The sequence below is a fragment of the Eubacterium pyruvativorans genome, assembly GCF_900102225.1.
Taxonomy (GTDB): Bacteria; Bacillota; Clostridia; order Peptostreptococcales; family Anaerovoracaceae; genus Aminicella; species Aminicella pyruvativorans.
Window position 1 is genome coordinate 1 of the sequence record NZ_FNBF01000016.1, and the last position, 44,067, is coordinate 44,067.

A 44,067-nucleotide genomic window follows, 5' to 3' on the forward strand; every position below is an offset into this window, starting at 1 on the left:
CCGAATTCGTCACTTAGACTTTTGAACGTTCGTCCTTCCTGGACGTGAAGCTGAACGATCTTTTCCCTTAATTCAGGATCGATATCATACATTAGGTGCTCCTTTCGATGTTACTGATATTACGGTGATTATATCAAAATGAACGACCTAATTACAATTTTACTGTATCACGCCAGAATTAGTAGTCGAGTGAATGCACAACATGTTTGTCCTGAGTTGATAAAAACTGATGTTGCCGCTTCTTTGACAGCCTTCTTTGCATCGCCACTTCGCAGAAGAAGTATGGCCGATTTACCGCCCATTTCCAAAAGGGTGTGCTTCGCATTGCTACTCGTCGATAGCCCACCTATCCGCAGGCCTACCTGTGTGGATCCCGTAAAAGAAAAACACCGAATATCCGGATGCGTCGCAAGATAATCCCCAAGTTCATTGCCCAAACCCGTGACTACGTTGAAAACCCCATCGGGAAGCCCGGCTTTTTTCATGAGTTTAGCAAGAATTAATGCCGAAAGGGGTGCTTTTCGACTCGGTTTAACAATGACGGTGTTCCCTGCAGCAATTGCTGGAAACGCTTTTAGTGTGATTTGATCTAATGGATAATTCCAGGGGGTCATCAGTGCGGTCACTCCATAAGGCTCTCGGCGGATAACTCCATTAGGCGTGTGCTTTTCGAAAGGGTATTGCTTTACAATTTTTGCGTAATAATGTGCTTCACTGATAGAATTGTCTACTTGCCATTCTCGACAGTACTTTATTGGCATTCCGATTTCCTCTGTTATTGTATCAATGAATAATTCGGCATGTTCTTCTATCAAGTTTCCGGTGCGTTCAAGAATCAATGCTCGTTGGCATGGGTTAGAAGTGTGCCAAGAGTTGAATGCATTTCGAGCAGTTACAACGGCCTTATCAACATCGGCAGGCCGGGCTTTTTCGACTTCACAAAATACATCTCCAGTAGATGGATTAGTGATCGGAAATGTGTCCGGACAGATGGTGTTATTATTTTTCCCGCCAATGATCATCTTATATTTTTTCAAGGATTGTCACCTCCTATGAAGTCAAAGAAAAGGTCTTTCATGAAATCACTGTTATCTCACGAAAGACCATCGAGTTGTGTATTACTTACACTCCTACAATATGATTTTCATTTTCCTGATCATAACATGTATTATCGGTATCATTGTTTGCCTGATTATTTTGAGAAATAAAAAAATCAATTCAAATGAATGATGTTTATTAGCGGAGAATAGGGTGATAGTGCATCCTATTCTCCGCAATAGGGGGGAATGTTTTGGATAAGAGAATCAATGGTAACCGTCTTGTTAGAATGTTGGGATTGAAAGATCCCGCAAAGGAATTGATCAAGTCCTATCGTGATGGGTCATTGGCTGAGTTGTTACCAGGTTGCTTACCCATAAAATCGAGATCGGAAAGGAGTGATTTTGAAAAAATAATTACAAACTTGGGGAAAATTGAAATTAATTTCAATTTAAGAATGGCAGTTCTATTATATCCGTTCGATGATAACGCAGCAAAATATATCTTAGAAAAATATTTCGTATCAAACTCATCAATCGAAACAATACTTAAAACGAGAAACGAAGCGGATGAGTTCAGTTTGATCAATAATAAAATCAAGTTGAAAAGGTTTATTCATGACAATGGTTGGGAGTGCTATCATTTTCTCAATGAATATGTAAAAGCATTGAATGATGTGATGGATTTGCCGAGTTATAAATTATTGTCGAAGGACTACATGGTAAAGGAAATATTACAGCGGCGGGAAGTTATTTTTCAGGACGATTTGAATATTGATAAAAACGAATTGGTTGATAGTGGGGTCATTGACAAGAAAAAAGTTGATCGCATCATGGATGCGTTGACATTACATTGTCAGATAGCCCCCAGTGATAACAAGTATGACATACTAATGAATAAGGCCAGGTATTACAACAAGCATCCAGTTGCAATGATGTTTAGTGGAATCCGCTGGATAAAGTGATTCGTCCCTGTTTATTCTTCATCGTCGAAATATTAGCAAAAATGGGGGGCTGGCTGCAGCCAGAATTAATTATGGGCAGGAGAATTCCAATTTGGCAAATAATATTAGTAATTGCATTCATGATCGGCTCGTTAATGTACACATTGGTTGTTATGAAGGGCTATATGCATTGTGCCCTTGTGGCAGCAGGTGCGTTTGCGGCGATTATTGCTATCATTAACGGATACAAGTGGTCTTATCTGTTGAAGGGGATCATCAATAATATCACAAGTTGTATGCAAGCACTTCTCATCCTATTTACGGTTGGCATGTTGATTGGAACTTGGATTGCCGGGGGTGTCATCCAATCGATGATATATTATGGACTGATGATATTGAAACCAAGTATTTTTCTTCCAGCCGTATGCCTGATATGTGCCATTGTATCGATTGCAACAGGATCATCTTGGACTACTGCGGGTACTGTCGGACTGGCGTTCATCGGAATTGGACAGACCTTAGGTATCCCGGTCGCAATGACCGGTGGCGCTATTATTTCGGGGGCCTATTTTGGTGATAAAATGTCACCACTTTCTGATACAACAAATTTGGCACCGGCAATGGCGGGAGCCACATTGTTTGATCACATTAAACATATGATGTGGACTGTTACACCTTCCATGATCATAGCATTGATACTCTTCTCGTTTCTCGGAATGAGATTCAAGAGTAAGAGTGTAAACCTGCAATCTATTAAGGTATTACAAACGGTTCTAAAAAACAATTTTTACATATCTCCATTGTTGATTATTCCAGCCGTTTTGGTAATTGTAATGGTGGTTATGAAGGTTCCGGCTTTACCAGGACTATATGGCGGCGTTTGGCTGGGAGCAGCCTGTGCCATCATATTCCAGCATGACTCAATTGGACATTTGGTCGGATTTGAAATGTATGAGGGGTATGTTAGCAAAACGGGAAATGATTTTGTTGATGCACTTCTCACACGTGGCGGATTATCATCAATGTACTACTCTGGAATCTTGATGATTTGTGCGATGGTGATTGCTGGTGTACTTGACTCGTCTAATATGATGAATATTCTTTGCGAGAAAGTATTGAAGAGAACGAAAGGGACAGGATCGCTGGTTGCAACCGTATTGGTTTCGTGTATTGCATGCAACATCCTTTGTGCCGATCAATACGTTTCCATCGTTCTTCCGGGACGTATGTTCAAGGAAGAATTTGAAAATCGGCACTTGAAGCCAAAAAATCTGTCGAGATGCCTGGAGGATGCAGGTACGGTTACTTCAGCACTTGTACCATGGTCAACATGTGGCGCATATATGTCAACAACCTTGGGCGTGGCAACTACTGCTTATGCTCCGTATGCATTCTTGAATATAATTAATCCATTGGTGTCCCTTTTCTATGGGATTACAGGCATTAGTATGGAACGAATGTCAGACGAAGAATATAATGCCATAATGGAGAAGCGCGCAAAAGAAAGAACAAGTTCGGCGGAATATCGGACTATAACAGAGGGATGGCGATGAAACAGGAGGCGGTGCAGCCTCCTGTTTTTCGTTTCCCCCTCTCCATGAAGATCATCTTCACATTCCGATTATATTCCGCATCCGATTGCGGTGATATAATCAACGAAAGAAATGGCTCGCAGGAAGCAGGAAAGAGAGATCGAGATGAGCGGAATGCAGGAGAGTATATACGGATCCCATCTTCCGGAGATGGAAGCTCTGATGGAAGAAATGATGGAGGAAATCCGGCGTTTCAGGGAGGCGGAGAAAGCGAAAACCGGGCTCGATCCGGTGGAACACTGTCTCTGCCGGATCAAGGACGAGGAGAGCATGCGGGAGAAATGCCGCAGGAAAGGGATTGCGGAGACGACGGAAAGCGCTCTGAGGGATATTCGGGACGGAATCGGGATCCGGGTGGTCTGCCCGTTTCTCAGTGACGTATACAGTGTCCGGGATCATATCCTGGGGATCCCAGGGGTTTCGGCTGTGGAGGAGAAGGACTATATCCGTAATGTGAAGAGCAACGGGTACCGGAGCCTTCACCTGATTCTGGAGCGGAATGGTTACTATATGGAGGTGCAGCTCAGGACAATTTCCATGGACACCTGGGCGGCGCTGGAACACAATATGAAGTATAAGCGGGATGTGAAAGGCCGGGAGGAACTTCTGGTGGGAGAACTGAAGCGCTGCGCGGACGAACTGGCTTCCACGGACCTCTCCATGCAGACCATCCGGGATATGATATGCCGGGAGGCGATCAAGCCGCAGGCGAGGGGTGCGGAGCAGTGGACGAGGAGCAGTGGATGCGGAGTAATGGAAGAAAGGGCTGAGAAATGAAGCTTCTCTTAGCGGAGGATACCGCCGGTCTGAACCGGGCGGTGACGAAGATGCTGGAACTGAATGGTTATGAGGTGGATGCCGTCGGGGACGGGCAGGCGGCGCTGGAGAAGCTGCATGAGGACAGTTACGACGGCATTATTCTGGACATTATGATGCCGAAGGTGGACGGCCTGGCGGTGCTGAAGGACCTGCGGGAGCGGGGAAACACTGTGCCGGTGCTGCTGTTGACGGCAAAATCCGAAGTGGATGACCGGGTCGCAGGACTGGATGCGGGGGCGGACGATTACCTGCCGAAACCTTTTGCCATGAAGGAACTCCTGGCCCGGGTCAGTAGTATCACCCGGCGGGCCCGGACGTACAACCGGAAAACGGTTCGGTTCGGGGATGTGGAGCTGGACGGGGAAACCTTCGCCATGACGGCGGCCAACGGGGTGCGGCTTTCTGTCAAGGAATTTGAATTGATGTACACCCTGATGACGAATCCGGATCTGGATCTTTCCACCGGCTATCTCCTGGAACACATCTGGGGAGATGAGCCGGAGGCCCGGGAGGACACGCTTTGGCTGTATATTTCCTATCTGCGGAGTAAGCTGCAGGCTGTGGGCTCTTCTGTCACTATCAGCGGGGAGCAGGGGGGCAGCTTCCGGATCCGGGGCGGCGGAGATGCAGAATGAATGAACGGGAAATCGAAAAACTGAGAAAGCGATTTATCATGATCGCCATGCTTTCCTTCCTGATTGTGACGATGGTGATCGGCGGCGCAGCCTATTTTGTGACGTACTTCACCTCCAGGAATCTCATCCGGGATACGCTGGACAAGATCACGGCGGCAGAGGGGAACGAAGTCAGCCTGCGCTCTGGGGACGACAGCGCCCGGGAGCCCCGCCTGACCGATGTGTTCCGGCGGACGTCCGGGTTCCGGTTTTATTTTGTCGCTGTCCTCAACAGCGAGGGGAAGATCACTTCGTTCCGCACTTCCATGCCGGTAGAGGACAAGGCACTCTACACCGGATACGCAAAGAAGCTCCGGAAGGCCAACGGGAAGATCCGCCTCGGCCGGTACGGGAAGTATTACTTCCAGGTGAAGAAACGTTCCGGCGGCCTTGTTGTTGCCGTGCTGGACTGCGGTCAGGAAGTGGATATGCTTTCGCGGCTGCTGTATATCATTCTGATGGTCAGTGCTGCGGGTCTTCTGGGCACTTTCTTCATTGTGCGTGCCCTGTCGAAACGTGCGGTGCAGCCGGAGATTGAGATCAACCGGCGACAGAAACAATTCATCACCGACGCCAGTCATGAGCTGAAGACCCCGCTGGCGGTGATCCGGGCCAATACGGAGCTGGAGCAGATGATGAACGGGGAGAATGAGTGGAATCAGTCGACGATCGAGCAAGTGGACCGGATGAACGGTCTGATTCAGAATCTGGTGATGATCACCCGGGCTCAGGAACAGGAGAACAGCGGGGAAGCGGAGCCGGTGGATGCGGCGCAGGCGGTGCGGGAGTCGGTGGAGCCGTACCGGAGCCTGGCGCTTCAGCAGCAGAAGGCGCTCCGGGAGGAGATTCCAGACTCTCTCGCTGTGACGGCGGACGGCAGCCGGATCCGGCAGCTGACGACGATTCTGGTGGACAATGCCCTGAAGTACTGCGACGACGGGGGAACGATTTTCGTCCGGCTGGCAGGGACAAAAAAAGACCGGGGCATCGTTCTCACCGTCTCCAACAGCTTCGCAGCGGGGGAAACCGTGGACTATGCCCGGTTCTTTGATCGTTTTTATCGTGCGGATTCATCCCACAGCATCGATCACGGCGGGTACGGCATCGGACTTTCCATTGCGGAGAGCATCTGCAGCCGATACCATGGAAGTATCCGTGCGGACTGGAAGGACAGCATGATCTCCTTCCGCTGCGTGCTGTACCTGTAGTCCGGTCCGCAGGACAAAAAAAGAATCAAGCCGGCGGGCGGCAAAGGATAATCTTGAAAGCGGGGGAACCGGCAGCGCCGGTTCCCTCTTTTTGATGATGGAGAGAAGAGGTGGGGGTGCGGTGGATGGGTGGGGTGCGGAATTCAATTATTTTCGTATTTCGCATCTGACTTGCTTCGGTTTCAATCCGGCTGAGAGGTGGCCGGAAAGTCGCAGGTGCGGAAAGGTAGAAAATTTCAGTTTCGCACCCGGTCCGGTGCAGTCAGGAATTGATTAATCGACGATGATTATTTACGGGAGAATAAGGATACAAAAGCATTTGATAATATGCGTCCGCTTGAAAGGCTGATCACTTTCGATGAAGATACTGAGGTGGTATGTTCGATGCGTTTGGATGTGTATCCAAGTCGCTGAATATTCTTCCGTCATCGAGAGGTGCGAAAAGGAGCATTTCGGTCCATTCCGCACCTTCATGCGGCCGGTGAATATATAATTCAAGATTTAATTTGATTTTCGCACCCGATCTGGCGTGTTTCAGGTGCGAAAACGAGAAAAAGGGCGATTCCGCACCTTGCATCAATATACAATCTTGATTCGTATACAAAAGGCTGTCCTTTTGCCCTAATTCGTTATGCATGAGCAGCAGAATCGCGATTTGTATACAATATACCCGCAGTCACAGCGCCCGTTCTGCCGCCCGCAAGTCCGCCCGCAGTCACAGCGCCCGTTCTGCCCGACCACCGCCGCCCGCCTGGCCGGAAATGAAAACGCACTCCGCATTTCTGCGGGGTGCGCTGCTTATAGGGGTCTGGCTTAAGCAGCCTTGGAACGAATCGTCTTCAGGTGGCAGCGGACGGCGGCTTCCTTGATGATGTCCACGGCCAGATCGCACTGTTCTTTCGTGACAATCAGCGGCGGAACCATTCGGATGATGCTGTCTCCGATGGCGGTGATCAGCAGCCGCTTTTCGAAGCACAGGTGCTTGATTTCCGTTGCATCCACGGTATCGTCGAATTCGACACCGACGAACAGGCCCTGGCCTCTCGCTTCCTTGATGTATGGAACTTCCCGGTTCAGTTTCTCAATGAAGTAGGAGCCTACTTCCTTTGCATTGCCCGGGAGATCCAGACGCTGAAGCTCGTCGATCTCTGCCAGAGCTGCGGCGCAGCAGACCGGGTGTCCGCCGAAGGTGGAGCCGTGGGAGCCGGCGGTGAATGCTTTCGAAACTTCTTTTGTGGCACAGATGGCGCCGATCGGCATGCCGCCTCCCAGTGCCTTTGCCATGGAGACGATGTCCGGCTTGATGCCGTAATTCATGTAGGACATCAGTGCACCGGTTCTGCCCCAGCCGGACTGAACCTCATCCAGGAGAAGCAGGAGATGGTGCTCATCGCAGTATTTCCGGAGCCCGGTCATGAATTCTTTTGTGGCCGGATACACGCCGCCTTCGCCCTGTACCGGCTCGATCATGATGGCGATGGTGTCTTCTGTACATGCATCGATGAAGGACTGAAGGTCATTGAATCTGGCATAGGAGAAGCCGGCCTCCATCGGACCGAAGCCCTGCTGACAGGCGTTGTCCGGCTGCCCGGTTGCGGACATGGAGCCGAAGGTTCTGCCGTGGAAGCTGTGGGCGGCGGTGACGATGTGATACTTGGACGGACCGTATTTCTCGATGCCGTATTTCCGGGCCATCTTGATCATGGCCTCATTGGCTTCTGTTCCGGTGTTCTGATAAAAAATCTTGTCCATTCCGATCGACGTGCAGATCTTCTTTGCCAGCAGCGCCTGCGGAATCGTATACGGATAGTTAAAGGTCTGCATCAGCTCTTTGGCCTGATCCTGCACCGCTTTGACAACGGCCGGATTGCAGTTGCCCGCTGCGTTTACTGCGACGCCGGCGTAGAAATCCAGGTACGGCGTGCCCTTTTCATCGTAGAGGTACATGCCTTCTCCCCGCTCTGCGACGAAGTCGAACCGGTCGTATGTCTCGATCATGTACTCGTTGACCATGTCCTTGATTTCTTCTGCTGTGTAACCTGTGCTTTCCAGTTTCATTTCAATGACCCCCTTATTATTACCAACATATTCAAACGTGTCATTGTGCCACCCGGTTTCATACTGTAATCGGATGAATTGTTCTGATGGGGATATTGTAGCAATGAAACGGGAATTCGTGTCTGTGTTGCAGTACAATTAGAATTGTGTTTTGTCACAAATTATCCGGAATGACGCCGGGGAAATTGTGGTTGATCCCCAGGATTTGGGAGATGGCTGTGCAGAAATCGTCCAGGCATCCTGTGCTCCTGCATTTTCCGTGCGGAACGCAGGACGAAAAAAACGGGAGTGTCATGATCGTGATGACACTCCCGAAAATAATGTGCTCTACAGTTCGAAAATTCCGTTGTACAGAGCCGGCTGCCCGGTCACATGGGCCCAGTTCTTGTCACCGTACTCGAAATGCCACCATTCGGAAGGCAGGTTGGTGAAACCGGCATTTAGCATGATGTTATAGAGCAGGCGGCGGTTGCTGCGAATGGTCTCTGCATCCGGCAGGGACTGAGCCGCCTCGGTTTCGTAATAGGCCGCCCGGGTTCTGTCGGAGAAGGCATCGAATCCGCAGCCCATTTCCAGTTCGTTTCCCGAAGGGTCCAGCAGGGTCAGATCCACAGCGCCTCCCGTTGTGTGGGCCGGCGGCAGATCTCTGTCCGGAATCGGGTTTGCCACGAACTTGTTGATGAACTGATGCTGCTCCTCTTCCGGCAGGCCTTCCAGGTGGAAATCCCGGATCACATCAGCACTGTAGGAGATGAACAGTTCCTTCTGCAGTGCGAACGGGCGCCAGGCGTCCCAGATCCGGAAGCGGTAGCCTTCCGGAAGTTTCTCCGCAGCGTTCTGCAGCATGTCCCATGCCTCCTTGCGAAGGAGGCATCGGGATTCCGCATTCTGAAATCCCAGAACCGGATAGAGCATCCGAATATCGATTCTGTCGTTCTCTTCCACGGGAACCAGCGGAGAATCAATGAAAGCCGTTTCGGTATAATTTTCCAGGTCCGGCAGGATGGGGATCGGCTTCTCAGTATACTGTGTCACTCTATCGCCTCCCTGTCACTATGCACCCAGAATGCCGCCGATGACAACGCCCAGGTAAGTACCGATGACGTAGCCGAAGGTGCCGACCAACATGATCGGGCCTACCAGCTGGCTCCAGCCCTGGGAAATCGCCATGCCGGCTGCGGTGGTCGGGCCGCCGATGTTCGCATTGGATGCCAGGATGCAGTCTTCCAGGTCGAAGTGCAGCAGCTTGCCGCCGATGAAGCAGAAGAGCATGTTGACAACAACCATGATGGCTGTGAACAGCAGCAGGGCCGGTGTCTGGGTGATGATCTGGTAGAGGGACGCCGGAACACCGATGACGAACAGGAACAGGTAGATGAAATATGTGCCGATTTCCTGGGAACCGTTCAGCTTCTGTACCTGCTTCTCACCGTATGTCGCTACGATCATGGACAGGGTGGTGATCCACACGTACTGGGATCCGAAGAAGGTGTTGCACATCTTCAGAACCGTGTTGCTGGTCGGGATGACGTGGGCGATGCCCATGGAGATCAGATTCGACAGGAATACGATCACCACGGCATAAGCCAGGTTCAGTGCGATATCCTTCAGAGAGATGTCCTTCCGGCTCCAGTATGCCGCCGCCTGTGTCTGGGAGTCTCCCAGGCCGTTCTTCTCTACTTCATCGATATGCGGATGGGTGTAGTGGCTCCGGAAGAATTTCAGCCCGGCGAACAGGATCAGAACGAAGAAATAGATGGCCATCAGCAGGTTGTCTGCCACGGTGGTGGCGCCGATGGTGCCGCCGCTGACCTTGAACTGGGTGGCCAGTGCTGCGAAGTTCACGCCGCCGCCGATATAGGAACCGGTCATCATGGCCGCTACGCCGGCAGCTTCCGGAACGTGGTTGTGCAGCAGCTTGTAAGCCAGGAGCGCGCCCAGGCAGGTGCCCACCGCGCCGATCAGGAAGACAATCATGACGCGGCCGGTCTCTTTCCAGATCTTCTTCATGTTGCACTGAAGAAGCAGCAGCGGAATGCCCAGCGGAACCGCATATCCCCAGATGATGTCATCATACAGGGTGCTGTTGGTCGGCAGAATACCGATGTTGGACAGAACCAGTGCCATGATCAGTGCCAGAATGGCGCCGGACAGTTTCGAAGCCCATGTGTACTTCTGCTCCAGGTAGATGGCGATGGCCACACTGACCACCAGCACGAACAGCAGGGCCCAGTTGTCATCCGGAGAGATCAGTGACGGCCTCCCCAGTGTGCTCTGAAAGAATGAATTCAACATAATAACTCCTTTCTATATACCCATGCCGGGAGGATGACTGTTGTCCCGGCGTGTTCTATTCAGTATTGTCTGATAATTGCGTGAAAAACTCAATAGCATTTCATAGAAAGAGGGTTGTATTTTGCGTTTTTTTGTAAAAACGGGGAAATCTCAGGCCGGGAAATTGGTCTTCGGCTCAGCAAGGATGCGGAAGGTGCGGTTCTTGCTTTCAATCAGTCCCTCCTTCTTCATGGCGCCGATTTCCCGCATCAGGGAGGAGCGGTCCACCATGAGGTATTCGGCCAGCTGGCCCAGAGAAATCGGGATCGTAAATGGGCGATCGAGCTGCAGTTTCGCCTTTGTCGCCCTATCTGCCCCGCCGGGAGTCTTCCCCGGCCCCTCTCCCGCCGGTTCTTCACGCTCGGGCTGCCGGGACCGGACATGCTTCAGATAGGTCAGGAGTTTCTCCCGGATGGTACTCTGGCTGAGGATGGAAAGACGCATGGTGAGTTCCTGAGATTTCTGGGCGGTCATCATGAAGAGGTTGCTGATGAGCTGGCTGTGATGGGCGCACAGCTCGGCGCAGGGAGTGATGATGTGGTCATAGTCCAGATAGATGACAGTGCAGTCGGTGGTGGCGCGGACCAGGTAGACGAAGTTATCCAGGGGCAGGGAGAAGAGCTGGCCGAAGACCGCACCCTTTTCGTAGCTCTCCAGCAAAAAGATTTCGCCCTCTTCGTTCAGAATTTCCAGCCGGGCCGTGCCTTCGGACAGAACGGCCACCTTGTCCGGCCGGCCTCCCTCGTAGGTGAGAATGAGGGCGCCCCGGGCATAGCTGCGGGTCAGGGGATGGAAGCAGGGGATCATCCGGTCCAGGGATTCCCGGCTGATGTGGTCCAGCAGTCTGACTTTCTCCATCGCAGTGCTCCTTCCTTCCGCCAATGCGGCGGACTGCCGTGATACAGATTGTGTGCATTTCAGAACTTTTTTTCATCATATCACCAAAAAGTTGCAAATACCACAATTTTCGTGTTTCATACAGAGTACAATTGCATCATGAAAATTCAGAAAATAATGTATCGTTTCCCGGCGGAATAACCGGGGGACGGACTGGAAATCAGGAGGTGACATATGCTGTTCAAAACGACTGAGGCGCACGAAGCGTTCCGGGAGAAAGTCAGAGCATTTGCGGAAGAGGAAATCAAACCCATTGCCTTCAAGCTGGATCAGGGAAATGAGTTCCCCCATGAAGCTGTAGCGAAGATGGCAGAGCTGGGGCTCATGGGGATTCCGTATCCGAAGGAGTACGGCGGCGCCGGGCTGGACGTGCTGAGCTACGCCATTGCAGTGGAAGAACTGGCCCGGGTGGACGGCGGTGCAGGGGTGATTCTGTCGGCCCACACTTCGCTGGGTGCCTATCCGATTGCCGGGTTCGGAACGGAGGAGCAGAAGAAAAAGTATCTGGTTCCTCTGGCAAAGGGTGAGAAGTTAGGGGCGTTCGGCCTGACGGAGCCGAATGCGGGATCCGATGCCAGCGGAACGGAGACGACAGCGGTTCTGGAAGGGGATCACTACGTACTGAACGGCGGAAAGATCTTCATCACCAATGCGCCGATTGCGGATATCTACGTGGTGTTCGCCGTCACCACCCCGGGAATCGGCTCCCACGGGATCAGCGCATTCATTGTGGAGAAGGCGTATGAGGGATTCGAGTTCGGCGACCATTATGACAAGATGGGCATCCGCTCCTCCTCCACGGCTGAGCTGATTTTCAATGATGTGAAGGTGCCGAAGGAGAATCTGCTGGGGCACGAAGGCGAGGGATTCAAGATCGCCATGGCCACGCTGGACGGCGGCCGGATCGGCATCGCAGCCCAGGCGCTGGGTATCGCACAGGGCGCTTTCGAGCATGCCAGAGAATATGCGCTGGAGCGGGTGCAGTTCGACATGCCGATCGCATTCCAGCAGGTGAACCAGTTCAAGTTCGCAGATATGGCCATCAAGCTCCGGAACGCCAGGTTCCAGGTCTACTCGGCGGCGGAACTGAAGGAAGCCCATGAGTCGTACGGCATGGAAGCGGCTATGGCGAAGGCCTATGCTTCGGAGATCGCACTGGAAGTCTGCAATGACGCCCTGCAGATCTACGGCGGCAACGGTTTCCTGAAGGGCATGGAAGTAGAGCGGGCTTATCGGGATGCCAAGATCACCACGATCTATGAAGGAACGAACGAGATCCAGAGAATCGTCATCGCCGCCCACATTCTGGGGAAGGCGCCGAAGATGAACGTGGTTTCCGGAAAGCAGAAGGGGCCGATCACCGGCATCCGGAAGAAGGAAATTTACAGCAAGGGAAGTGCGAAAGAACGGGTGGACCATCTGGTGGAAGCGCTGAAAGCGGACGGGTATGACTTCACCGTGGGAATCGATCCGATGACGCCGATTTCCGAGGCGGACCGGGTGGTTTCCGCCGGAAAGGGAATCGGAGAGAAGAAGAACATGAAGCTCATAGAGGATCTGGCGAAGCAGGCCGGTGCGGCCATCGGTTCTTCCCGTCCGGTGGCGGAAACCCTGAAATATCTGCCGCTGGACCGCTATGTGGGCATGTCGGGACAGAAATTCAGCGGCAATCTGTACATCGCCTGCGGCATCTCCGGGGCGGGTCAGCATCTGAAGGGCATCCGGGAGGCTACCACCATTGTGGCGATTAACAAGAACAAGAATGCGCCGATTTTCAAGAATGCGGACTACGGCATCGTGGGAGATGTGATGGAAATTCTGCCGCTGCTGACGAAGGCGCTGGACAACGGGGAAGAGAAGAAACCGGCACCGCCGCGGGTGAAGATGCGGAAGGCGACGGTGCTGAAGGAGCCGTCCCACTGGACGACCTACGTGTGCGACGGATGCGGCTACGAGTATGACCCGGCAGTGGGAGACCCGGAGGGCGGCATCAGTCCGGGAACAACCTTCGAAGCACTTCCGGAGGAGTGGATCTGCCCGGTGTGCGGCGAGGCGAAGACGGCATTTACCGAAGTGGAAAAAGTATCGAGTAAGGAGGATCAGTAATGCATTGCGTGAGAAATGTGACAGAAGACCTCTACTGGGTCGGCGCCAACGATAAGCGGCTCCATCTGTTTGAAAGCATCCATCCGATTCAGGATGGGGTATCCTATAACTCTTATCTTCTGATGGATGAGAAAACCGTCCTCTTCGACACGGCGGATCTGTCGGTGGTGAAACAGTTCCTGGAAAACGTGGCTTACGTGCTGGGAGACAGGCCGCTGGACTATATGGTGATCAATCATCTGGAGCCGGATCATGCGGCTTCCATGGATGAGGTCCTTCTCCGTTATCCGGGGGTGAAGGTGGTTTCCACGGAGAAGGCATGGCTGCTGATGAAGCAGTTCGGCATGAATGTGGAAGACGAGAACTTCGTTCAGGTTCAGGAAGGGGACCGGCTGAAATTCGGAAAGCACGAAGTGACGTTCGTGGCTGCGCCGATGGTGCACTGGCCGGAGGTCATGGTGACCTATGATCTGACGAACGGTGTGCTCTTCAGCGCAGACGCCTTCGGATCCTTCAAGTCTCTGGACGGCGCTCTGTTCGCTGACGAGGTGGATTTCCGGGGCGAGTGGATCGGCGAGGCGCGGCGGTACTACACCAACATCGTGGGAAAGTACGGTCCGCAGGTCATGGCCCTGCTGAAGAAGGCCCGGACCATCGACATCAAGATGATCTGTCCGCTTCACGGACCGGTGTGGCGGGAGGATATCGGATGGTTCCTGGACAAATATGTGCACTGGGCCACCTATACGCCGGAAGAGAAGGGCGTCATGATCGTCTATGCCTCGATGTACGGCAATACGATGAATGCGGCGAACATCCTGGCTTCCAAGCTCCATCAGAAGGGATTCCACAATATCCACATGTACGATGTGGCGGAAACCCATGTGTCCGAACTGATCAGCCAGGCGTTCCGGTACAGCCATATCGCCATTCTCTCCGTGACCTATAACCTGAACGTCTTCCCGCCGATGCAGAGTTTCATCGACGACATGAAGCGGCTGAATCTCCAGAAGCGGGTGATCGGCGTAGTGGAGAATGGATCCTGGGCGCCGCAGGCAGGAGCGCTGATCTGTGAGGAAATGGATGAAATGAAGCAGATGACCGTGCTGAACGAGCAGGTTTCCCTCCTGTCCTCTGTGAACAGGACCACGGAAGAGGAACTGGACGGGCTGGCAGACAGCATCATCGAATCTATGAAACAGGACTATTAGTTGGAAACTGTTGCCCGAAGCGGGATTCTGCTTCGGGCTTCGCTTTTCTTTTTGACAAAAAGAAAAGGGGCAGGGCTTCCGGACTAAACGTGCAGCACGCTCTCCGAAAACAAGGCGGATTTTCCGGTCAGGAAGACCCGGTTCATCTTCATTGCAAGCCGGGAGAAAAGTTCTGTAAATGCGGGTGCTGGAATGAAATGGTTGAATATTCGCTGTATTGATGTATCATGAATAATACAAGGTTGTATCTATACTCTGATACGTAGAACTGTCGATAGGAGACCGTTATGATTGAAAAGTACCTGAACGGGCTGGAAGTCAAGCCTGACGAACTCACTGCATTGGAGCGGACGACCCTGTACAGTCAGGGCAGGCCGGTGGACCGGATCCCCTGTGTTCTGGATACCGGTGAAACCATGGCGCCCATGCTGGGCATGTCCATTGATGCGTATTATCATTCCGCAGAGATGATGCTGGAACTGGAACTGTATCTTCATGATCATTTCCATTCGGACGGAGCGGGAATTTCCCTGACGCTCCGGGGAATGGCGGAGGCGATGGGAAGCCGGATCCGGTATTCCGATCACAACATTGCGGTGCTGGACCAGCCGGCCATTCGTGTGGAAGATGCGGATCAGGCGAAGAGTGTGAATATCGATGAGGACGGACGGCTGCCGGTGATTCTGGAAGCCATGCGCCTGGTGAAAGAGAAGCTGGGGGCAGAGGTGCCGGTCAGCGGTACGGTTACGGGACCGTTCACGGTGGCGGCCATGGTTCTGGGCACCGAGAATCTGCTCATCGGTACGGTGCGGCACCCGGAGAAGATTCATGCCCTGATGGACATCATTGTGGAAAATAACAACAAGGTCATCCGGCGGATGGTGGACATGGGGGTGGGCATCGGCTTCGCTGATCCGGTGAGTTCCACTTCCCTGATCAGCAAGAAGCAGTATGAGACTTTCTCACTGCCGTATTTCAAGAAAAATGTGGCCTATATCAAGTCCCTGGGGGCCGGCTGCGGCCTTCATATCTGCGGCGGGAGCCGGGCACTGTGGGATGATCTGATCGATTCGGGCATCGGTACATTCAGCCTGGATAACATCGAGAGCATGGAAGAGGCGAAGAAGGTGCTGGGACCGCACATGTGCATCATGGGAAATGTGCCGCCGATCGAAGTCATGCGTTACGGCACGCCTCAGGATGTGCTCCGGTCCGCCCGGGACTGCATCCGGCAGTCCTATGATTCGCCCTGCGGCTATATCCTGACTTCCGGCTGTCAGATGCCGGTGGGGACGCCGGCGGAGAATATGACGGCGCTGATGGACGCCGCCCGGATCTTCGGCCGTTGGCCGGTGGATCCGGCGGTTCTGGCGGAAGACTAACTGCCGGAATTACTTGTCGGAAGAAAGAGCCGACCGGATCATCTGCTCTGCTCTGCGGCTGGCGTCGGTATTCGTGAACGTCAGCTGCAGCCGGCTGCTGCCGCAGCGCAGGGTGACGGTCGGCACTTCCATGGCATTATCTCCGGAGCAGCAGGAATGATGCTCCGTGTTCACGCCGGAAGAGACCTCTGTGATGCAGCGGTACGGCAGGTAATACAGGGTCGCATTCCGGTAGAAATACAGTGCGTCTATGCCGAATTTCGTATCTTCGATTTTCCCGGCATGTTTCCGGTCGCTTCTGGTGTCCGGAATCTCCTGCCCGTCGATATACGGGTATGCTTTTCTCAGTCCGAACATGGCGGACTCCTTTCTTTTTCGCCTATCGTTTTAGTTGGTTTTCATATTGTAATCCTTCCGGGGGCCGGTGTCAATGCGGGGGATGATTTGATCAAGATTCTATGGAGGTGGTTTATTCGTTTCAATAGAGAGAAAATTCTCTTTATTTGTATTGACTGTGTGCTATGTACTAATTATAATACAATTAAGAGAGGCGTGAGAAGGGCAAACCAGCCGTGAGGCTGGGACGCAAAACTACAGGGTCTCATTCTATTGAGACAGCCAGCTGCCATCCGAGAATTGTGATGGCGGTTTTTTGTGAAAGAACCGCCGGAAGAATCTGAGAAAGGAAGGATGCATTATGAAAAGAAGACAGGCACTGATCGCAGTAGCACTGTCAGCGACCACCGCAGTTGTGATGAGTCCGGTGACAGTATTGGGATTGTCGATTGACAAGACCTCGGAACAGTATGCGCAGGAGAAGGATGCCCAGGACTGGGTGGAAGCAGAGAAGACCAGCGCAGAGAAAGACGGGTATACCGTAGACACAGAGAGGACGAAGGTGGAGAGTGGAACCACTTCATCCACAACTACCGAAATGAAGACTATAGATGAAACTTATCAGAAGCAGGAAGATGCGAATGCGAAGGCTGAAGAGGTCCGGGGGAAAGGCGGATCTGCTGTGGTGCAGGAGTCCCAGAAATCGGATGAAAACTGGGCAGACGGTACGCCGGAAACGAAGGTGGATCAGTCGGACAATCCGTATCAATCCAAGGAGGAGCGGGATACCAAGAGGGACGCAGATTATGAGAAAGTGAATCAGGAAAAGCCGGAAAATACGGACACGAAGAAGTATTCTGTAGAGAAGAAGGATACGGATGCCACGAAGACGGTGAAGGAGCAGACACAGCAGACCAGGGATATCCATGAAGAAGGTTTGACCATGGATGCGGCGGAGCAGAAAAAAACAGAAATCGAGAGAAATCTTTCCGGTCAGGCAGCCATCACACCATCCCAGGGAGAGAATGAGAACTGGGGAAATAAGGAGAAGGTAGGGGAACTGGATTCTGACAACATGTATGAGTCGGAGGATGACCGTAACCATGCGTTGAGCGATGCAATCAATGCGATGATTGAACAGCTGAAGCAGAAAAGCACGGACACCGAGCGGTATACAGCGGAATCAGAGAACACCACTGGATCGAAGACCGTTTCAGACCCGTCAGGGAATGAAACGAAGTATTTTGAAACCCGGAATGAAGCAAATGAAAAACATGAAATAGACAGCAGGGACGGGAAGAATCCGACTGAAGTTACGGTATTGAGAGGAGAGTCTGTCTCGGATACTGTCTTAGAAAATGCAACTTCGGAAGAGGTTGACGCCTTTCTGAACGGGGAAAAGCCGGGAACGACGTACGAAGACGGGGATAAGGAGCATTCCTGGACCATTGAGAAGGGTGATGTGAAGGTAATCGCTTTGGAAGATATCACGGAAGCATTCAAAGGAAGAACCTTCAAGAGCCGTGAAGAAGCGAATGAAGCATTGCAGATCTATCTGGAGAAGAAGGGTATCACTGAAGGGGAATGGACGATCCAGGCGGAGGTGAAGGATGTTTCTCAGGAAGAAACCAGTACAGTGTATGAGCTGTCTTCTGTTGCATTGAAAGAAAATCCGGACTCGAATCCATGGCGCTATGACCATCTGGATATCGTTCAGATTTCTTCGGATTCAGGAATCGAACTCACCGGCGGTACGGTAACGACGGAAGGGAAGACAACGAAGTTGAAGGTGTGCGGCTTTGGTGCGACCTGGGACAATGGCTATAAGGAGTATCGTAACACCGGAATCCGGATTACGAACAATTCTCTCGTCACATTGACCGGTACGTACACTTTCAAAACGGAATCCGGTGAAACGGTCACGAAAGAATTCCAGATGCAGGGTTATCTCAACGAAGATGCCAGAACGTGGCAGGCTGCACAAGAAAAGGGATTCAACAATACCATCAATGCCTGTCAGCACTGGGGACAGGGACATGGATATGACCTTCGCTTCTCGATTCTGGAAAACGAAATCACAGAAACATTCCTGAATCAGATGTTTGTTGTGGAAGGTCTGGCGGAGAAGAAGGAAGATACTTTCAAGGTGACGAAGAACACAACAAATCTGGAATATCAGTACACTGTTCCGGGAACGAAGGAGATCCCGGTGTACGGGTACAAGGTTGTGGAGTACAAGGAAACACGAAATCCGACGACTTACAGTGTGGATGGAAGTTATACAGAAAGCGTCGAAGTGGAGCGCCAGGTGCCGGTTTACGGATACCAGATTATCCTGCATGAGCAGACCAGAGATGCAACGTCATATCGTGTGACCGGATCCTATAACGAAGAAAGAACCGTGCTGACGCCGTGGTACCGGGGACATATCGTCGCAACGAAAGCCGATTCACCGGTCGTTCCGCCGACACCGGCAGAACCGGAGACGCCGGACGTACCGGCGGAACCGGATCCACCGGAATTGCCGGATACGCCGGAAGAACCAAATACACCGGAAGAACCGGATGCTCCGGTACAGCCAGACAGTCCGGCAGGGACCGCAGAGAAACCGGTCGCACCGGCAATGCAGCCGAACGGACCGGTTATGCTGAAAACGTCCGTACCGCAGACTGGAGATGAGACGAATATTCCACTGCATGGGTTCGGCCTGGTTCTGAGTATGACGGCAGCCGGCGTCGTCCTCCGGAAACGGAAGAATAACGACAAGTAGCCTCGTTTGCAAGACACCAGCATTTAGCACATTCAATTAAGATGGGACGCCTGCGAAATGTCCTTCCTTCAGGTATCCCCAGAGGGCGGGGGGACCGCCGGATGATGGAATCGATTTCCTTCATCCGGCGTCCCCCCGCCTGTTAATTTCGCCGTTCAGGCCAGTCCGAAGGCCAGTCCGTCGTCGGTGCGGGTCACTTTCTCTCCCCGGGCAGTTAGAAATTCGGTGAGGTAGGCTGCGACGGCCTCGTTTGGTTCATCCAGCGTGAAATAGAACCCGCCGCAGGTGTCGTGAATATGGATGTGCACGTTGAATTGTTCCTCTATCTCCCGCTGCAGCTGCCCCGCATCGATCAGTGTGATTATCATGGATGTACCTCCTGTGTCATGGGCGCCGGCCCGGCCGCCGCCTTCTGATGGAATTGATTCGCATACATTATAATACCCGCTTTCCGGTACGGGAAGCGCCGGCAGGTGAATCTCTCTCCGTTCTGTGTTATAATTACTGCTCAAGTCGTTGATCAACGGAAGAATCAGAATAACAGGAGAAGTTATGTCGGATAACAGTGCACTGCGCAAAAAATTCATTCATTATATCGTCCCGTCGATTGTGTCTCAGATGGTGTTCATGCTGTACACACTGGTGGATGCCATTTTCGTGGCCCGGGGCGTAAATGCCCGGGCGCTGGCCGGGGTGAATATTTCGGCGCCTTTTGTCACACTGCTTTTTGCCATTTCCATCACCCTGGCGGTGGGAACGTCCACCCAGGTATCCCGGCTCCGGGGGGAGGGACATCCAGAGCAGGCATCGGAAATTTTTTCTATGAATTTCGCTGTGGCGACGGTGCTGTCGCTGGTGATAACGGTGCTGGCGATCGCCTTCACATCGCCTTTTGCCGATCTGCTTGGCGCCACACCGAACACGAAGGAATACGTCCTGCACTACGTCCGGACGATCGCACCGTTCTCGGTGTTTTTCATCTATTCCTATCTGTTTGAAATTCTGATCGCGGTGGACGGATTCCCGGCAGAAGCCACAAAAATCGTGGCGCTCGGCGTCATCGGGAATTTCGTGATGGATTATCTGTTCATCTTCGTGTTCCACTGGGGTGTGTTCGGAGCGGCCTTCGCCACCGGGCTGTCCCAGCTGCTGGTGACGGTGGTGTACCTGTTCCACTTTCTGGGGCCGAAGGGAAACATCAAATTCCGGCATTTCCACTGGGATGGAAGAACGGTGACCGGATCCATGTACCGGGGGATGCCTTCCGGGGTCATGGAACTTTCTCCGGGGCTGATCACGTTCATTCTGGTTCACTTCGTGGATTATAATCTGGGGGAGGACGGTCTGGTGGCCTTCTCCGCCATGGCGTATATGGCGGGGGTGCTGATCGTCCTGGCCGTGGGGGTGGCCCAGGGCGCTCAGCCGCTGATCAGCTTCCAAAACGGCCGGGGAGACCGGAAGGCGATCCGGAAACTGCTGAAGTATCAGCTGGTGACGGGAATCTCCCTGGAACTGATTCTATATATTTTGGTGTGCATTTTCTCCCGGACCTATGCGACCATTTTTCTGAAGGGGGACGCCGACAGCCTGATCGGCTACACGGCGGAGATGATGCGGTATTACCTGCTGTTTGCGGTTCTGGACGGCTTCACGGTGGTGATTTCCATTACGGTGACCGGGCTGGAGAAGCCTTTGCCGGGCATTATTCTGTCCGGACTCAGGGCCTCGGTGTTCCTGCTCGTCGGCTGCGTCATCACCACATGGATCGGCGGGGATGCTATCTGGTTCGCCATGCTGATTGCGGAGGTGCAGACGGCGGTGTGCGCAGCGTGGGTGATGAGAAGGGAGTTCGGCGGAAGGACAAAAAATAACTGAATCCGTTCCGAAACAGCACAGAACAGGAATCGAAGGGCCTTCCGGCCCGACGGCAGAGTAGAAATCGAAAGGAGTCTTCCATGCGGACGGAAGAAATCAGGAAGGAGCTGTTTCTCATGCAGGACCGGAAATACCGGGATTTTCAGAGCCGGCTCATGCCCACGGTGGACCCGGAACGGATGATCGGCGTCCGGACCCCGGCGCTGCGGAAGCTGGCGAAGGAGATGGGGAAGAGCGGGGACAGTGCGTCCTTTCTGGCGGAACTGCCCCACCGGTATTTCGACGAAAACCAGCTGCATGCCTTCCTGCTGTCGGAGATGAAAGATTTTCCCCGGTGCATGGAGGAAGTGGAGCGGTTTCTGCCGTACATTGACAACTGGGCCACCTGCGACCAGCTCTCCCCGAAGGTGTTCCGAAAGCACCGGAAGGAGCTGCTTCTCAGGATTCCGGAATGGATCCGGTCGAAGGAAACCTACACGATCCGGTTCGGCATCGGCATGCTGATGCAGCATTTCCTGGATGAGGACTTCGATCCGGCCTATCTGGAGATGGTGGCAGCTCTCCGGTCAGAGGAATACTATGTCAATATGATGATTGCCTGGTATTTCGCCACGGCCCTGGCGAAGCAGTATGATGCGGCGCTGCCGCTGATGGAGAACCGGCGGCTTTCGGGCTGGACCCATAACAAGGCGATTCAGAAAGCCCTGGAGAGTTTCCGGGTTACGCCGGAACACAAGGAAGTTCTGCGCAGTCTTCGGGTCCGCCGGGGGAAATGACCGGGGACAAAAAAGAAAAGGGGAAAGCGATCTCTATCGCTTTCCTCCCAGCCCTGCGTTCTCCAGAATCTGCAGCAGGAAATCAATGGAACCCTGTACGCCGAACATGGAGGTGTTCAGGGTAATATCGTAGTTGGCGGCGTCATCCCAGCGGTGATTCGTGAAGAATTCGTAGTACTCCGCCCGGTGCCGGTCCGCCTGATGCATCTGACGGCGGGCGGTGCGCTCGTCCACCTGATTGACTTCCATGATCCGGCGGATCCGCTGTTTTTCCGGGGCGGTCAGGAAAATGCTGACATGGGGAATGTTGTTGTTCCGCATGACGATATCGGCGCAGCGGCCCATGATGACGAAATCCTGCTCCTTTGCCATGTCCAGCAGCAGCTCGGATTCAGCGAAAAAGTATGCGTCCCGGGCAGACAGGCCGTGGTAACGGCGGAAGCGCTGCAGATGCTCCTGCCAGGTCAGGTTCTGGGGACGGTAGGAGAGAGCCGGGTTGCCGGCGCCGATCTGGGCATTGATGATGTCGGTTTCCGACCGGGTCAGCGGCACGGCTCCGCCTTCGCCCGCAGTCCGCTGCAGCACCCGCATGAAAATATCGGCATCATAGTAGTCGATATGCAGCGCATCGGCGATGCCCAGTCCCACGTTGTTAGCTGCACTGCCGTAGGTCCGGTTGATGCAGATGATCAGCCGGTCCTTCCGGCTGAACCGGTTGTGCAGGTTCAGCTCATTCAGCTGTACATCCCGTTCAGAAGCCACCAGCGTGCCGGGGTGGGCTGCGATCTCCCGGAATTCATTAAACAGTTCGTTATACGCAGACAAAGCCCGGTAATGATCCTCCTCGTCCTGAATGCTGCGGGCCATGTTGCCGATCAGCGCCAGTTCGCTGCGGATGATGTGCTCGCCGTTCTCATTCAGCGCTTTCTCGATGATGGTCACGTTGCGCTCCCGGTCGTTGGTGAACACCCTTCCCAGAGAAGATCCGCTCAGTTCGTAGACCAGCTTGTCCAGATCATACAGCTTCCCGGCCAGTTCCCGGGCGCTGATTTTTTTCCCCTCTGTGCCGCTTTCCGAAGTGTCCTTCGGGACGGACGGACGAATATCCTTGTTTTTTTTGTCCTTACTCATGCCGGACCTCCTCTCTTAACGGAAAAACAGCAGTGCATCCAGCAGAAACACCGGACCCAGGATGCAGACAGACCACTTCATGTACCCGAAGAAGGACGGCATGCGGATGCCGTTCTCGTCAGACATGGACTTCACCATGAAGTTCGGGGCATTGCCGATGTAGGTGTTGGCTCCCATGAAGACAGCGCCGCAGGAGATGGCCGCCAGCATTTCCGCCGGCACGGTGCCCAGCAGGGTGTGGATGCCCTGGGTGAAATGCAGGGATCCGGCGGTGGTCAGGAACACCATGTAGGTCGGCGTGTTGTCCAGGAAACTGGAGAGCAGGCCGGTGAGAACGAACATCTGGTACGGCTTGTCAATGTCCATTTCAGGTCCCAGATGCTTCAGAACGATCAGGGCCGGCTGCATGGTGATGAAGATGCCGATGAAAAGGACGGCAACTTCCTGGATGGCGCCCCAGGTGAAGTGGTTGCGCCGGCGGACTTCCCGGGGGGTGGTGCGGAAGGAGAGCCAGGCAGCTAGCAGGATGATGGCCACTTCAACCACGCTGGTCAGCGGGAACTTCAGCGTCGGGGTGATGGGAATCCCTTTACCTTTGAAGAACGCATAGTTCGGCAGGATTCCGCTGATCAGCACTGCACAGATGATCATGAGGAGGAACAGCAGGTTGTGAACCCCTTCCAGTTTCAGGGTGGTATCCGGCTTACTGAGATCCGGACGGCAGCCCTCTTCGATGTCCTTCCGGTATGCTTTCCGGTCGATTCGGTAGAACACAAACAGGAGAACCGCCGTGTTCAGAATCATGACCGGAAACAGGCGGAAGCTCCAGGCGAACGGAACGCCCTGCATGAATCCCATCAGCAGCGGCGGATCTCCCACCGGTGTGAGACAGCCGCCGATATTGGAAATGAGAAAAATGAAAAAAATCATAATATGATGACGGCGGGTGCGCCAGGAATTCATCTGGATGACCGGCCGGATCATCAGCATGCTGGACCCGGTGGTGCCGATGAAGCTGGACAGCAGCGTGCCCACCAGCAGCAAAAAAACATTGATCCGGGGGGATCCTGCCAGATCGCCTTCAAACCGGATGTTGCCGGCGACACAGTACAGTCCCAGCAGCAGAACAATGAAGGTGAGATAGTCGTTGACGATACCGTCCGCAGCAGTCTCCAGGCCCGAGGCGATGCCGTACTTCACAGAAAGCAAAACGACAGCCAGAACAGCCCAGAATCCGGTTATCAGTGGCATGTGTTTCTCCCAGATCCGGGGATTCAGGATCGGGAACAGCGCAATCGATAGCAGCATTCCGACGAAGGGAATGCAGGTCCACAGAGGTTCTTGCATGATAATTTCTCCGAGAAGATAAACAAATATAATACCAAAACAACAAAAATAATCAGGGGACTCCGGCCGCCGGAGGGTGCTCCCCTGCGCCGAAAAACGGTCCCAACCTCCATTTTACCACGGAAAAGCGGGAATTGTGAAAAAATATAACAATTTCTTTACATGGGGCGGCCGGCCCATGAGCGTGCGGCCGGCCTATGAGCGTGCGGTCAGAAAGGAGCAGGCGGCCGGGAGATGTGGTACAATAAGGAAAAGCGGTGCGAGAGGTGAATTACGCACAATCAATTTCTATCAGGCGCAGCAAGGCGCACATGGAGGCAAGAAATGAGCACAGAACTGGTGCTGGCCTACGATCATCCGGAGGAGATCCGGGAACTGTTTAATGAATATACGGAAATGCTGGTCAGGGAAGACCCGCATTTTGCTGCGTTTCTGGAACTGCAGCATTATGATGATGAGCTGAAACATCTGGAAAAGAAATACGGATTGCCGGATGGTCGGCTCTACCTGGCATTCGTGGACGGCACAGCGGCCGGCACCGTGGGGCTTCGAAAACTGGATGAGAACTGCGGTGAGCTGAAACGGCTCTATGTAAAACCGGAATTCCGGGGCCGCCGGCTTGGAAAGCAGCTGACAGAGCGAATTATACTGGATGCAAAGAGCATCGGATACACAGAGCTCAGGCTGGACACACTGCCGTTCCTGAAGCGGGCGATTCACATGTATCAGGAGCTGGGATTCGTTCCAATCGAACGGTACAACGACAGTCCCATGGACACTTCTATCTATCTGAGCCTGGATCTTAAACAGCGAAGGTGATAGCGTTCGGCCCGGGCGAGTGCGTTCGGCTGACGGGAGTACGGACCCCCGGGCTGGTTGGTTGGCTGGCCGTCCGGGCGAGTGCGGAAATCCATTTTTTCTGGATTTCGCACCCATTTACGGCCGATTCAGGTGAAAATCAGGGGCGACACGATTTCGCCGGGTGCGAAATTACGAAAAACTTCATTTCCGCACTTCGCCGCATTGATGGTAAATTTTAACATCGTAATTATTCTACTCAACACACATATATCAAATACAATCACCGGCTTTTCCGTTCGTTCTCCGAGCATGTCACAGTTGGCTCCGGAATGACCGATCGGAAGCTGGGCTATTTTTTGTCTATCACAAAAAAGTGTATCCGATCTTCCCGCCAAGTTTAGGTGCGGAAAACGGCTTTTCGTCAGAATCGCACCTTCGGAGGCCGCCGGGATAAATTAACCGGGATTTTCTTTTGTTTTCGCACCCTCGAAACCGTGATTTAGGTGCGATTCGGGCATATTTGGGCAATTCCGCACCTTCTCCATACAGTATACACGAAAACCGCATACAAGCCTGCCATCCGGTCCCATGAAACGCCCTGATTGCATACAATCTGTAAGTTAGGTTGCTCTTCTGAGCCTAATGAAGGACGGTTTTACTGCGTTTGCGCACTCTTTGCTTTAGTGATTTAATTCGTGAAATTACGCAGTAGATCGGCCAGACCGCGTAGCAGATCGGCCAGACCGCGCAGCAGATCGGCCAGACCGCGCAGTGAACCGCCTCGACAGAAGGAATCGAAAACAGGAGTTGACGTACGTGAAATTGGATGGTAATATGCTTAAAGTATTTTAACTAAAAAATATTAAATAAAATTATTGAACAAGGAGAAGGCGGATGCCGGTATCGGCTGCCGTACGGAAAGGAAACATTATGAAGTATTTTGATGAAATCAAGGGGCAGATTGTCGATTTTCTGGGAGTGGACGAAGCGAAGATCACGCCGGAAGCGAAGTTGAAGGAGGATCTGGGAATTGATTCTTTGGATGCGGTGGAGCTGGCTATGGCAATCGAAGAGGCGTTCGATATCAAGATTGACGATGAGGATCTGAAGAAACTCATTACGGTGCAGGATATCGTCAATTGTGTGGAAAAGAACACTGCGGCGAAGTAGCTGGAAGACGGGCGGATAGTATGGAAGATACAAAGCTTTATGAATTGATCGACCGGTTCGAAGGGTCATCGCTGACGCTGCTGCATCTGGAAGAGGGGGATCTGAAGATCCGACTTGAGCGGGCCCTGACGCCGGGCGCATTGCCTGCGTCGGCCGGTTCTGCTGTGTCGAGCGCCTGCAGCAGTCCGTCGGCCGGTTCTGCTGTGTCGGCCGGTTCTGCTGCGCCGACCGCCTGCAGCCCATCGACCGCCTGCAGCCCGGCCTCCGCTGCGTCGGCTCAGGTGAAGGCGCCGCTGGTGGGGGTGTTCTATGCGGCGCCGAAGCCGGAGGAACCGCCTTTCGTTCAGGTGGGGCAGGAAGTGCGGAAGGGGCAGGTGCTCTGTCTGGTGGAAGCGATGAAGATGATGAATGAACTGACTTCCCCGGTGGACGGGATTGTCCGTGCCATACACGGCAGGAACGGGGAACTGGTGGAGTTTGATCAGGTTTTGTTCGAGATCGAAGCGAAGTGAGACGGGAAGAATTCGTGAGGGTGGAACTATGTTGAAGAAAGTGCTGATTGCCAACCGGGGAGAGATTGCGGTGCGCATTATCCGGGAATGTTATGACAACGGTATTCAGCCGGTGGCGGTATATTCCACGGCGGACCGGGACAGTCTTCACCGGAAGCTGGCGGCCCGTTCGGTCTGTATCGGCGGTCCCCGGGCGGAAGACAGTTATCTGAACACCGGAAACATTATCGAAGCGGCGCTTCGCACCGGGTGCGACGGCATTCATCCGGGGTTTGGTTTTTTGTCAGAAAACAGCGGGTTCGCCCGGGAATGCCGGGAGGCAGGCCTGGTATTTATCGGACCCTCTCCGGAGACGATCGATCAGATGGGGAACAAGGCACGGGCCCGGGAACTGATGGAAAAAGCCGGTGTTCCCACGGTGCCGGGTTCCGACGGAACTGTGAAGACGGCGGAGGAAGCGGCTGCTGTCGGCGATCGGATCGGGTATCCGGTTTTGCTGAAAGCTTCAGCCGGCGGCGGCGGCCGGGGCATGCGCCGGGCGGACAGTCACGAAGAAGCGCTGGAGGCATTCACCGCCGCTTCCCGGGAGGCAGAGACCTGTTTCGGCAATGGGGAGATGTATGTGGAGAAACTGATTCTTTCCCCGAAGCACATTGAATTTCAGATTCTGGCGGACCGGTACGGCAACACGATTCATTTAGGAGAGCGGAACTGTTCGATCCAGCGCCGGAATCAGAAGATGCTGGAGGAGGCACCGGCCTGGGGCATTTCCCGGGAAATGCGGGATGAGATGGGCCGGGCGGCAGTGCGGGCGGCTGTGGCGGCAGGATATGAAAATGCCGGAACGGTGGAGTTCGTGACAGACCGGGAGGGAAATTTCTACTTCATTGAAATGAATACCCGGATACAGGTGGAGCACCCGGTGACGGAAATGGTGACCGGTGTAAATCTCATCCGGGAGCAGCTCCGGATTGCGGCAGGACAGAAATTGAGTTTGTCCCAGGAGGATGTGGAGATCCGGGGCCATGCCATTGAATGCCGGATCACGGCGGAGAAACCGGAGGCGGGGTTCACCCCGGATCCCGGGAAGGTCCGTTTCCTGCATTTCCCCGACGGGAACGGGGTACGGGTGGACAGCGCATTATACAGCGGATGCGGGATCAGCCCGTTCTATGACCCGATGATCGCGAAGATTATTGTCCGCGGGGATACCAGACTGGAAGCGGTCCGGAAGATGCGCCGGGCGCTGGCGGAGACCATCATCGGCGGTGTTTCCTCCACTCTGCCTGTGCAGTATCTGATGATGTATAACGGCGCATTCCTGCGGGGTGACTATGATACGGGATTTCTGGAAGAGAATCTGGACCAGCTGGTGAAGATGTGCAGCGCCGTGGATGCGGCGGGTGCCGGAGGGGCAGCGGAGGAAGTGAAGTAATGCGGCGGGCGCTGCGGGAGGTGAAGATGGATCCGTTTCAGGAACGAAGTGTATTTCTGGATAATCTGGACCGGCTTTTCGGGAAGATCCACAGGAGAGCCGGAGGCGGCCGGGAGGAGCAGGAAGTAATGGCCTGTCCGGCCTGCGGCAGCCGGTATTCGAAGCGAACGCTGGCGGAGTCTTTTTTTGTCTGCCCTGCCTGCGGCCGGCATTTCCGCATGCCGGCCCATGCCCGGATCCGCATGACGCTGGATCACCGGAGTTTCCGGGAATTCGCCGGCAGTGTGCGGGGGGATGATCCGCTGGGGTTTCCGGGGTATCCGGAGCAGATCCGCCGGGCGGAGGAACGTTCCCGCCTGCGGGAAGCTGTGGTTACCGGCACCGGCAGGATCGGCGGACACCGGGCTGCGGTGGCGGTGATGGACAGCCGGTTTCTGATGGGCAGTATGGGAACCGCCGTAGGGGAGAAGATTTCCCGGACGGCGGAGTATGCGACGAAGAAACGGCTGCCGCTGGTGATTTTCGCTACTTCCGGGGGCGCCAGGATGCAGGAGGGGATTTTGTCTCTGATGCAGATGGCGAAGACCGCTGCAGCGATCGGACGGCACGGGGATGCGGGGCTGCTATATATATCGGTATTGACCGATCCGACCACCGGCGGGGTCACCGCCAGTTTTGCCAGTCTGGGGGACATCATTCTGGCGGAACCGCAGGCGCTGATCGGGTTCGCGGGGCCCCGGGTGATCCGGCAGACGATCCGGCAGGAGCTTCCGGAAGGGTTTCAGCGGGCCGCCTTCCAGGAGGAGCACGGTTTCGTGGACCGGGTGGTTCCCCGGAGCGAAATGCGGCAGACGCTGGCGGACCTTTTGGAACTGCATGAGAAGAGAGGGCACAGACGATGAAGGAGAAACTGAGTGCGGCGGACCGGGTCAGGAAGGCCAGGGATCCGAAGCGGCCGGTGACAGGAGAATATGTGGAGGCTCTGATCCGGGGATTTCAGCCTCTGGCCGGGGACCGTCTGTTTGGAGAGGACCCCAGTGTGCTGGGGGGCATCGGGTGGTTCCATGACATGCCGGTGACGGTGATCGGTCATCAGAAGGGACGGTCGCTGGAGGAGAACGTGAAGTACCGGTTCGGGATGCCGGACCCGGAAGGTTACCGGAAGGCCGTCCGTCTCATGAAGCAGGCGGAGAAGTTCGGCCGGCCGGTGATTACTTTCGTGGATACGCCGGGGGCTTACCCGGGAATGGATGCGGAAGAGCGGGGGCAGGGGGAGGCGATTGCCCGGTCGATTCTGACCATGAGCCGTCTCCGGGTTCCCAGTGTGGCGGTATTCATCGGAGAAGGGGGCAGCGGCGGCGCTCTGGCCCTGGGTGCGGCGGACCGGGTGATTATGCTGGAGAACAGCATCTACTCGATTCTCTCTCCGGAAGGATTCGCCAGTATTCTCTGGAAGGATGCGGGCCGGTGGGAGGAAGCGGCGGAAGTGATGAAGCTGACGGCCGGGGATCTGGAAGAACTGGGCATCTGCGATCTGGTGATTCCGGAAGACGGAGACCGGGGGCAGCTCTTCGACCGGGTGGACCGGGGAATCCGCCGGGAACTCCGGCCGCTGATCGGTATGAGCGGGGAGGCTCTGGTGAAGGAGCGGTACCGGAGATTCCGCAGGTTCGGCGGAAAGAGGCAGAAAGGATGATCAGGATATGGCAGGAATCGTAGTGAAAGGGCTGGGGTATGCCCACGGAAGGCGCAGCGTGTCCAATGAGGACATGGCCCGCACCGTGGATACCAGTGACCGGTGGATCCGGGAGAAGACCGGGATCCGGTCCCGGTATTTTGCGGAGGACCGGACGAATACGGATATGGCCTGCGCCGCAGCGGAGAAGGCGATCGCCTCGGCGGGAATTTCCCGGGAAGAAATCCGGTGGCTGATCGTCTGTACTTTCACGCCGGATGACCGGACTCCTTCCACTGCCTGCGCCGCAGCGGGAAGCCTGGGGCTCCGGCAGGATGTGCTGGCGCTGGATATTAACGGTGCCTGCTCCGGATTCATCTACGGCTGTGAACTGGCCGGCGGACTGCTGCATTCCCGAGATGGAAAGGGATATGCACTGGTGATCGGCAGTGAGAAGATCAGTCCCCGCATGGATATGAAAGACCGGAGCACCTGTGTGCTGTTCGGAGACGGTGCGGGGGCGGCCGTGCTGGCCTGGGATGAATCGGCGGTGTTCCGGTTCCGGGGCGGATGTGTTCCCGACCGGGATGTGCTGTACTGTGACCAGAAGCAGGGGCTGATTCACATGAACGGCCAGGAGGTGTACCGGTTTGCAGTGAGCCGGGTTCCGGCGGAAATCCGGGCTCTGATGGAGGAGAACAGTCTGTCGGAGGAGGATGTGGACTGGTATGTGCTGCATCAGGCCAATGAAAGGATCATCGACAGCGCAGTCCGGCGGCTCGGGAAACCGGAGAAGAAGTTTTTCAAGAACCTGTACCACTATGGGAATACGTCCGCAGCGTCGATTCCCATCGCTCTCTCGGAGATGGAAGAGAAAGGGCTGCTCCGGGGCAGAAAGCGGATTCTTGCTGTGGGATTCGGTGCAGGACTGACCTATGGAAGTATGTATATTGAAGTAGATATAGAGGTGTGAAATGAATCTGAATCAGATACTGGGAACGGAATTTCCGATCATTCAGGGAGGCATGGCGAATGTGGCTACCGGCGCCTTTGCTGCAGATATGTCCAATGCAGGCATTCTGGGAACCATCGGAACCGGCGCTATGGATGGGGAAACGGTGCGGAAGCATGTGCGGACGGCGAAAGCCCGCACAAAGAAACCTTTTGCCGTCAACATCATGCTGATGAACCCGGATGCGGACGTAATCGCCCGGGTCTGTGTGGAAGAAGGGGTTTCCGTGGTCACCACCGGTGCCGGAAACCCGGGAAAATACATTGACCAGTGGAAGGATGCCGGGATCAAGGTGTTCCCGGTGGTTTCCTCGGTGGCCCTGGCCAGGCGCCTGGAACGGCTGGGGGTGGACGGCATCATCGCAGAAGGCTGTGAGAGCGGCGGCCACATCGGAGAACTCACCACCATGGTGCTGCTGCCCCAGGTGGCAGATGCGGTGAACGTTCCGGTGATCGGGGCGGGAGGCATCGCCACCGGACGGCAGCTTCGGGCGGCGGAGATTCTGGGAGCCTGCGGCGCACAGGTGGGCACCTGCCTTCTGGTCAGCGAAGAATGTCCGATCCACGAGAATTACAAGGCGGAAGTCCTGAAGGCCCGGGACAACAGCACCATCGTCACCGGGCGGATCGGCGCTTCTCCGGTGCGGGTTCTGAAGAATCCCATGGCCCGTCAGTATGTAAAGCGGGAGAAGGAAGGGGCCGGCTTCGAAGAACTGGAGCGCTATACCCTGGGCGCCCTGCGGAGAGCGGTCCTCGAAGGGGACACCCGGAACGGCTCCCTGATGGCCGGTCAGGTCAGTGCCATGGTGCATGAAATTCTGCCTGCCCGTACGATCATTGAAAGGATGATGAAGGAATATGAAGAGCTTGGATAAACTGGAGTTTCCGATCATTCAGGGCGGTATGGGGGTGGGTGTGTCCCTGGGCGGCCTGGCCGGCGCCGTTGCGGCGGAAGGAGGCATGGGGGTTATCTCCACTGCGGATGTGGGTTTCCGGGAACCGGATTTTGAAACAGATCCGGAGGCGGCCAATGAACGGGCGCTCACCCGGGAAATCCGGAAAGCCCGGAAGATCGCCGGCGGCCGGGGGATGATCGCTGTCAACGCCATGGTGGCCACGACGAATTTCGAAAGAATGGTACGGGCGGCGGTTTCCTCCGGTATCGACGCAGTGATTTCCGGTGCAGGTCTCCCGCTGAATCTCCCGAAGTGTACGATGCTGAAGGATGTGCTGATCGCCCCGATCGTTTCCGGTGCCCGGGCCGCCCGCATGATCATGAAACACTGGCAGCGGCATTATAACCGAAGGCCGGACTTCATTGTGGTGGAGGGCGTGCTGGCAGGCGGCCACCTGGGATACCGGGAGGAAGAGATCCGTAGCGGGAGTGCGCCGGACCTGGACCGGGTTCTGAAGCAGGTGATCGAGGCCGTTTCCGGTATTCCCGTATTCGCCGCCGGAGGCATCTTCGACGGTTCGGATGTGAGGCGGGTGCTGGATCTGGGCGCCCGGGGCGTGCAGGCGGCCACCCGTTTCATCGCCACTCCCGAATGTGATGCTTCCGCAGGATTCAAGGAAGCCATCATCGCCGCCCGTCCGGAGGATGTTGTGATTCTGAAGAGCCCCGTGGGAATGCCCGGCCGGGCCCTTCGCTCACCCTTGACCCGGGCTTGGGCGGCGGGGAAACGGACACCCCCTTCCCGCTGCATCCGCTGCATCCACACCTGCGATCCGAAAACCACGCCTTACTGCATTACCGCTGCTCTGCGGGCTGCGTGGCGGGGGGACTGGGAACACGGGCTGTTCTTCTGCGGCGCCAATGTGGGGAAGGTGAACCGCATGGAGACGGTGCGGGAAGTGATGAATGATCTGAAGAAAGGCTGGTGTAAAGCATGAAAATCGGATTACTGTTCGCCGGACAGGGCAGCCAGCGGGCGGGCATGGGAGCGGACTTCTACGAGGAAATGCCGGCGTTCCGGGCGGTCTTCGACCTGCTGCCGGAGGACAAAAAACAACTGGCGTGGAACGGTCCGGAAGAGGCGCTGAGGGAAACTGAAAACACTCAGCCGATTATGACGGCCTTCGGTCTGGGGGTCTGGTCCTGTTTCCGGGAACAGGGCCTCCGGCCGGCCTGCGCCGCCGGTCTGAGTCTGGGAGAGTACTCGGCCCTGGGCGCATCCGGCGCTGTGGATGAGGATACCGCAATCCGGCTGGTGACCCGGAGGGGCCGGGAAATGGCGAAGGCGGCCAAGGGGATCCGCTGCGGCATGACCGCTGTGCTGGGTGCGGATCCGGAAACGGTGGAATCCTGCTGTGAAGAGGCTTCTGAGGAAAGTGCATTCGTTCAGATCGCCAATTACAACTGTCCCGGGCAGATTGTCATCGCCGGGGAGAGCGGGGCGGTGGACCGGGCGGCCGCCCTGGCGAAAGAGCGGGGGGCCCGCCGCTGCATGCCGCTTCCGGTCAGCGGCCCGTTTCATACGCAGTATATGAAGCCGGCCGGAGACGCGATGGCAGAAGTGCTGGGGAAGACTGTCTTTCAGGCGGAAGATTTCCCGGTGATTCATAATGTGACGGGACGGCCGGCGGAGGCCGGGGAAACCATTCCGGAACTGCTGGTCCGGCAGGTGTCGGGCAGCGTCCGGTTCGAAGAAACTATCCGGTATATGCTGGCTCGGGGGGTGGACACTTTCCTGGAAATCGGACCGGGATGCGCACTGGCCGGATTCGTCCGGAAAATGGACCGGCGGGTGAAAACCTGCTCCGTGAGTACGGTGGAAGATTTCCGGGCGGCACTGGAAAGTCTGGGACTGTCCGGGAAGACCCCGGAGGGCCGGAGGGAAAAGGAGAAGGAAGAATGACGGAAAGAACAGCAATTGTGACAGGCGGCAGCCGGGGAATCGGACGGGCGGTTTGCCGGAAACTGGCGGAACGTTCCATGAACATCGTGATGAACTATTCTGCCAACGCAGATGCGGCAGAAGAAGCGGCTGACGTCTGCCGGAGCCTGGGCGCCCGGGTGGTGACTGTTCAGGGAAGTGTGGCGGTTCCGGAAGACTGTGACCGGATTGTGCAGGAAGCGCTGGATGCTTTCGGACAGGTGGACGTACTGGTGAACAGTGCGGGAATCACCCGGGACAACCTGCTGCTCCGGATGTCTGAAGAAGATTTCGATCAGGTGATCGCCGTGAATCTCCGGGGCACCTTCCGGATGATGAAGGCCGTCGCCCGGCCGATGATGCGGAAGCGGTACGGCAGAATCATCAATCTCTCCAGCATTGTGGGAGAGATGGGAAATGCCGGTCAGGTGAATTACGCTGCCAGCAAAGCGGGGGTGAACGGCATGACGAAGGCTTTTGCGAAAGAAATCGCCGGAAAGGGCATTACCGTGAATGCGGTCGCCCCGGGGTTCATTGATACCGATATGACCAGGGCACTCTCCCGGGAGGCGGCAGAAAGCCTGAAGGCCCGGATTCCCATGGGGCGGCTGGGAACCCCGGAGGATGTGGCGCATGTGATTTCCTTCCTGGCGTCGGAGGAAGCCGGCTACGTAACCGGTCAGGTGATCGGCGTGAACGGCGGGATGCTGTAGGATGCCCGGCGGAAGAAAGGCAGAGGAGGACGACAACGTGGAAAAAAGAAGAGTCGTGGTGACCGGAATGGGAGGTCTGTCCCCCATCGGAAACACCGCAGAAGAGATGTGGGAAAATGCCCGGGCCGGGGTATGCGGCATCGACCGGATCCGGTCCTATGACCCGTCAGGACACCGGGTTCAGGTGGCGGGAGAGCTGAAACACTTCGATCCGACAGACTACATGGACCGGATGACCGCCCGGCGGAATGCCCGGTTCACCCAGCTGGCAATGGTGGGAGCGGATGAGGCGGTGAAGCAGAGCGGCCTCCGGATGGAGAAGGAGGATCCGAGCCGCTGCGGCGTGAATGTATCCAGCGGCATCGGCGGTCTTCCCACCATTGAAGAAGAACATTACCGGGGCATGGAGAAGGGGTTCGACCGGGTTTCCCCGCTGTTCGTGCCCATGTCCATCGCCAATATGGCGGCGGGAACCATCGCCATCCGGTACGGGCTCCGGGGCAGCTGCACCTGTGTTGTCACAGCCTGCGCTTCCGGCACGAATGCCATCGGGGAAGCGTTCCGCCAGATCCGGGACGGATATCAGGATGTCATGATCACCGGAGGCACGGAGAGCTGCATCTCCGAACTGGGGGTAGGCGGATTCACTGCCATGCGGGCCCTGTCCGTGAATCCGGATCCGAAGACGGCGTCCCGGCCGTTTGACCGGAACCGGGACGGGTTCGTGATCGGAGAGGGTGCCGGTATTCTGGTGCTGGAGGAATACGGCCATGCCCTGCGGCGGGGGGCGCCGATTCTGGCGGAAGTGGCAGGCTACGGCGTCAGCTGTGATGCCCATCACATCACGGCGCCTCTGGAAGACGGAAGCGGTGCGGCATATTGTATGACTTCAGCGCTGGCGGATGCGGGGATTTCCCCTTCGGAGGTGGGGTATATCAACGCCCACGGCACTTCCACGCCGATGAACGACCGGTGTGAGACGGCGGCTGTGAAGCGGGCCTTCGGACCGGCGGCGGATTCTCTGCTGATGTCCTCCACCAAGTCCATGACAGGACACCTGCTGGGGGCATCCGGGGGTGTGGAGGCGATTCTGACGGTGAACGCACTCCGGGATCAGTTCGCTCCTCCGACGGCCGGGTATCAGACGCCGGATCCGGACTGTGATCTGGATGTGGTGCCGAACACCGGGAAACCATTCCGGTCGGCCTGCGCCATGTCCAATTCCCTGGGCTTCGGCGGTCATAATGCATCGGTGATTTTCAGGAGGGCAGAATCATGGAACTAAATTCGAATCAGATACAGGAAATCCTTCCCCACCGTTATCCGTTCCTGCTGGTGGACCGGATCGTGGATATGGAGCCGGGGAAATGGGCCAGGGGCCGGAAATGCGTTTCGGCCAACGAAATGCAGTTTCTGGGTCATTTCCCGGGAATGCACATTATGCCCGGGGTTCTGATCCTGGAGGCCCTGGCCCAGACCGGGGCGGCGGCGCTGCTGTCCCAGGAGGAGAATCGGGGAAAGATTGCCGTTTTCGGCGGCGTCCGGAACTGCCGTTTCCGCCGGCAGGTGGTTCCCGGAGACGTGCTGGACCTGTACTGCGAACTGACCGCCCTGCGGGGATCTGTGGGTTTCGGCAGCGCCGTGGCGAAGGTGGACGGGGAGATTGCGGCAAAGGGAGAAATCACTTTCGCGATCGCAGACCGGTGAAATTCCTTGCAATCCGTCTCTCCATACCGAATAATATGGATAACAGGTGAGGAGAGCGCCGGAGGAGGGGCAGAATGAACAAGCAGGAAACGTATGACTATCTGGACCGGGCCGGAATCCGTTACGAAGTGACGGATCATCCCGCCGTATACAATATGGCGGAACTGGAGCAGGTTTCCCTGCCGTACCCGGACCGGGACGGAAAGAACCTGTTCGTGCGGGATGACAAGAAAAAGAATTTTTACCTGATCACTGTGGCAGGGGAGAAACGGGTGGACCTGAAGGAATTCCGGAAGGTCCACGGACTTCGTCCCCTGTCTTTTGCGTCTCCTGCGCAGCTGATGGAACGCATGGGCCTGGTCCCGGGGGCGGTGACTCCCCTGGGTCTTCTCCAGGACGAGGACAAAAAAATAACGTTATATCTCGATCGCTTCTTCGCGGGAGGCCTGATCGGCGTACACCCGAATGACAACACCGCCACCATCTGGCTGGCGGCGGAAGATCTGGTTCGGGTGATCGAGGATCACGGCAATCCTGTGGAGTGGATCGACATATAACGGCGGACAGATAACAGAGCCGGAAGTCCCCGGCTGTTTTCCGTTATTTTCCCGGGACAGGGAGTCTACTGGATCTCAGTACTGTTCCGGCGCACGGCGAGAGGCGCTGCGGCGGATTTCCGGCGGAAGAAGAGCCGGAAGACGGCGCGGCCGATCGGGCCGGCGAAGCAGAGCTGCCAGCACAGCGCCATCGGGAAGTTGAACACGGCTGTCTGTACCCAGAGGGCCGGGAGCTGGGCACCGGCGTCCTGGAAGAGAACGGCTGCAATGAAACTCATGGACGGACACATCAGGCAGACGGTGATGGCACTGCGGATCAGAATGATGATCATCGGCGGCATTTCCGGAGTCACGGCGCGCATGGTCAGCGCCATGACCGGCTTACTCAGAACCAGCATTTCCAGAATCAGTGCGGCCGGCCACATGATCCGCAATTCACCGAAGGCCATCAGAAATACCTGATTGGACATTCCGCCCAGGTTCAGGGCAATGTTGTAGCATACCATGGCGTAGACCATCAGAAATGTCATGAGGATGCTGAAGAAGAGACCTTCCGTTTTCGTTCTCGGCATATTTTCCATCAAAAAAAACCTCCTTCGTGATTCGCTGTGTTGTTCGTTATCACTCGGGAGTGTGCGTTTCCAATATTACCAGCAGGACTGTTCAGTGCAATTGTTCACTATTGTAGCACGAAAAAACATCGGATGTAAGAACTTTTTTTCGGCAAAATCAGGATACAGGCCGAAGTGTATGCAGTACGGAATACAGGCGAAGAGGCACGCCGGACAGACGATCAGCGGGATCCGTTGTCCCCGGCCGGAGAGGAACAGATGAAAGAATATCGTAAATGGGAAAAACTGGACAACTCTGCACTGCTCTTTCCGGCGATTGCCACAGAAACCATGACGAACACCTACCGGATCAGCTGTGTGCTGCGGGAGGAAGTCCGGCCGGAATTGCTGCAGCAGGCACTGGATCTGCTTCTGCCGAAATTTCCGGGCTTCGACGTGTGTCTCCGCACCGGCGTGTTCTGGTACTATCTGGAGAGAAATAATCATCCGGCGCCGCCGGTGAAGGAAGAAAATACCTATCCCTGCGGAGCGATTCACCCGTCCCGGAACCGGCACTACCTGTTCCGGGTGACCTATTTCCGCTCCCGCATCAATCTGGAGGTATTCCATGTACTGGCGGACGGCACGGGGGCCATCGGCTTCCTGCGGGAACTGGTATACCAGTATCTCAGGCTCTCCCATCCCGGACTCCGGGAGAAACTGGGCGACGGCCTGGCGCCGGAAACCTCTCTGAACCGGGAAGACGACTTCGTGCGGAATTACCGGAGAAAACACCAGAAGAATTACAAGATGGGCCGGGCCTTCCGGATCCGGGGCGAGCGGCTGCCGAAAAACGGAGTGGGCGTCACTATCGGATACATGCCGCTGGATCGATTGAAGGAAATTGCCCGAACGCAGTACGGCCTGACAATTAACGAGTACCTGGTGGCGGCGTTCGTCTGGAGCACCTACCAGGAAAACGCCCGGAAAGTGAGTCGTAAGCACCCGATTCGGGTGGCTGTGCCGGTAAATCTCCGGCCCTTCTTCCGATCGATCACCACAAAGAATTTTTTTGTCGTCGTATCCGCCGAATTCGCCCCCGTCCGGGACGAGTACACCTTCCGGGACATCGCCCGGATCGTCCGGGAGGATCTGGCACGGCAGATCACAAAGGAAAACCTGGAAGCCGTCTTCTCCTACAATGTGTCCAACCAGGACATTGCGGCGGCCCGCTTCGTGCCTCTTCCGCTGAAGCGCCTGGCGATCCGGCTGGTATACAACAAGATTGCGCTGGCGAACACGGCGACCATCACGAACATCGGCCGCTTCGAGGTGGGAGAGGATTACCGGCCTTATATCAGCATGTTCAGCGGCCTGCTGCCGTTCTCCCGGGGGCAGGAAATCAAAGGCGTCATTTCCTCCTGCGGCGACACGCTGGCCCTAAGCTTCAGCAGCGCATTTTCGGAGCGGGTGATTCAGCGGGGCGTGTTCCGCCGGCTGGCGGCGGACGGCATTCCGGTGCGGGTGGAGACAAACGGCGTGTTCTATCAGTAGCGGCCCGGCCGATTATCCCGGCGGACAACCGGTATAGTCCGGCCGATTATCCCGGCGGACAACTGGTACAGTCCGGCCGATGGTACAGAAAGAAGGAGACAGGATATGAAACATTGCAGTCACTGCGGCGTGGATGTGATCGACGACAGCGAGTTCTGTCCGCTGTGCTTCCACGCACTGGAGCAGATTCCGGATCCGCCGGACTGGGATCCTTTCATCACACCGGAGTGGAACCAGGAGAGCCGAACCTTTCCTGTCGTTCGCCCGCACCCCGGGAAACTGGAACGGGCGTTCCGTTTCCTCCTGTTTTCTGCCATTCTGGGATCTGCCGTTTTCATCGGACTGAACAGGATTCTTCTGCCCCGTATCCACTGGGGACTGGTGTTTAGCGGGATTCTGTTCTACGTGACGTGGTTCTTCTTCCTGTTCTCCCGGGATATGGGTTATCTGAAAAGAGTGATCGGCGGGACCGGCGGCGGAGTCCTTCTGATTGTCCTGGGCGACGCTGTTTCTGGCTTCCGGGGATGGTCCCTCGCCTTCGGCATCCCGATCGCTGTGATTCTTCTGGACGCTACGCTGGCTATGATGACGATAATCAACCGAAAACGATGGACCGGATACCTGATTGTGGAATTGATGATGATTCCGGTGGGCACAGTGCCGCTGATTCTGGGTCTTCTGGGCATGGCGGCTTATCCGGCCCTGTCCGGCGCCGCATTTCTGGTTACCCTGCTGGTGTTCCTGGGCACCGTTCTCATCGGTGGTCCGGCGGCCCGGGCGGAGCTGCGCCGCCGCTTCCACTTATAGAGGTAGGCAGGCGGTCGGCGGAAAGCAGGTGGCCGGATGAAGTGGCAAAAAATGTAAGGTAACAGGTGCGGCGGCAGGTGCGGCGGCAGACAGGCGTGGCGGCAGGTGCGACGGCAGGTGCGGATTTGCCGAAAACGGCCGATTCCGCACTCTCGCATTTCGATTTTCTTCCGCCCGGACCGGGTGCACGAAAAGAGCAGGTGCGATAATCGAAAAATCCTGATTATCGCACCTGCCCGGCAGCTATTCGGTTCTCGGAAATGGCGTTCAGAGACTGCTGGATGCGTATTTATAAGAGTTTAATTGTAAATATCCGGCCGAGGGCGCTGCGTCGCTTTTCAAAACGGTTGATGACTCTGGAGACCTGTTTATTTCCACTTGTGAGCAGCTGCTCACAGGTGCGGAAACGGAAGAAATGTTCCAATCCGCACCCTGTGACGCCGGGATCCATTAATTAATCAAGACAAATTTTGAATTTCGCACCCAGCCCAGCGTAAATCAGGTGCGAAATTGCCCCAAATGGCCGATTCCGCACCTTATGCATGAAAATGAGGCGGAAATTGTATACAATCGGCAGCCCGGGTGACCGCAACCTGTCCTGGGCGACCGCAACCCGTCCTGGGCGACCGCAACCCGTCCCGGGCGACCGCAACCCGTCCTGGGCGACCGCCCCCGGCCCCTATGCCCGGAAAAATTCCAGCGCCATATCCACCACCCGGTCCGGATCCCCCGGCTTCAGGTTGATGGAGTGCCCTTCTCCCGGAAAGAAGGTGATGGGAATCCGGAATTTTTCTGCAAAAACCCGGGCCATCTCCGGATCGATCACCGGGTCCTCGCTGCCGTGAACCATCCGGCAGCAGGTTTCTCCGAAGGCATCGGGGGCGAACGAGAGAAACAGGTTATTCTGCCGGAGGTCTTCGAACATGCTCCGGGGAATTTTCACCGGATTGCCCACGCCCAGATTTGGCTGGAGATATCCCTGCTTTTCCAGCAGCGCGGCGGCCTCCGGATCAGGCGGCGTTCCCGGAGGCCCCAGCAGCAGCCAGGGCATGTTCACCGCAGCACTGCGCATGAAAAAACGGTGTCCCCGATGGGGCCGGCTGCTGATATACAGGCCCGTAAGGTATGCGCCGTAGCTGGAACCAAAGTACAGGATTTCCGCATCCGGGCAGCGGGCCGCTGCTTTTTCTTCCACAAGCGCCAGGCTGTCTTTGCATGCTTCGATGCCCAGCGGCTCCTGCCTGGCTTCCTCTTCTCCATGCCCCGGCTGATCGTAAGACACGACGCCCACGCCCTCCGCCGGAAGCCGGCGCCGCAGCAGCTTGGCTGTGTCACACTCTTTGCAGCTCTCGAATCCATGAACATACAGAACAATCTGCTTCGCCCCGTCGGGAATTTCCGCAAGGCAGGGCACGATGTGTCCGTTTCCTTTTCTGAGTTTCCAATTCTCCATAATCTATCCTCCGATCTGATGTTGCGGATCTTTCCTTTAGCCTACCCGGCAGACTCTGTTTCGTCAATCTGCTCCGGGTGGAATGGACAAAAAATAAGCCACAGGCGCTCAGTATACCAGATTATAGAAATGATAATTATTATTAAAAATATCTGTGAAACTATTGACACGCATAAAAAAAATCAGGTAAAAGTATGTTATTAATACGAAGTATGTGGGTTGGAAATTGGAAAAGAAAGGGAATGAATAGATGGTATATAAAGGAAAGAAAATGTTGCTCCCGGTTCTGGTTCTCCTGATCAGCGTGCTGCTGACGGCGGGACGGATGACTCCGGTTCACGGGGTGGAGACTACATCTGACCAGAATTCCAATGGGAGGATTAAGGTCAATTATGATAAGAATACGGACGTCCACACTGTGGATGGAACGAATATCATCCTTTTCTGCATGAACAATCAGATGCATTGGCCTCATTCTACACCGGGTACTCCAAATGTACCGATGTATGAGGAAGGGTATTTGACGAAGGATAACTTTCAGGAAAAAACGGGGAGAACAGATTATGAAAAATTCATTCGGGAGCTCAGCGTTCTGCTCTACGCCGGTTATCCGTATAACGGTCTGGGGCTGTTCTCGATCGAAGGCAACGGGGGTTCCGGAAGTATTTCCGAAGCTGCTTTCCGCCAGCTGCTGATTCCTTCCGAACGTCTCCGGAGTGATTTCCCGGAGTTGAGCAAAACCGAGGCCGGTAAACCGGTGGAAGATCAGGATACGCTGAAGGCATTTATGGAGGCTGTTCGTAACTATTACATAACTTCGGATGTAACCGCCTCCGGGATGAAATACAGTGACATCACAGGCACTGCTTTTTATAAAGCAGCATTTTGTGTAGTAAATTATGCCGATCCGCGCAGGGCGTATACGAGTATATATTTGAATGAGAGTCCGTACGAGAGCACGAGCAAAGCGATCTGGCAGCTGATGGATGAATACGGTATCCCTGGGAACATAGGAATGATCCTCAGTGGCAAGAGCCGCGAACTGCTGGATAAAGCGAAATCCAGCGATGTCAGCATACTTTCGGCGGAACCGACGTCCGAACAGATCAGAAGTGTGAAGATCGTCGGAGACACAACTTTCTCCCAGTCGAAAGAGGATGGAAAATGGTACACCGGCGAACTCCAGGTAGCGGAACCGGCGGACTTCCACGGGGCATACACAATCACGCTGCCGGAGGGTACATCACTGTATGAGGGCAGCACATTGGTGAAGGCCGGGGAGCCGTTCCGGCTGGTATCGGAGAAGAAGCCGGAGGGAACGGAGAAGGTGACGGTTTCTGCGACGATCCCGTGGCTGAAGAGTGTGAAGATGTATTCGCCGGTGAAGAATGCGGCGGGTCAGGAAGTGACCGCTTCTGACAGGAAAGCGTTCCAGCACATGGTCGGTGCGGAGATCGGAACGGCAGATGTGGGTGCGTCAGCGGATCTGACCGTTCCGGCGGAAGATCCAAACCAGCCGAGCACGACAGATCCGTCTAACCCGGTAAATCCGTCGAACCCTTCGACTCCGACAGACCCGTCCACGCCGGTAACCCCGCCGAATCCGGTGAATCCGAACGGACCGTCGATTCCGCCGAATCAGGAGAACACATCCGCTTCGGAGGAGCCGTCTTCGCCTGAACACACTGTCAGCAGGGAAACGCCGGCTGCGAATCAGCCGGCCGCCTCGAAGAAACCGACCGCAGTGAAGAAGTCGGACGGGAACGGGAAGCAGAAGGTTTCTGCATCGGTTCTCCCGAAGACCGGAGATTCTTCGCACGTAATGCTGTGGGGGCTGGGGCTGATCGGGTGCGGCGCTGCCGCTCTGGGTCTTCTGACACTCAGAATCCGAAACCGAAGAGAAGAATAGTTTGAAGATGGAATCAGCGGAGCTGCTGCGTGATGCCCGGGACGGGCTGCGCAGCAGTTTTTTCGTTTCTGTTCGGATGGATATGGCGGTGCGGGGGCGGAATCGAAGCCGCCGTCCGGGGTTTCTGCCGGACGAAAGAAATGGTACAATCGGAATGTGAATCGGGAAGCGGGAGAGACGATGGGAAGAAGGGAAGGAGAAGGTAGGCTTGAAGAGGGAAGAATTGTATGATGATCTGGTCCGCCTTCTGGTCCGCTACGGATATCCGGAAGAGTTCGGCCGGGCGATTGCCACGCAGCTGGGAACAGAGAAGACGATGATGCGGATGCTCAGGTATCTGCGGGCAGCCCGGCCGGTTTCGGCGGAGGAAATTGCGGACGAAATGCTGGCCATCTGTGGGGAACGGGAGATGTGGCAGCGGAAGAAGGCCTCGGAGTATTACAGTGCGAAGTACTATCAGATGCGGTATGAAGGGTTCGGGGCGCCGGAAGATGATCCGGAGGAGTAGAAGAAAGCCTGCTAAGTAAAAGTCAAGTGTAATTCACAAGAATTTGGAGGGATGAAAATGAGCACAACAAACCAGACTGTCTTCATTCAGGCAGTCTCAGATTGTCCCTATGGATAGATGCAGTCAGGCTTCTGATCTAGCCTGACCCCGTAGACATTCCTTTACCTTGCCGTAGTAAACCCGAAGGAACTTATTGGCACCTGCCGTCATGTAGACAAGGTAGGGTTTACCTTCCGACTTCTTCTTGAAAAGGAACTGGCTGACAGGGTCGCCCTCTCGTGGGCCAAGCTTGAGCATGGCATCCATGATCTGGAACAGCGTTTTTCTGAGT

The 44,067-nt window shown here is 55.4% G+C and carries 41 protein-coding genes, 1 pseudogene and 1 riboswitch; of the genes and pseudogenes, 30 read left to right on the forward strand and 12 right to left on the reverse strand.

What is annotated here, in order from left to right; all coding sequences use genetic code 11:
• Positions 1–167: 167 nt before the first annotated feature.
• A complete protein-coding gene (locus tag BLQ24_RS06360; RefSeq protein ID WP_090163822.1) occupies positions 168–1,037 on the reverse strand; it encodes an aldehyde dehydrogenase family protein in 870 nt (289 codons plus the stop codon).
• A 254-nt stretch (positions 1,038–1,291) separates the two neighbouring features.
• Here BLQ24_RS06360 and BLQ24_RS06365 point away from each other — a divergent pair, with 254 nt between their 5' ends.
• The 5 genes from BLQ24_RS06365 to BLQ24_RS10450 all read left to right on the forward strand — a co-directional run bounded on the left by BLQ24_RS06365 (position 1,292) and on the right by BLQ24_RS10450 (position 6,274).
• The gene (locus BLQ24_RS06365; protein ID WP_090163824.1) at positions 1,292–2,002 is read left to right on the forward strand and encodes a hypothetical protein; all 711 of its coding nucleotides are present in this window, start codon (positions 1,292–1,294) and stop codon (positions 2,000–2,002) included.
• Between the two features lie 41 nt (positions 2,003–2,043).
• Complete coding sequence (gene nhaC, locus BLQ24_RS06370) at positions 2,044–3,534, forward strand: Na+/H+ antiporter NhaC (protein WP_242869606.1); 1,491 nt, start codon at positions 2,044–2,046, stop codon at positions 3,532–3,534.
• 144 nt (positions 3,535–3,678) lie between these two features.
• Complete coding sequence (locus BLQ24_RS06375) at positions 3,679–4,350, forward strand: GTP pyrophosphokinase (RefSeq protein WP_336433269.1); 672 nt, start codon at positions 3,679–3,681, stop codon at positions 4,348–4,350.
• Positions 4,347–5,027 (forward strand): response regulator transcription factor, encoded by a 681-nt coding sequence (locus BLQ24_RS06380; protein WP_090163826.1) that lies wholly within the window; start codon positions 4,347–4,349, stop codon positions 5,025–5,027. The genes BLQ24_RS06375 and BLQ24_RS06380 overlap by 4 nt, the downstream gene beginning before the upstream one ends.
• Complete coding sequence (locus BLQ24_RS10450; protein ID WP_090163828.1) at positions 5,024–6,274, forward strand: sensor histidine kinase; 1,251 nt, start codon at positions 5,024–5,026, stop codon at positions 6,272–6,274. Before BLQ24_RS06380 ends, BLQ24_RS10450 begins: the two co-directional genes overlap by 4 nt.
• An 813-nt stretch (positions 6,275–7,087) precedes the next feature.
• Here the strand turns inward: BLQ24_RS10450 and BLQ24_RS06390 are convergent.
• The 4 genes from BLQ24_RS06390 to BLQ24_RS06405 form a co-directional block, all read right to left on the reverse strand.
• Entirely contained in the window at positions 7,088–8,332 is a 1,245-nt protein-coding gene (locus BLQ24_RS06390) for an aspartate aminotransferase family protein (RefSeq protein ID WP_090163830.1), read from the reverse strand.
• Positions 8,333–8,659: 327 nt separating this feature from the next.
• Positions 8,660–9,367, reverse strand: a complete 708-nt coding sequence (locus tag BLQ24_RS06395; protein ID WP_090163832.1) for a M15 family metallopeptidase — start codon at positions 9,365–9,367, stop codon at positions 8,660–8,662.
• A gap of 18 nt (positions 9,368–9,385) precedes the next feature.
• Positions 9,386–10,627: a DUF819 family protein gene (locus BLQ24_RS06400; RefSeq protein ID WP_090163834.1), complete on the reverse strand. Its 1,242-nt coding sequence runs from the start codon at positions 10,625–10,627 to the stop codon at positions 9,386–9,388.
• Positions 10,628–10,777: 150 nt separating this feature from the next.
• The gene (locus BLQ24_RS06405) at positions 10,778–11,524 is read right to left on the reverse strand and encodes a Crp/Fnr family transcriptional regulator (RefSeq protein ID WP_090163836.1); all 747 of its coding nucleotides are present in this window, start codon (positions 11,522–11,524) and stop codon (positions 10,778–10,780) included.
• A gap of 213 nt (positions 11,525–11,737) precedes the next feature.
• Between BLQ24_RS06405 and BLQ24_RS06410 the strand changes: the two genes are divergently transcribed.
• The 3 genes from BLQ24_RS06410 (at position 11,738) to BLQ24_RS06420 (ending at position 16,262) form a co-directional block, all read left to right on the forward strand.
• Positions 11,738–13,669, forward strand: a complete 1,932-nt coding sequence (locus BLQ24_RS06410) for an acyl-CoA dehydrogenase family protein (protein WP_090163838.1) — start codon at positions 11,738–11,740, stop codon at positions 13,667–13,669.
• Complete coding sequence (locus tag BLQ24_RS06415; RefSeq protein WP_090163839.1) at positions 13,669–14,880, forward strand: FprA family A-type flavoprotein; 1,212 nt, start codon at positions 13,669–13,671, stop codon at positions 14,878–14,880. Before BLQ24_RS06410 ends, BLQ24_RS06415 begins: the two co-directional genes overlap by 1 nt.
• Positions 14,881–15,167: 287 nt before the next feature.
• The gene (locus BLQ24_RS06420; RefSeq protein WP_090163841.1) at positions 15,168–16,262 is read left to right on the forward strand and encodes a uroporphyrinogen decarboxylase family protein; all 1,095 of its coding nucleotides are present in this window, start codon (positions 15,168–15,170) and stop codon (positions 16,260–16,262) included.
• Between the two features lie 9 nt (positions 16,263–16,271).
• Here BLQ24_RS06420 and BLQ24_RS06425 read toward each other — a convergent pair whose 3' ends face one another.
• Positions 16,272–16,619, reverse strand: coding sequence for a hypothetical protein (locus tag BLQ24_RS06425; protein ID WP_090163843.1), 348 nt, complete (start codon positions 16,617–16,619; stop codon positions 16,272–16,274).
• Positions 16,620–16,812: 193 nt separating this feature from the next.
• Positions 16,813–16,892: riboswitch (cyclic di-GMP riboswitch) on the forward strand.
• Positions 16,893–16,959: 67 nt separating this feature from the next.
• Between BLQ24_RS06425 and BLQ24_RS06430 the strand changes: the two genes are divergently transcribed.
• Positions 16,960–19,368 (forward strand): LPXTG cell wall anchor domain-containing protein, encoded by a 2,409-nt coding sequence (locus tag BLQ24_RS06430; protein ID WP_090163845.1) that lies wholly within the window; start codon positions 16,960–16,962, stop codon positions 19,366–19,368.
• 155 nt (positions 19,369–19,523) lie between these two features.
• On the opposite strand, the gene BLQ24_RS06435 is transcribed toward BLQ24_RS06430, so the two are convergent.
• Positions 19,524–19,736 (reverse strand): RDAC family protein, encoded by a 213-nt coding sequence (locus tag BLQ24_RS06435; RefSeq protein WP_090163847.1) that lies wholly within the window; start codon positions 19,734–19,736, stop codon positions 19,524–19,526.
• A gap of 184 nt (positions 19,737–19,920) precedes the next feature.
• Between BLQ24_RS06435 and BLQ24_RS06440 the strand changes: the two genes are divergently transcribed.
• A complete protein-coding gene (locus BLQ24_RS06440) occupies positions 19,921–21,243 on the forward strand; it encodes an MATE family efflux transporter (protein WP_090163849.1) in 1,323 nt (440 codons plus the stop codon).
• Between the two features lie 80 nt (positions 21,244–21,323).
• A complete protein-coding gene (locus BLQ24_RS06445) occupies positions 21,324–22,019 on the forward strand; it encodes a DNA alkylation repair protein (RefSeq protein WP_090163851.1) in 696 nt (231 codons plus the stop codon).
• Between the two features lie 33 nt (positions 22,020–22,052).
• Here the strand turns inward: BLQ24_RS06445 and BLQ24_RS06450 are convergent, their stop codons facing one another.
• The gene (locus tag BLQ24_RS06450) at positions 22,053–23,150 is read right to left on the reverse strand and encodes a cytidylate kinase-like family protein (protein ID WP_090163853.1); all 1,098 of its coding nucleotides are present in this window, start codon (positions 23,148–23,150) and stop codon (positions 22,053–22,055) included.
• Between the two features lie 15 nt (positions 23,151–23,165).
• Positions 23,166–24,497: a sodium:proton antiporter gene (locus tag BLQ24_RS06455; protein WP_090163855.1), complete on the reverse strand. Its 1,332-nt coding sequence runs from the start codon at positions 24,495–24,497 to the stop codon at positions 23,166–23,168.
• 324 nt (positions 24,498–24,821) lie between these two features.
• Here BLQ24_RS06455 and BLQ24_RS06460 point away from each other — a divergent pair, with 324 nt between their 5' ends.
• From BLQ24_RS06460 to BLQ24_RS06525, 14 genes are all read left to right on the forward strand, one after another.
• Positions 24,822–25,316 carry a GNAT family N-acetyltransferase gene (locus BLQ24_RS06460; RefSeq protein ID WP_090163857.1) on the forward strand — a complete coding sequence of 165 codons (495 nt, stop codon included), beginning with the start codon at positions 24,822–24,824 and terminating at the stop codon, positions 25,314–25,316.
• Between the two features lie 912 nt (positions 25,317–26,228).
• On the forward strand, positions 26,229–26,468 hold the full coding sequence (acpP, locus tag BLQ24_RS06465; RefSeq protein WP_090163891.1) for an acyl carrier protein: 240 nt from the start codon (positions 26,229–26,231) through the stop codon (positions 26,466–26,468).
• A gap of 20 nt (positions 26,469–26,488) precedes the next feature.
• The gene (accB, locus tag BLQ24_RS06470; protein ID WP_090163859.1) at positions 26,489–26,980 is read left to right on the forward strand and encodes an acetyl-CoA carboxylase biotin carboxyl carrier protein; all 492 of its coding nucleotides are present in this window, start codon (positions 26,489–26,491) and stop codon (positions 26,978–26,980) included.
• A 28-nt stretch (positions 26,981–27,008) separates the two neighbouring features.
• Entirely contained in the window at positions 27,009–28,415 is a 1,407-nt protein-coding gene (accC, locus tag BLQ24_RS06475) for an acetyl-CoA carboxylase biotin carboxylase subunit (protein WP_090163861.1), read from the forward strand.
• Positions 28,415–29,317 carry an acetyl-CoA carboxylase, carboxyltransferase subunit beta gene (gene accD / locus BLQ24_RS06480; protein ID WP_242869607.1) on the forward strand — a complete coding sequence of 301 codons (903 nt, stop codon included), beginning with the start codon at positions 28,415–28,417 and terminating at the stop codon, positions 29,315–29,317. The genes accC and accD overlap by 1 nt, the downstream gene beginning before the upstream one ends.
• Positions 29,314–30,111 (forward strand): acetyl-CoA carboxylase carboxyl transferase subunit alpha, encoded by a 798-nt coding sequence (accA, locus tag BLQ24_RS06485; RefSeq protein WP_090163863.1) that lies wholly within the window; start codon positions 29,314–29,316, stop codon positions 30,109–30,111. The genes accD and accA overlap by 4 nt, the downstream gene beginning before the upstream one ends.
• A 7-nt stretch (positions 30,112–30,118) precedes the next feature.
• The gene (locus tag BLQ24_RS06490; RefSeq protein ID WP_090163865.1) at positions 30,119–31,063 is read left to right on the forward strand and encodes a beta-ketoacyl-ACP synthase 3; all 945 of its coding nucleotides are present in this window, start codon (positions 30,119–30,121) and stop codon (positions 31,061–31,063) included.
• 1 nt (position 31,064) lies between these two features.
• Complete coding sequence (locus BLQ24_RS06495; protein WP_090163867.1) at positions 31,065–31,976, forward strand: nitronate monooxygenase; 912 nt, start codon at positions 31,065–31,067, stop codon at positions 31,974–31,976.
• Positions 31,960–32,994 (forward strand): NAD(P)H-dependent flavin oxidoreductase, encoded by a 1,035-nt coding sequence (locus BLQ24_RS06500; RefSeq protein WP_090163869.1) that lies wholly within the window; start codon positions 31,960–31,962, stop codon positions 32,992–32,994. The genes BLQ24_RS06495 and BLQ24_RS06500 overlap by 17 nt, the downstream gene beginning before the upstream one ends.
• Complete coding sequence (gene fabD, locus BLQ24_RS06505; protein WP_090163871.1) at positions 32,991–33,959, forward strand: ACP S-malonyltransferase; 969 nt, start codon at positions 32,991–32,993, stop codon at positions 33,957–33,959. Before BLQ24_RS06500 ends, fabD begins: the two co-directional genes overlap by 4 nt.
• Positions 33,956–34,690, forward strand: coding sequence for a 3-oxoacyl-[acyl-carrier-protein] reductase (fabG, locus tag BLQ24_RS06510; RefSeq protein WP_090163873.1), 735 nt, complete (start codon positions 33,956–33,958; stop codon positions 34,688–34,690). The genes fabD and fabG overlap by 4 nt, the downstream gene beginning before the upstream one ends.
• 37 nt (positions 34,691–34,727) lie before the next feature.
• Positions 34,728–35,975, forward strand: coding sequence for a beta-ketoacyl-ACP synthase II (fabF, locus tag BLQ24_RS06515; RefSeq protein WP_090163895.1), 1,248 nt, complete (start codon positions 34,728–34,730; stop codon positions 35,973–35,975).
• Entirely contained in the window at positions 35,966–36,397 is a 432-nt protein-coding gene (gene fabZ, locus BLQ24_RS06520) for a 3-hydroxyacyl-ACP dehydratase FabZ (RefSeq protein ID WP_090163875.1), read from the forward strand. Before fabF ends, fabZ begins: the two co-directional genes overlap by 10 nt.
• Before the next feature lie 74 nt (positions 36,398–36,471).
• A complete protein-coding gene (locus BLQ24_RS06525; protein ID WP_090163876.1) occupies positions 36,472–36,954 on the forward strand; it encodes a prolyl-tRNA synthetase associated domain-containing protein in 483 nt (160 codons plus the stop codon).
• A 65-nt stretch (positions 36,955–37,019) separates the two neighbouring features.
• Here BLQ24_RS06525 and BLQ24_RS06530 read toward each other — a convergent pair whose 3' ends face one another.
• Entirely contained in the window at positions 37,020–37,535 is a 516-nt protein-coding gene (locus BLQ24_RS06530; protein ID WP_336433270.1) for a DUF2798 domain-containing protein, read from the reverse strand.
• A 249-nt stretch (positions 37,536–37,784) separates the two neighbouring features.
• Here BLQ24_RS06530 and BLQ24_RS06535 point away from each other — a divergent pair, with 249 nt between their 5' ends.
• The gene (locus BLQ24_RS06535) at positions 37,785–39,059 is read left to right on the forward strand and encodes a hypothetical protein (RefSeq protein WP_090163899.1); all 1,275 of its coding nucleotides are present in this window, start codon (positions 37,785–37,787) and stop codon (positions 39,057–39,059) included.
• A gap of 105 nt (positions 39,060–39,164) precedes the next feature.
• Positions 39,165–39,866, forward strand: coding sequence for a DUF6320 domain-containing protein (locus BLQ24_RS06540; protein ID WP_090163878.1), 702 nt, complete (start codon positions 39,165–39,167; stop codon positions 39,864–39,866).
• Between the two features lie 679 nt (positions 39,867–40,545).
• Here the strand turns inward: BLQ24_RS06540 and BLQ24_RS06545 are convergent.
• Entirely contained in the window at positions 40,546–41,319 is a 774-nt protein-coding gene (locus BLQ24_RS06545; protein ID WP_090163880.1) for an alpha/beta hydrolase, read from the reverse strand.
• Positions 41,320–41,569: 250 nt separating this feature from the next.
• Between BLQ24_RS06545 and BLQ24_RS06550 the strand changes: the two genes are divergently transcribed.
• The 3 genes from BLQ24_RS06550 to BLQ24_RS06555 are packed head-to-tail and all read left to right on the forward strand — an operon-like array spanning position 41,570 to position 43,736.
• Complete coding sequence (locus BLQ24_RS06550; RefSeq protein ID WP_090163882.1) at positions 41,570–43,228, forward strand: hypothetical protein; 1,659 nt, start codon at positions 41,570–41,572, stop codon at positions 43,226–43,228.
• Between the two features lies 1 nt (position 43,229).
• Positions 43,230–43,388 (forward strand): hypothetical protein, encoded by a 159-nt coding sequence (locus BLQ24_RS10120; RefSeq protein WP_173452884.1) that lies wholly within the window; start codon positions 43,230–43,232, stop codon positions 43,386–43,388.
• A gap of 48 nt (positions 43,389–43,436) precedes the next feature.
• Entirely contained in the window at positions 43,437–43,736 is a 300-nt protein-coding gene (locus BLQ24_RS06555) for a hypothetical protein (protein WP_090163885.1), read from the forward strand.
• Between the two features lie 123 nt (positions 43,737–43,859).
• On the opposite strand, the pseudogene BLQ24_RS10210 reads toward BLQ24_RS06555, so the two are convergent.
• Positions 43,860–44,067 (reverse strand): annotated as a pseudogene (locus BLQ24_RS10210) (IS110 family RNA-guided transposase); the annotation flags it as partial.

Coding starts and splice junctions, on each gene's coding strand:
- BLQ24_RS06500 (WP_090163869.1), top strand. CDS start 31,960: ATGAAGAGCTTGGATAAACTGGAGTTTCCGATCATTCAGGGCGGTATG.
- BLQ24_RS06420 (WP_090163841.1), top strand. CDS start 15,168: ATGATTGAAAAGTACCTGAACGGGCTGGAAGTCAAGCCTGACGAACTC.
- BLQ24_RS06380 (WP_090163826.1), top strand. CDS start 4,347: ATGAAGCTTCTCTTAGCGGAGGATACCGCCGGTCTGAACCGGGCGGTG.
- accA (WP_090163863.1), top strand. CDS start 29,314: ATGAAGGAGAAACTGAGTGCGGCGGACCGGGTCAGGAAGGCCAGGGAT.
- BLQ24_RS06390 (WP_090163830.1), bottom strand. CDS start 8,332: ATGAAACTGGAAAGCACAGGTTACACAGCAGAAGAAATCAAGGACATG.
- BLQ24_RS06460 (WP_090163857.1), top strand. CDS start 24,822: ATGAGCACAGAACTGGTGCTGGCCTACGATCATCCGGAGGAGATCCGG.
- BLQ24_RS06490 (WP_090163865.1), top strand. CDS start 30,119: ATGGCAGGAATCGTAGTGAAAGGGCTGGGGTATGCCCACGGAAGGCGC.
- BLQ24_RS06455 (WP_090163855.1), bottom strand. CDS start 24,497: ATGCAAGAACCTCTGTGGACCTGCATTCCCTTCGTCGGAATGCTGCTA.
- BLQ24_RS06545 (WP_090163880.1), bottom strand. CDS start 41,319: ATGGAGAATTGGAAACTCAGAAAAGGAAACGGACACATCGTGCCCTGC.
- BLQ24_RS06425 (WP_090163843.1), bottom strand. CDS start 16,619: ATGTTCGGACTGAGAAAAGCATACCCGTATATCGACGGGCAGGAGATT.
- fabD (WP_090163871.1), top strand. CDS start 32,991: ATGAAAATCGGATTACTGTTCGCCGGACAGGGCAGCCAGCGGGCGGGC.
- accD (WP_242869607.1), top strand. CDS start 28,415: ATGCGGCGGGCGCTGCGGGAGGTGAAGATGGATCCGTTTCAGGAACGA.
- fabZ (WP_090163875.1), top strand. CDS start 35,966: ATGGAACTAAATTCGAATCAGATACAGGAAATCCTTCCCCACCGTTAT.
- accB (WP_090163859.1), top strand. CDS start 26,489: ATGGAAGATACAAAGCTTTATGAATTGATCGACCGGTTCGAAGGGTCA.
- BLQ24_RS06495 (WP_090163867.1), top strand. CDS start 31,065: ATGAATCTGAATCAGATACTGGGAACGGAATTTCCGATCATTCAGGGA.
- BLQ24_RS06535 (WP_090163899.1), top strand. CDS start 37,785: ATGAAAGAATATCGTAAATGGGAAAAACTGGACAACTCTGCACTGCTC.
- BLQ24_RS06540 (WP_090163878.1), top strand. CDS start 39,165: ATGAAACATTGCAGTCACTGCGGCGTGGATGTGATCGACGACAGCGAG.
- acpP (WP_090163891.1), top strand. CDS start 26,229: ATGAAGTATTTTGATGAAATCAAGGGGCAGATTGTCGATTTTCTGGGA.
- BLQ24_RS06550 (WP_090163882.1), top strand. CDS start 41,570: ATGGTATATAAAGGAAAGAAAATGTTGCTCCCGGTTCTGGTTCTCCTG.
- BLQ24_RS06440 (WP_090163849.1), top strand. CDS start 19,921: ATGTCGGATAACAGTGCACTGCGCAAAAAATTCATTCATTATATCGTC.
- BLQ24_RS06415 (WP_090163839.1), top strand. CDS start 13,669: ATGCATTGCGTGAGAAATGTGACAGAAGACCTCTACTGGGTCGGCGCC.
- BLQ24_RS06400 (WP_090163834.1), bottom strand. CDS start 10,627: ATGTTGAATTCATTCTTTCAGAGCACACTGGGGAGGCCGTCACTGATC.
- BLQ24_RS06430 (WP_090163845.1), top strand. CDS start 16,960: ATGAAAAGAAGACAGGCACTGATCGCAGTAGCACTGTCAGCGACCACC.
- accC (WP_090163861.1), top strand. CDS start 27,009: ATGTTGAAGAAAGTGCTGATTGCCAACCGGGGAGAGATTGCGGTGCGC.
- BLQ24_RS06525 (WP_090163876.1), top strand. CDS start 36,472: ATGAACAAGCAGGAAACGTATGACTATCTGGACCGGGCCGGAATCCGT.
- BLQ24_RS06450 (WP_090163853.1), bottom strand. CDS start 23,150: ATGAGTAAGGACAAAAAAAACAAGGATATTCGTCCGTCCGTCCCGAAG.
- nhaC (WP_242869606.1), top strand. CDS start 2,044: ATGGGGGGCTGGCTGCAGCCAGAATTAATTATGGGCAGGAGAATTCCA.
- BLQ24_RS06405 (WP_090163836.1), bottom strand. CDS start 11,524: ATGGAGAAAGTCAGACTGCTGGACCACATCAGCCGGGAATCCCTGGAC.
- BLQ24_RS06375 (WP_336433269.1), top strand. CDS start 3,679: ATGAGCGGAATGCAGGAGAGTATATACGGATCCCATCTTCCGGAGATG.
- BLQ24_RS10450 (WP_090163828.1), top strand. CDS start 5,024: ATGAATGAACGGGAAATCGAAAAACTGAGAAAGCGATTTATCATGATC.
- BLQ24_RS06445 (WP_090163851.1), top strand. CDS start 21,324: ATGCGGACGGAAGAAATCAGGAAGGAGCTGTTTCTCATGCAGGACCGG.
- BLQ24_RS06410 (WP_090163838.1), top strand. CDS start 11,738: ATGCTGTTCAAAACGACTGAGGCGCACGAAGCGTTCCGGGAGAAAGTC.
- BLQ24_RS06435 (WP_090163847.1), bottom strand. CDS start 19,736: ATGATAATCACACTGATCGATGCGGGGCAGCTGCAGCGGGAGATAGAG.
- fabG (WP_090163873.1), top strand. CDS start 33,956: ATGACGGAAAGAACAGCAATTGTGACAGGCGGCAGCCGGGGAATCGGA.
- BLQ24_RS06530 (WP_336433270.1), bottom strand. CDS start 37,535: ATGGAAAATATGCCGAGAACGAAAACGGAAGGTCTCTTCTTCAGCATC.